Annotated in this window: 60 protein-coding genes (1 of these 60 cut by a window edge); 22 read left to right on the top strand and 38 right to left on the bottom strand. The window is 42.1% G+C overall.

All coding sequences use genetic code 11. The features are described 5' to 3' along the window. On the top strand, positions 1-397 hold the final stretch of the coding sequence (envZ, locus tag C9J41_RS13215) for a two-component system sensor histidine kinase EnvZ (RefSeq protein WP_107247047.1). The gene continues 935 nt to the left of window position 1, outside the view; only the last 397 of its 1332 coding nucleotides appear in the window; the start codon falls outside the window, past its left edge; it ends in the stop codon at positions 395-397. A gap of 70 nt (positions 398-467) precedes the next feature. On the opposite strand, the gene recG is transcribed toward envZ, so the two are convergent. The 6 genes from recG to C9J41_RS13185 all read right to left on the bottom strand — a co-directional run bounded on the left by recG (position 468) and on the right by C9J41_RS13185 (position 7531). Continuing rightward, a complete protein-coding gene (recG, locus tag C9J41_RS13210) occupies positions 468-2549 on the bottom strand; it encodes an ATP-dependent DNA helicase RecG (RefSeq protein WP_107292471.1) in 2082 nt (693 codons plus the stop codon). Further along, positions 2549-3274 (bottom strand): tRNA (guanosine(18)-2'-O)-methyltransferase TrmH, encoded by a 726-nt coding sequence (trmH, locus tag C9J41_RS13205; RefSeq protein ID WP_107292472.1) that lies wholly within the window; start codon positions 3272-3274, stop codon positions 2549-2551. Before trmH ends, recG begins: the two co-directional genes overlap by 1 nt. Before the next feature lie 118 nt (positions 3275-3392). Then, positions 3393-5495, bottom strand: a complete 2103-nt coding sequence (gene spoT / locus C9J41_RS13200; protein WP_107207439.1) for a bifunctional GTP diphosphokinase/guanosine-3',5'-bis pyrophosphate 3'-pyrophosphohydrolase — start codon at positions 5493-5495, stop codon at positions 3393-3395. 17 nt (positions 5496-5512) lie between these two features. Beyond that, positions 5513-5788, bottom strand: coding sequence for a DNA-directed RNA polymerase subunit omega (gene rpoZ / locus C9J41_RS13195; protein ID WP_005371960.1), 276 nt, complete (start codon positions 5786-5788; stop codon positions 5513-5515). Between the two features lie 51 nt (positions 5789-5839). Continuing rightward, a complete protein-coding gene (gmk, locus tag C9J41_RS13190; RefSeq protein WP_107207440.1) occupies positions 5840-6466 on the bottom strand; it encodes a guanylate kinase in 627 nt (208 codons plus the stop codon). A 201-nt stretch (positions 6467-6667) separates the two neighbouring features. Continuing rightward, a complete protein-coding gene (locus C9J41_RS13185; protein WP_107207520.1) occupies positions 6668-7531 on the bottom strand; it encodes a YicC/YloC family endoribonuclease in 864 nt (287 codons plus the stop codon). A 227-nt stretch (positions 7532-7758) separates the two neighbouring features. Here C9J41_RS13185 and rph point away from each other — a divergent pair, with 227 nt between their 5' ends. Both rph and pyrE read left to right on the top strand, forming a co-directional pair. Then, the gene (rph, locus tag C9J41_RS13180; protein WP_105061152.1) at positions 7759-8475 is read left to right on the top strand and encodes a ribonuclease PH; all 717 of its coding nucleotides are present in this window, start codon (positions 7759-7761) and stop codon (positions 8473-8475) included. Between the two features lie 145 nt (positions 8476-8620). Further along, positions 8621-9262 carry an orotate phosphoribosyltransferase gene (gene pyrE / locus C9J41_RS13175; protein ID WP_045083819.1) on the top strand — a complete coding sequence of 214 codons (642 nt, stop codon included), beginning with the start codon at positions 8621-8623 and terminating at the stop codon, positions 9260-9262. A gap of 76 nt (positions 9263-9338) precedes the next feature. Here the strand turns inward: pyrE and slmA are convergent, their stop codons facing one another. The 3 genes from slmA to coaBC form a co-directional block, all read right to left on the bottom strand. Further along, entirely contained in the window at positions 9339-9929 is a 591-nt protein-coding gene (gene slmA / locus C9J41_RS13170) for a nucleoid occlusion factor SlmA (protein ID WP_005371955.1), read from the bottom strand. Positions 9930-10162: 233 nt separating this feature from the next. Then, the gene (dut, locus tag C9J41_RS13165; protein ID WP_107207441.1) at positions 10163-10618 is read right to left on the bottom strand and encodes a dUTP diphosphatase; all 456 of its coding nucleotides are present in this window, start codon (positions 10616-10618) and stop codon (positions 10163-10165) included. Between the two features lie 8 nt (positions 10619-10626). Beyond that, the gene (gene coaBC, locus C9J41_RS13160; protein ID WP_107207442.1) at positions 10627-11841 is read right to left on the bottom strand and encodes a bifunctional phosphopantothenoylcysteine decarboxylase/phosphopantothenate--cysteine ligase CoaBC; all 1215 of its coding nucleotides are present in this window, start codon (positions 11839-11841) and stop codon (positions 10627-10629) included. Positions 11842-12074: 233 nt separating this feature from the next. On the opposite strand from coaBC, the gene radC reads away from it, so the two are divergent. From radC to C9J41_RS13130, 6 genes are all read left to right on the top strand, one after another. Then, entirely contained in the window at positions 12075-12749 is a 675-nt protein-coding gene (gene radC, locus C9J41_RS13155) for a DNA repair protein RadC (protein WP_107207443.1), read from the top strand. A gap of 172 nt (positions 12750-12921) precedes the next feature. Then, on the top strand, positions 12922-13158 hold the full coding sequence (gene rpmB, locus C9J41_RS13150; RefSeq protein ID WP_005371944.1) for a 50S ribosomal protein L28: 237 nt from the start codon (positions 12922-12924) through the stop codon (positions 13156-13158). 13 nt (positions 13159-13171) lie between these two features. Next, complete coding sequence (gene rpmG, locus C9J41_RS13145; protein WP_005371942.1) at positions 13172-13339, top strand: 50S ribosomal protein L33; 168 nt, start codon at positions 13172-13174, stop codon at positions 13337-13339. A gap of 171 nt (positions 13340-13510) precedes the next feature. Then, positions 13511-14029, top strand: coding sequence for a hypothetical protein (locus C9J41_RS13140; RefSeq protein ID WP_107260581.1), 519 nt, complete (start codon positions 13511-13513; stop codon positions 14027-14029). Between the two features lie 15 nt (positions 14030-14044). Next, the gene (gene mutM / locus C9J41_RS13135) at positions 14045-14854 is read left to right on the top strand and encodes a bifunctional DNA-formamidopyrimidine glycosylase/DNA-(apurinic or apyrimidinic site) lyase (RefSeq protein ID WP_107294686.1); all 810 of its coding nucleotides are present in this window, start codon (positions 14045-14047) and stop codon (positions 14852-14854) included. Positions 14855-14996: 142 nt separating this feature from the next. Further along, on the top strand, positions 14997-16001 hold the full coding sequence (locus C9J41_RS13130; RefSeq protein ID WP_107260585.1) for an NAD-dependent epimerase: 1005 nt from the start codon (positions 14997-14999) through the stop codon (positions 15999-16001). Between the two features lie 32 nt (positions 16002-16033). Here C9J41_RS13130 and coaD read toward each other — a convergent pair whose 3' ends face one another. The 3 genes from coaD to C9J41_RS13115 are packed head-to-tail and all read right to left on the bottom strand — an operon-like array spanning position 16034 to position 18367. Then, positions 16034-16516, bottom strand: a complete 483-nt coding sequence (gene coaD, locus C9J41_RS13125; RefSeq protein ID WP_107294685.1) for a pantetheine-phosphate adenylyltransferase — start codon at positions 16514-16516, stop codon at positions 16034-16036. Positions 16517-16524: 8 nt separating this feature from the next. Beyond that, positions 16525-17301 carry a glycosyltransferase family 2 protein gene (locus tag C9J41_RS13120; protein WP_107207448.1) on the bottom strand — a complete coding sequence of 259 codons (777 nt, stop codon included), beginning with the start codon at positions 17299-17301 and terminating at the stop codon, positions 16525-16527. Positions 17302-17308: 7 nt separating this feature from the next. Further along, entirely contained in the window at positions 17309-18367 is a 1059-nt protein-coding gene (locus C9J41_RS13115) for a glycosyltransferase family 9 protein (RefSeq protein ID WP_107294684.1), read from the bottom strand. Positions 18368-18456: 89 nt separating this feature from the next. Between C9J41_RS13115 and C9J41_RS13110 the strand changes: the two genes are divergently transcribed. Continuing rightward, a complete protein-coding gene (locus C9J41_RS13110; RefSeq protein WP_107294683.1) occupies positions 18457-19161 on the top strand; it encodes a 3-deoxy-D-manno-octulosonic acid kinase in 705 nt (234 codons plus the stop codon). 41 nt (positions 19162-19202) lie between these two features. Here the strand turns inward: C9J41_RS13110 and waaA are convergent, their stop codons facing one another. Genes waaA through C9J41_RS13080 form a run of 6 tightly spaced genes read right to left on the bottom strand, consistent with a single transcriptional unit; the run spans position 19203 to position 25340 of the window. After that, entirely contained in the window at positions 19203-20477 is a 1275-nt protein-coding gene (gene waaA / locus C9J41_RS13105) for a lipid IV(A) 3-deoxy-D-manno-octulosonic acid transferase (protein ID WP_107294682.1), read from the bottom strand. 6 nt (positions 20478-20483) lie between these two features. Beyond that, positions 20484-21515 (bottom strand): lipopolysaccharide heptosyltransferase II, encoded by a 1032-nt coding sequence (waaF, locus tag C9J41_RS13100; protein ID WP_107260597.1) that lies wholly within the window; start codon positions 21513-21515, stop codon positions 20484-20486. A gap of 15 nt (positions 21516-21530) precedes the next feature. Then, positions 21531-22613, bottom strand: a complete 1083-nt coding sequence (locus tag C9J41_RS13095) for a glycosyltransferase family 4 protein (RefSeq protein WP_107260600.1) — start codon at positions 22611-22613, stop codon at positions 21531-21533. Between the two features lie 47 nt (positions 22614-22660). Further along, entirely contained in the window at positions 22661-23392 is a 732-nt protein-coding gene (locus tag C9J41_RS13090) for a glycosyltransferase family 2 protein (RefSeq protein ID WP_107294681.1), read from the bottom strand. Further along, positions 23389-24969, bottom strand: coding sequence for a capsular biosynthesis protein (locus tag C9J41_RS13085; protein WP_107294680.1), 1581 nt, complete (start codon positions 24967-24969; stop codon positions 23389-23391). The genes C9J41_RS13090 and C9J41_RS13085 overlap by 4 nt, the downstream gene beginning before the upstream one ends. Next, on the bottom strand, positions 24960-25340 hold the full coding sequence (locus tag C9J41_RS13080; RefSeq protein ID WP_107294679.1) for an HAD-IIIC family phosphatase: 381 nt from the start codon (positions 25338-25340) through the stop codon (positions 24960-24962). Before C9J41_RS13080 ends, C9J41_RS13085 begins: the two co-directional genes overlap by 10 nt. A gap of 98 nt (positions 25341-25438) precedes the next feature. On the opposite strand from C9J41_RS13080, the gene C9J41_RS13075 reads away from it, so the two are divergent. The 3 genes from C9J41_RS13075 to C9J41_RS13065 all read left to right on the top strand — a co-directional run bounded on the left by C9J41_RS13075 (position 25439) and on the right by C9J41_RS13065 (position 28798). Beyond that, positions 25439-26482 carry a WavE lipopolysaccharide synthesis family protein gene (locus tag C9J41_RS13075; RefSeq protein ID WP_233220413.1) on the top strand — a complete coding sequence of 348 codons (1044 nt, stop codon included), beginning with the start codon at positions 25439-25441 and terminating at the stop codon, positions 26480-26482. A gap of 115 nt (positions 26483-26597) precedes the next feature. Then, positions 26598-27707, top strand: a complete 1110-nt coding sequence (locus C9J41_RS13070) for a glycosyltransferase family 9 protein (RefSeq protein WP_158259681.1) — start codon at positions 26598-26600, stop codon at positions 27705-27707. Further along, positions 27704-28798, top strand: a complete 1095-nt coding sequence (locus C9J41_RS13065) for a glycosyltransferase (RefSeq protein ID WP_107294677.1) — start codon at positions 27704-27706, stop codon at positions 28796-28798. Before C9J41_RS13070 ends, C9J41_RS13065 begins: the two co-directional genes overlap by 4 nt. 14 nt (positions 28799-28812) lie before the next feature. Here C9J41_RS13065 and C9J41_RS13060 read toward each other — a convergent pair whose 3' ends face one another. The 3 genes from C9J41_RS13060 to rfaD are packed head-to-tail and all read right to left on the bottom strand — an operon-like array spanning position 28813 to position 31886. After that, a complete protein-coding gene (locus C9J41_RS13060) occupies positions 28813-29994 on the bottom strand; it encodes an O-antigen ligase (RefSeq protein WP_107294676.1) in 1182 nt (393 codons plus the stop codon). Next, entirely contained in the window at positions 29987-30934 is a 948-nt protein-coding gene (gene lpxM, locus C9J41_RS13055; protein ID WP_107290836.1) for a lauroyl-Kdo(2)-lipid IV(A) myristoyltransferase, read from the bottom strand. Before lpxM ends, C9J41_RS13060 begins: the two co-directional genes overlap by 8 nt. A gap of 7 nt (positions 30935-30941) precedes the next feature. Further along, positions 30942-31886, bottom strand: coding sequence for an ADP-glyceromanno-heptose 6-epimerase (rfaD, locus tag C9J41_RS13050; protein ID WP_107207461.1), 945 nt, complete (start codon positions 31884-31886; stop codon positions 30942-30944). A gap of 115 nt (positions 31887-32001) precedes the next feature. On the opposite strand from rfaD, the gene C9J41_RS13045 reads away from it, so the two are divergent. Further along, positions 32002-32646 carry a TetR/AcrR family transcriptional regulator gene (locus tag C9J41_RS13045; RefSeq protein WP_107207462.1) on the top strand — a complete coding sequence of 215 codons (645 nt, stop codon included), beginning with the start codon at positions 32002-32004 and terminating at the stop codon, positions 32644-32646. 85 nt (positions 32647-32731) lie between these two features. On the opposite strand, the gene envC is transcribed toward C9J41_RS13045, so the two are convergent. Beyond that, positions 32732-34027: a murein hydrolase activator EnvC gene (envC, locus tag C9J41_RS13040; protein ID WP_107207463.1), complete on the bottom strand. Its 1296-nt coding sequence runs from the start codon at positions 34025-34027 to the stop codon at positions 32732-32734. A gap of 8 nt (positions 34028-34035) precedes the next feature. Next, on the bottom strand, positions 34036-35577 hold the full coding sequence (gpmM, locus tag C9J41_RS13035) for a 2,3-bisphosphoglycerate-independent phosphoglycerate mutase (RefSeq protein ID WP_107247075.1): 1542 nt from the start codon (positions 35575-35577) through the stop codon (positions 34036-34038). A 419-nt stretch (positions 35578-35996) separates the two neighbouring features. On the opposite strand from gpmM, the gene C9J41_RS13030 reads away from it, so the two are divergent. From C9J41_RS13030 to cysE, 4 genes are all read left to right on the top strand, one after another. Next, complete coding sequence (locus C9J41_RS13030) at positions 35997-36437, top strand: rhodanese-like domain-containing protein (RefSeq protein ID WP_005371904.1); 441 nt, start codon at positions 35997-35999, stop codon at positions 36435-36437. 123 nt (positions 36438-36560) lie between these two features. Then, positions 36561-37022 carry a protein-export chaperone SecB gene (gene secB, locus C9J41_RS13025; RefSeq protein WP_045083845.1) on the top strand — a complete coding sequence of 154 codons (462 nt, stop codon included), beginning with the start codon at positions 36561-36563 and terminating at the stop codon, positions 37020-37022. Positions 37023-37039: 17 nt separating this feature from the next. Continuing rightward, on the top strand, positions 37040-38056 hold the full coding sequence (gene gpsA / locus C9J41_RS13020; protein WP_107294675.1) for an NAD(P)H-dependent glycerol-3-phosphate dehydrogenase: 1017 nt from the start codon (positions 37040-37042) through the stop codon (positions 38054-38056). A 150-nt stretch (positions 38057-38206) separates the two neighbouring features. Then, positions 38207-39028, top strand: coding sequence for a serine O-acetyltransferase (gene cysE / locus C9J41_RS13015; RefSeq protein ID WP_105061133.1), 822 nt, complete (start codon positions 38207-38209; stop codon positions 39026-39028). Positions 39029-39100: 72 nt separating this feature from the next. Here the strand turns inward: cysE and C9J41_RS13010 are convergent, their stop codons facing one another. Then, positions 39101-39565 (bottom strand): tRNA (cytidine(34)-2'-O)-methyltransferase, encoded by a 465-nt coding sequence (locus C9J41_RS13010; protein WP_107247079.1) that lies wholly within the window; start codon positions 39563-39565, stop codon positions 39101-39103. 96 nt (positions 39566-39661) lie between these two features. Between C9J41_RS13010 and C9J41_RS22180 the strand changes: the two genes are divergently transcribed. After that, positions 39662-39751, top strand: coding sequence for a diguanylate cyclase domain-containing protein (locus C9J41_RS22180; RefSeq protein WP_107247081.1), 90 nt, complete (start codon positions 39662-39664; stop codon positions 39749-39751). Positions 39752-39831: 80 nt separating this feature from the next. Here C9J41_RS22180 and cpxA read toward each other — a convergent pair whose 3' ends face one another. Continuing rightward, on the bottom strand, positions 39832-41211 hold the full coding sequence (gene cpxA, locus C9J41_RS13000) for an envelope stress sensor histidine kinase CpxA (RefSeq protein WP_107260623.1): 1380 nt from the start codon (positions 41209-41211) through the stop codon (positions 39832-39834). Continuing rightward, the gene (locus tag C9J41_RS12995) at positions 41211-41903 is read right to left on the bottom strand and encodes a response regulator (protein ID WP_107207470.1); all 693 of its coding nucleotides are present in this window, start codon (positions 41901-41903) and stop codon (positions 41211-41213) included. The genes cpxA and C9J41_RS12995 overlap by 1 nt, the downstream gene beginning before the upstream one ends. Positions 41904-42102: 199 nt before the next feature. Between C9J41_RS12995 and C9J41_RS12990 the strand changes: the two genes are divergently transcribed. After that, positions 42103-42570 carry a Spy/CpxP family protein refolding chaperone gene (locus tag C9J41_RS12990; protein WP_105061129.1) on the top strand — a complete coding sequence of 156 codons (468 nt, stop codon included), beginning with the start codon at positions 42103-42105 and terminating at the stop codon, positions 42568-42570. A gap of 470 nt (positions 42571-43040) precedes the next feature. Continuing rightward, positions 43041-44003: a 6-phosphofructokinase gene (pfkA, locus tag C9J41_RS12985; protein WP_107207471.1), complete on the top strand. Its 963-nt coding sequence runs from the start codon at positions 43041-43043 to the stop codon at positions 44001-44003. 145 nt (positions 44004-44148) lie between these two features. On the opposite strand, the gene tpiA is transcribed toward pfkA, so the two are convergent. The 5 genes from tpiA to glpX form a co-directional block, all read right to left on the bottom strand. Beyond that, a complete protein-coding gene (gene tpiA, locus C9J41_RS12980) occupies positions 44149-44919 on the bottom strand; it encodes a triose-phosphate isomerase (RefSeq protein WP_105061127.1) in 771 nt (256 codons plus the stop codon). Positions 44920-45103: 184 nt separating this feature from the next. After that, a complete protein-coding gene (locus tag C9J41_RS12975) occupies positions 45104-45442 on the bottom strand; it encodes a DUF3135 domain-containing protein (RefSeq protein WP_107207472.1) in 339 nt (112 codons plus the stop codon). 140 nt (positions 45443-45582) lie between these two features. Continuing rightward, positions 45583-46326 carry a ferredoxin--NADP reductase gene (locus C9J41_RS12970; RefSeq protein WP_107247088.1) on the bottom strand — a complete coding sequence of 248 codons (744 nt, stop codon included), beginning with the start codon at positions 46324-46326 and terminating at the stop codon, positions 45583-45585. Positions 46327-46341: 15 nt separating this feature from the next. Beyond that, positions 46342-46956 carry a metalloregulator ArsR/SmtB family transcription factor gene (locus C9J41_RS12965; RefSeq protein WP_107207474.1) on the bottom strand — a complete coding sequence of 205 codons (615 nt, stop codon included), beginning with the start codon at positions 46954-46956 and terminating at the stop codon, positions 46342-46344. A gap of 161 nt (positions 46957-47117) precedes the next feature. After that, positions 47118-48125 (bottom strand): class II fructose-bisphosphatase, encoded by a 1008-nt coding sequence (gene glpX, locus C9J41_RS12960; RefSeq protein WP_107207475.1) that lies wholly within the window; start codon positions 48123-48125, stop codon positions 47118-47120. Positions 48126-48732: 607 nt separating this feature from the next. Here glpX and zapB point away from each other — a divergent pair. Next, a complete protein-coding gene (zapB, locus tag C9J41_RS12955) occupies positions 48733-48975 on the top strand; it encodes a cell division protein ZapB (RefSeq protein WP_107207476.1) in 243 nt (80 codons plus the stop codon). A gap of 100 nt (positions 48976-49075) precedes the next feature. Here the strand turns inward: zapB and rraA are convergent, their stop codons facing one another. The 7 genes from rraA to priA all read right to left on the bottom strand — a co-directional run bounded on the left by rraA (position 49076) and on the right by priA (position 57079). Next, a complete protein-coding gene (gene rraA, locus C9J41_RS12950) occupies positions 49076-49561 on the bottom strand; it encodes a ribonuclease E activity regulator RraA (RefSeq protein WP_107207477.1) in 486 nt (161 codons plus the stop codon). 120 nt (positions 49562-49681) lie between these two features. Beyond that, the gene (locus C9J41_RS12945; RefSeq protein WP_107294674.1) at positions 49682-50590 is read right to left on the bottom strand and encodes a 1,4-dihydroxy-2-naphthoate polyprenyltransferase; all 909 of its coding nucleotides are present in this window, start codon (positions 50588-50590) and stop codon (positions 49682-49684) included. Between the two features lie 134 nt (positions 50591-50724). Further along, positions 50725-52056, bottom strand: coding sequence for an HslU--HslV peptidase ATPase subunit (gene hslU / locus C9J41_RS12940; protein ID WP_107207479.1), 1332 nt, complete (start codon positions 52054-52056; stop codon positions 50725-50727). A gap of 10 nt (positions 52057-52066) precedes the next feature. After that, positions 52067-52594, bottom strand: coding sequence for an ATP-dependent protease subunit HslV (gene hslV, locus C9J41_RS12935; RefSeq protein WP_005371875.1), 528 nt, complete (start codon positions 52592-52594; stop codon positions 52067-52069). Between the two features lie 182 nt (positions 52595-52776). Beyond that, the gene (locus C9J41_RS12930) at positions 52777-53511 is read right to left on the bottom strand and encodes an SPOR domain-containing protein (protein WP_107294673.1); all 735 of its coding nucleotides are present in this window, start codon (positions 53509-53511) and stop codon (positions 52777-52779) included. Positions 53512-53670: 159 nt separating this feature from the next. Next, positions 53671-54693, bottom strand: a complete 1023-nt coding sequence (gene cytR, locus C9J41_RS12925) for a DNA-binding transcriptional regulator CytR (protein ID WP_289844205.1) — start codon at positions 54691-54693, stop codon at positions 53671-53673. A 184-nt stretch (positions 54694-54877) separates the two neighbouring features. Next, on the bottom strand, positions 54878-57079 hold the full coding sequence (priA, locus tag C9J41_RS12920) for a primosomal protein N' (RefSeq protein ID WP_107294672.1): 2202 nt from the start codon (positions 57077-57079) through the stop codon (positions 54878-54880). Between the last annotated feature and the right edge of the window lie 206 nt (positions 57080-57285).

The following is a 57285-nucleotide window of genomic DNA, read 5'->3' as shown; positions in this document are numbered from 1 at the left end:
CGGTAAAACAATTGATCAGCAACTCGGTGAGATCCCAGGTTCGGTGTCAGCAAACGCAGTTGCGCTTAAACGTGCGGTAGCCAATCTTGTGGTGAACGCGCAGCGCTATGGTAAGGGTTGGGTGAAGATCTCGAGTGGGGCTTCTGCTGATCGTAAATCGGTATGGTTCTGTGTTGAAGACGATGGGCCGGGTATTGCGCCTGATCAGGTCACTAAGATGTTCCAACCCCTTACGCGTGGTGATTCCGCTCGCGGTAGTGAAGCGGAAGGGACAGGGTTAGGACTTGCGATTGTGAAGCGTATTGTTGATCAGCATGATGGTGTTATTTTAGTGCGTAACCGCAGCGAAGGTGGTTTACGCGTTGAAGTGACGTTACCACTACATAAAATGAAGTAAGTCAGCAAATGAAAAGCCCACATTACCGCGCGGTAATGTGGGCTTTGTTGTATTTGTACTTTACCAATAACTAAGCGTTTGAGTAGTTTTCTCGTTGTCCTAGCCAGCGATCAATGATGGCTTTGGCGTTATCGGGGTAACTGTCATGAATATAGCGAGCCAGCTTCTGCACTTGTGGGATCATGTATTGGTCACGGATAAGATCGGCGACCTTAAATTCAGCAATACCGGTTTGTTTGGTACCTAATAATTCACCTGGGCCACGAATTTCTAAATCTCGTTGGGCGATCACAAAACCATCACTACTTTGACGTAATACCCCTAAACGCTTTTGTGCGGTTTTAGACAGGGGGGCGTGATAAAGCAATACACAGTGACTCGCAACTTTTCCTCGACCGACACGTCCACGTAGCTGGTGGAGCTGCGCTAAGCCTAATCGTTCAGGGTTTTCAATCACCATTAAACTGGCATTGGGTACATCCACTCCGACTTCAATCACGGTTGTGGCAACTAACAAATTCAGCTCACCAGCTTTGAAACTTGCCATCACCGCTTGTTTTTCTGCGGCTTTCATTCGTCCGTGTACTAAACCAATTTTTAAATCAGGCAGTAAACCCGTCAGTTCATCGGCAGTATCTGAGGCGGCTTGGGCTTCCAACACTTCTGATTCATCAATCAAGGTACATACCCAATAGGCTTGGCGTCCTTCATTAACGCAAGCTGATCGAATACGCTCGATAATTTCAGGGCGACGGGCATCGGGTAAGGCAACAGTTTGGATCGGTGTTCGGCCGGGGGGCAGTTCATCAATGACCGAGGTATCCATATCGGCATAAGCTGTCATGGCAAGAGTACGTGGAATGGGGGTTGCTGTCATGACTAACTGATGTGGATAGCGACCCTCATTGGCCCCTTTTTCTCGTAGCTCTAAACGCTGATGGACACCAAATCGGTGTTGTTCATCGATGATAACGAGTGCTAAATTTTCAAATTTAACGTGGTCTTGGAATAAGGCATGCGTGCCGACCACCATCTTCACTTCACCACTCGCAATACGGGCAAGTTCCGTTTCGCGCGCTTTGCCTTTCAACTTACCTGCCATCCAACCAACCTGAATACCCATAGGATTAAGCCAGTTGGCAAAGTTGATGGCATGTTGCTCTGCCAGTAATTCCGTTGGTGCCATTAAGGCGACTTGAAAGCCATGTTCGATGGCGCGTAGGGCGGCAAGAGCGGCAACTAAGGTTTTACCTGAGCCAACATCCCCTTGAACTAAACGCATCATTGGTTGCGGCTTAATAAGATCGGTTTCAATGTCAGCGACAACACGTTGCTGCGCACCTGTTGGAGTGAACGGCAGACTATCGAGCAGTTGCTGCTTTAATGAATCTTTTGCGGCAAGTGGCCAAGCACTATGTTGTTGTCCTTTGCTGCGCAATGCCAACATCGATAAATTTTGCGCCAACAATTCTTCTAAAATTAACCGGTGTTGAGCAGGATGCTTACCTGCTTCTAATTGATCTAGTGAGATATCAGGTGTTGGACGATGCATCGCACGTAATGCCTGTGCAAGCGTCATTTGACGGTCGTATAAACCTTCAGGCAGTAGTTCTGTCACCGCGGCCTTATCGAGCAAGTTGAGCGCTTGGTCGGTTAGGTTACGCAGGGTCTGTTGACGTAAGCCATCAGTGGTTGGATATACTGGTGTTAAGGTTTCTTCAACACTAAGCTCGGTTGGCTCTGAGAAAATACGGTAATCCGGATGAATAATCTCAAGACCGAATTTACTGCCTTTGATTTCGCCGTAAGCCTTAACTTGTTTACCTTCAGCAAAGCTATTTTTCATTGCTGCATTGAAATTAAAAAAGCGCAGCGTAACAGAGCCTGTGCCGTCTCCAATTTTTACTGCCAGCATTTTACGTTTACCAAAAGTAATACTGGTATGGTGGACTTCACCTTGAACGGTCAAGTGTTGCCCTGGCATGGCTCGATTGATAGGCCAAATACGAGTGCGATCCTCATAGCGCAATGGTAAGTGAAACAGTAAATCTTGGACATTATGGAGCCCAATCTTTTCCAGTTTCTCTGCCATTTTTGCTCCAACGCCAGAGAGTTCAGCTAGCGAAATAGTATTGAGGAGTTGTCCGCTCATTACTCGTTATTCTCCATTGCGGGTTGGCGTTTTTTCATTTTCTTCGCTTGCATGGCTGCCCACCATGCTTCATCAGCAACAATCTGACCTTGATCATCGAGTTGTGGGTAAGGTAAGCCCTTTTGTTGTGCGACTTTAGCAAGAACAGGATGCCCGCGTTCAAATAGGATTCGGTTAACGACATCATCTGGTAGTAAGGTTTTTTCACGCTCATACATACCAGCATTTTGACGTTGGCGTTGTGCTTCGTACAAAATCAACGCGCTTGCGACTGACACATTTAATGACTGCACCATACCGACCATTGGAATGATGATATCTTGATCGGCCATCGCTAGCGCTTCAGTTGTGATCCCGTTTTTCTCTCCGCCTAAAATAATCGCTGTTGGTTTGGTGTAATCAACATCACGAAAATCAATCGCAGTATCAGATAGGTTGGTAGCCAGTACCTGCATGCCTTGATCTTTTAATGCTTGTACGGCTTCAACCATAGAATCATGGGTATCTAATTCAACCCAGTTACGCGCACCAGCCGAAGTATGGCTTAATACTTTCATCCCTTCTTTGGGCCAAACGGCATGGACTTTATGTACACCGACAGCATCAGCTGTGCGGATTATCGCTGAGACATTATTTGGTTTGTGGACTTCTTCCATACATACCGTCAGATCGGGCTGACGCGTTGCCAATACTTGGTGGATACGTTGAAAACGATCTGGGGTCATGGAGGTTACCTAATGAAAACAAATGAGATAGGTTAATGATAATAAGGCTTTATTGCCAAATACACAAAACGCCCAATAAAGGGCGTTTTTATGATGAAAACTGTGCGTATCTTAACGCTTAGTTTTTCTGGCGCGCGACACGTACGACATTTGGCATAATACGAATTCGACGCATAATGTTGGCTAAATGAATGCGGCTACGTGTGGTTAACTTAACGGTGATGGTGTATAAACGGCCATCTTTTTCTTCCGTCGCTAAGCCTTGAATATTCGAGCCTGTCGCAGCAATAGTGTTAGTGAGATCGGCTAATGCACCTTGGTGGTTTTGCATATCAACTTTCAAGCTGGTAACAAATTCCTGATCGAAGTCTTCACTCCATTCTACCGCCATGTACTTATCCGGCTCTTTACGATAACCACGGACATTGGCACATTCTTCACGGTGGATCACTAACCCTTTCCCTGGACTAACATGGGCAATGATTGGATCGCCATGGATCGGATGACAGCAGTTAGCAAAGGTTAATAAAATGCCATCAGCGCCTTGAATTGGTAAGCGACGATCATTTTCTTTTGGCGTGAGCTCATCGACATTGCCTAACAAACGACGAGCAATGACCACACTCATCACTTCACCTAAGCCGATTTCAGCGAGAAGATCATCCATTGAGCTGAGTTTGAGATCAGACAATACCTTGGTAATATTTTCGTTAGCAATATTATCAATATTAGTGCCACCAAGAGCATGGTTTAGCAAGCGACGACCTAAAGTAATCGACTCGTCACGACGCATGGTTTTCAGCACTTGGCGGATCTTCGTGCGGGCACGGGATGTCACCACGTAGTTAAGCCATGCAGCGTTAGGTCTAGCGCCAGGAGCACTAATGATATCAACGGTTTGACCGTTTTTAAGTGGTTTGCTTAGTGGATAAGGTTGGCGATCAACGCGAGAGCCAACACAAGCATTACCGACATCAGTATGCACGGCGTAAGCAAAATCTACCGCGGTTGCGCCAACAGGTAATTCAACAATACGGCCTTTCGGGGTAAAAACGTAAATCTCATCAGGGAAAAGATCGGATTTTACGTTCTCAATAAATTCAAATGAGCTACCTGCACTTTGTTGAAGTTCAAGTAAGCTTTGCATCCAACGCTGGGCTTTAACTTGCGCTGTAGTACCTGAGCTTTCGCCATCTTTGTAGGTCCAGTGCGCAGCAACGCCTTTGTCTGCCATTTGATCCATGTCTTCGGTACGAATCTGTACTTCAACGGGAACACCATGAGGGCCAACAAGCGAGGTATGCAGCGATTGATAGCCATTGGCTTTCGGGATCGCAATGTAGTCTTTCATGCGGCTAGGACGGGGTTTGTACAGGTTATGTACTTGTCCTAATACGCGGTAGCAGGTATCTAAATCACTCACAAGTACACGGAAAGCATAGATATCCATGATGGAGTGGAAACGCTGCTCTTTGTTCTTCATCTTGTTATAGATAGAGAACAAGTTTTTCTCACGACCTAATACGGTAGCGTGAATTCCCGCATCACTGAGGCGACCCTCAATTTCAGCGTGAATTTTATTGATCATCTCTTTACGGTTACCACGCGCCGCAGCTACCACTTGCTTTAATACACGGTAGCGATTTGGGTATAACGCTTCAAAGCCAAGCTCTTCAAGTTCAGATTTGATGTTATGGATACCCAGACGGTGGGCTAGAGGAGAGAATATTTCAAGAGTTTCGCGGGCAATACGACGACGTTTATCGGGGCGAAGGGCACCGAGTGTTCGCATATTGTGGGTACGGTCAGCCAGCTTAATCAAAATTACGCGAATATCATGCGCCATTGCCATGATCATTTTGCGGAAGTTTTCAGCTTGTGCTTCTTTTCGATCTCGAAACTTTAATTTATCGAGTTTCGATACGCCATCGACCAATTCTGCGACAGTGTCGCCAAAACGGCTGGCGAGATCTTCTTTAGTGACCTCGGTATCTTCGATAACGTCATGAAGCAATGCCGCCATGAGCGTTTCAATATCGAGACGCATTTCCGCCAAGATGCGAGCAACCGCAACGGGGTGGATAATATAAGGCTCGCCAGTGGAGCGAGTTTGCCCTTCGTGTGCGTCGCGAGCAACGAGAAAAGCCTGCCTAAGAGCCTCTAGCTGAGGCTCTGGCAGGTACTCGATTGCGACTTCTTTCAGGCTATCAAAAAGATACAATTCGCCCGGTTCCCTGATTAACGGTGGTCGCCAGCAATAGCACTAACTGCTGCTAATTCAGCAGCTTCTTGCTCTTGCAGTTCCTGACGCTCACGAGCATCAAGGATATCTTTAGTAATTAGGCCTTCTTCGATTTCACGAAGTGCAATTACTGTGTACTTGTCGTTTTCTTCAGGAACCAATGGATCCTTACCGCCGGTTTGCATTTGACGTGCGCGGCGAGCAGCAATTTGGATCAGATCGAAACGGTTGCCAATTTTATCAACAGCGTCTTGAACGGTTACGCGTGCCATGGAGGACTCCAGTGGTTATTAAATTAGGAATAGAAAATTGTACAAAATAACTTACTGATCTGCTAGTAGTGCAGACAACATGCTCTTATATTTAGCAGCTTGTTTGTCTTGCTTCAATCGTTCAGCACGAATAATTGCTTTAAAGTCGATTAAAGCAACATCAAAATCATCATTTACGATAACATAATCATACTCATCGTAGTGTGAGATTTCTGAACGAGCTTCTTGCATACGACGTTCAATAACAGCTTCGCTATCTTGACCGCGCGCATTTAGACGACGCTCTAATTCCTCTTTTGAAGGAGGAAGGATGAATAAGCTCTTAGCCGCTGGCATTTGTGTGCGAATTTGACGCGCACCTTGCCAGTCGATATCAAGGAATACATCAATTCCTTTATTTAATTGCTCTTCGATCCATGGGCGTGAAGTGCCATAGTAGTTGCCGAATACTTCTGCATGTTCAAGGAATGCACCTTGTTCTACCAAGTCAGTAAATTCTTCTACGCTAACGAAATTGTAATGAACACCGTGTTCTTCACCCGGGCGCATACCACGAGTTGTGTGGGACACGGATACTTTCATGTCATAGGTCGGGTTTGTTTCAAGAAGGGCATTAATCAGACTTGATTTACCAGCACCGCTTGGGGCCGACACGATGTATAGAGTACCTTTGCTCATTGCCTATTTTCACTCAGTGATAGAAGGGCGCGAAGATTATCATGATCTGCGCATAATTGAAATTAGCTAGTTGCTGGAAAATTCATCTTTTTGTGCGATATAGCTTAAGCCTAGTTGGCTTTAATGCGTTTTTCATAATTGCAGCAGCTAATCAACGACAACCAAGGAAGCGATGGCTTCCTTGATTGAGCGATTATCGAGTTATTCGATATTCTGGATTTGTTCGCGCATTTGTTCAATCAAGACTTTAAGTTCAACTGCAGAAGCTGTGACTTCAGTGTTGATTGATTTTGATGCGAGGGTGTTAGATTCACGGTTGAACTCTTGCATCATGAAGTCTAAACGACGGCCACATGCGCCACCTTTTGCGATGATTTTTTGGGTTTCTTTCACGTGAGAATCAAGGCGATCAAGCTCTTCTGCGACATCACTCTTTTGCGCGAGCATGATCAGCTCTTGTTCAATGCGGTTCGCATCAAGATCAACTTTTGCCTCTTCAAGGCGAGACATAATGCGCTCACGCTGCCAGTTGATGATTTCTGGCATCATAGTGCGTACCTTGGTTGCTTCAACCGAAATAGCATCCAGACGTTGGTCGATAAGCTGCTTCATGTTATCGCCTTCGCTTGCACGTGCGGCAATGAAGTCATCCATAGCGAGTTCAAAACCCGTCAGTAGATCTTTGTTAATCGCATCTAAGTCTTGCTCTGGCGCTTCCATCACACCCGGCCAATTAAGGACTTGGAATGGGCCGATATTACCTTCACCCGCGGTTTCTTTTACCCATTTAGCAGCAGTAATAACTTGTTTTGCTAACGCTTCATTGATGGTTAGCGCTGTGTTTGCGGCAATATTGGCTTCAAAACGTAGATTACATTCCACTTTACCGCGAGCAAGACGTTTACGGAAACGCTCACGTAATACTGGCTCTAAGCTACGGAATTGCTCAGGCATACGAATGTAGGTTTCAAGATAACGTTGATTTACTGAGCGGATCTCCCACACAGCAGTGCCCCAATCGCCTTTAATTTCGCGACGGGCATAAGCAGTCATACTATGGATCATGGCTTTTGGCCTTTTAGTTGAGAATGGTGCGACGACTAACTTACCGTTACCCACGATAAGTCTTAATTATTCATAACAGGTGCGTCGTTACCGGGTGTTGAGATTATATGCGATATTGGCCTCAAGGGGCTACTGTTTGTCAGCTTACGTTATCGTTTTCTCGTGCACTGAGATTGAGTTATCGCTATAATCGCCGGTTAATATCATCCAGCCAAAGGGAAATCCCGATGCGTCCAAGCGGAAGAAGTGCGACTCAAGTTCGTCCAATCACTATTACTCGCCAATATACAGCCCATGCTGAAGGTTCAGTACTGGTTGAGTTTGGTAATACCAAGGTTATTTGTACCGCGAGTGTAGAAGAAAATGTTCCGCGCTGGTTAAAAGGCAAAGGCCAAGGTTGGGTGACGGCTGAATATGGCATGTTACCTCGTGCTACGCATACGCGTAACCGTCGAGAAGCTGCGAGTGGCAAGCAAGGTGGACGTACGATGGAAATCCAACGTCTTATTGCACGTAGCTTGCGTGCTGCGGTTGATTTAAAAGTATTAGGCGAGCAGATGATCACCGTTGACTGTGATGTTATTCAGGCTGATGGTGGCACACGTACCGCATCTATTACCGGTGCGATGGTGGCACTGGTTGATGCAATTAATTACATGCTAGAAAAAGGCATGATTAAGAAAAGCCCACTGAAAGGTATGGTCGCTGCGGTATCTGTGGGTATCTATAAAGGCGAACCTATTTGCGATTTGGAATATCTTGAAGATTCAGCGGCTGAAACCGACATGAATGTGGTGATGACAGAAGAAGGCAAGATGATTGAAATCCAAGGTACTGCCGAGGGTGAAGCCTTTAGCCATGAAGAATTACTGGCAATGCTGGCTCTGGCGAAAGACGGTATAACCGATATTATTTCGATGCAGAAGCAAGCGTTAGCAAATTGATATTAAGCGGTTCCTATTGGGAGCCGCTTTTTTTTAGCTAAAACTGAATATCAAGTGGAGTACTTGTTGGTTTTAGTTGTTACCTGATGAGTGTTAGGTAACAGGTACATTGTTAAAACACAGAGAAGTAGTTTAAGGAGACACAATGAAAGCATATCAGCGTCAGTTTATTGAATTTGCCCTAGAGAAAGGTGTATTAAAATTTGGTGAGTTCACATTGAAGTCAGGTCGTAAGAGTCCGTACTTCTTTAATGCTGGCTTATTTAATACCGGTCGTGATTTAGCACGTCTTGGTCGTTTTTATGCTGAAGCTTTGGTTGATGCCAAGATTGAATTTGATGTGTTGTTTGGCCCAGCGTATAAAGGGATCCCGATTGCAACCACAACGGCAGTTGCGCTTGCTGATCACCATGATGTTGATACGCCATATTGCTTTAACCGTAAAGAAGCAAAAAATCATGGTGAAGGTGGCAACTTAGTCGGCAGCGCACTAGACGGTCGTATTATGTTAGTTGATGATGTGATCACGGCAGGTACGGCGATTCGTGAGTCAATGGAAATCATTAAAGCGAATGGCGCAGATTTAGCTGGCGTTTTAGTGGCGATTGATCGTCAAGAAAAAGGGCAAGGTGAATTATCTGCGATTCAAGAAGTTGAACGTGACTTTGGTTGTGCGGTTATTTCAATTGTCTCGCTAGGCGATGTGGTGACCTACCTTTCTGAGCAAGCAGGCATGGAACAACATCTTGAAGCGGTAAAAGCGTACCGTGCCGAGTATGGTGTATAAGTACGGCTTAAGAAAAAAGAGATAATAAAAAAGCGAGGGCTGAGGCTCTCGCTTTTTTGTGTCCGTCAACTAAGTATTAGCCTAATTGCGCACTTAATAGCTCCCAGTATTCATCAAAGTTTGCCGTTGGCTTGTATTTGAAGTTAGAGCGAACATAGCGGTTTAAACTGCCTTCTACTTGACCTAGAAGTTGTGCTGCTAAAACTGACTCATCAACAGGAAAGCCTTTACCCTCACGAATTTTACGCTCTTTTAAGATCTGGCGAAGTTGCGATTCAACACGTTCGAACAGTTGATTAATACGAGATTGAAGACGATCTTGTTCAAACATCAGAGCATGGCCAGTCATGATACGAGTTAAACCTGGGTTACGCTCAGCAAACATGAGGATGAACTGCATCACCATACGTAAACGGTTCAGTGTATCTTTTTCATCATCTAAAATGCGGTTAATACGCGTGGTAATTGAATCTTCAATAAATTCAATTAACCCTTCAAACATACGCGCTTTGCTTGGGAAGTGGCGGTAGAGTGCTGCTTCTGAAACTCCAACATTCGCGGCTAGCATTTTGGTCGTGATGCGTTGACTGCCTTGGTTGGACTCCAGCATATGCGCTAAGCACTGAAGTATTTCCTCGCGGCGATTGTTCTTTTTGGTGCCTGCCATGAATTATCGTTCCTTTACAAAATGAGACTGTCCATGGACAGTATGAAACCCGCCTATCTTAGCGATGCCTTGGCGTTGTGAAAAGTAGCGCAATCGAAATGTACGTATTTTTATTCGCAAAAAAAGCGCAAGCTGAAGAGGTTGCGCTTTGCTTTAATATGTTGCCTTTATTTTATCATCAAAATTGATAATACATGGCTAATTAGATCACGCTTTTTTAACATCAATAGCGATTAGCTACGGCCTGAATGACCAAAACCACCTTCGCCACGATCTGTGCTATTAAAATTTTCAACGATATTAAACTGCGCTTGTACCACAGGTAAGAAAACCAATTGAGCAATACGATCACCTGGTTCAATAGTAAATGTGGTTTCACCTCGGTTCCACACCGACACCATTAATTGACCTTGGTAATCAGAGTCGATAAGGCCAACAAGATTTCCCAAAACAATGCCGTGCTTATGGCCAAGGCCTGAGCGAGGCAGGATGGTTGCCGCAAGATTTGAATCGCCAATATGGATCGCAAGACCTGTTGGTACAAGATGGGTCTCACCCGGTGCGACGGTTAATGCTTCATCTAAACAAGCGCGTAAATCTAAACCAGCAGAACCTTCGGTTGCATACGCTGGGAGTGGGAATTCATTGCCAACTCGTGGGTCAAGAATCTTCAGATCAATACTATTCATATTTTGCTCTATTGTTTCGCTTGTTGGTAAAGGTTAATAATTTCATTGACTAATTGCAGCCCAAGCTCTGATTTGGCAGCAAGAGGTAGTGCTTTATCACCGTTAGACCAGTAAAGGTGTAGCGCGTTGTTATCACTATTAAAGCCTTGGTCTTGTACCGACACATCGTTGGCGCAAATCATATCAAGGTTTTTCTTTGCCAGTTTACCACGTGCATATTGCTCAACATCTTGTGTCTCTGCTGCAAACCCGACCGTAAATGGGCGGTTTTCTGTTAAGGCCGCTACGCTGGCAACAATATCAGGGTTTTTCACTAACTGAATCACCATCTCATCATTACCGTCTTGTTTTTTCATCTTTTGAGTTGCGAGATGAGCTGGACGGAAATCTGCAACGGCAGCACAAGCAATAAAAATGTGGTGATTAACGGCATGTTCAAGTGCCGCTTGGTGCATCTCTTGGGCACTACTGACATTAATACGCGTTACACCATCAGGTGTGGTTAAATTTACTGGGCCACTGATTAGGGTGACGTTTGCACCACGCTTTGCTGCTGCTTGAGCAATGGCGTAGCCCATTTTTCCTGAGCTGTAGTTACTTAGATAACGTACTGGATCAATCGCTTCTCGTGTAGGACCTGCCGTTACCACAATATTTAGACCACTAAGGTCTTGTGGCTGAAAAAAGTCTTCGCAGCAATGTACCAGTTGCATGGGTTCTAGCATACGACCAGGGCCTACATCACCACAGGCTTGCTCACCACTTGCAGGTCCCCAAATACGGCAGCCGCGACGTTGTAAGGTGGCAATATTCTCTTGTGTTGCGATATTGCGGTACATTTGCTGATTCATCGCAGGGCTAACAGCGATTGGTGCATCGGTTGCGAGACACAGCGTTGTCAGTAAGTCATTGCCCATCCCCGCACTCATTCGAGCAATCAGATCCGCTGTCGCAGGTGCTAAGAGGACTAAATCTGCCCATTTAGCTAATTCAATATGACCCATGGACGCTTCTGCGGAAGGATCTAGCAAGCTATCTGAAATGGGGTGGCCTGACACGGCTTGCATGGTGAGTGGGGTTATAAACTCTTTTGCAGCTGTGGTCATGACAATGCGCACTTGCGCCCCACGTTCAATAAGTCGTCGGGTGAGCTCTGCACATTTGTAAGCAGCGATACCGCCGCTAATGCCGAGAAGAATTTTTTTTCCTGCCAGTGTTTGCATTCGTCTGCCTGTGTCTTGGGCTTATAAATTGGCAACAAGATACCACCAAAGTAATTTTTGATCATCGATTCGGATCAACTCTGAATTGAATGGGAAGTTGTATGCCTCGCATTTTGAGTACTGAATATTTTATTGATTACTTTTTCGCTGTGACTGTTTTCTAAAAAAGCGTCTTGTTAGGTTGTGATAATGGTGTCGGCTGTTTTGCTAGTGGTATATCAATGGGAGGGATTATGTCATTAAAGCAATTGCCAGCCGCATCGCGACCGCGAGAAAAATTATTATCTCATGGCTCTGATGCATTAACCGATGCTGAATTATTAGCCATTTTTTTACGCACCGGTACTCAAGGAATGAATGCACTGGAATTAGCGACCCATTTACTGGATGAGTTTGGATCTCTTCGAGCACTGCTTGGTGCTGAAAAACAGATATTTTGTCAGGTTAAAGGTTTGGGACCGGCCAAATTTGCACAATTGCAGGCAGTTTTAGCACTGAATGAGCGGTATTTAGAAGAAACTTTAAAAAAAGATGATGTCCTCACAAGCCCGCAAAATACCCGTCGATATTTAGCGCGAAAATTACGTGATAAACAGCGTGAAGCCTTTTATATCCTGTTTTTAGATAACCAGCACCGAGTGATCACAGGAGAGGTTTTATTTGAAGGAACGATCGATTGTGCGAGCGTTTATCCACGTGAAGTTGTAAAAAGATCACTAGAACTTAATGCAGCAGCGCTCATTTTAGCGCATAATCACCCATCAGGCGTCGCTGAACCTAGTCAGGCTGACCGTCGAATAACGCGCAAAATCAGTGATTCGCTGGCTTTGGTCGATATTCGTGTTCTGGATCATTTTGTTGTTGGTGATGGAGAGATTGTTTCTTTCACCGAGCGTGGTTGGCTATAAAATAGCCGATTTTTCGATAAAAAAGTGAGAAAGGATCTGCTCGGGACTTGAGCAACTGGTTTTGACTTAGTATAATGCGCGACCTTTGATAGCTGTGGTTATCTGTGAAAATTATTTTTACAGTGAATTTCTACAGTAGATATCGAGCTGAAACGATTTGGAGAAGACAGTAATGTCCCGAGTATGCCAAGTAACTGGTAAGCGTCCTGTAACGGGTAACAACCGTTCACACGCACGTAATGCCACCAAGCGTCGTTTTCTGCCGAACCTGCAAACTCATCGTTTCTGGGTAGAAAGCGAAAAACGCTTCGTTAAACTACGCCTTTCTGCGAAAGGCATGCGTATCATCGATAAGAAAGGCATTGATGTCGTTCTTGGTGAAATGCGTGCTCGCGGCGAGAACGTTTAAGAGGATTTAAAGAATGGCTAAAGGCATTCGTGAGAAGATCCGTCTAGTATCATCTGCTGGTACAGGCCACTTCTACACTACCGACAAGAACAAGCGCAACATGCCAGGCAAATTTGAGATCAAGAAATTTGATCCAGTAGTTCGCCAGCACGTGCTTTACAAAGAAGCTAAAATCAAGTAATTGGTTTTATCAATCTTTGATAAAAACCCAGCCTAGCTGGGTTTTTTTATATCTATTACTTTTCTATTTAACACCGCTGACTTCCTTTCTGTTACTTATTTATCTGCCAATGGTGCAATGACCTTACCAGTGTTATCTTTATTCTCATTAAGATAAGACAGGAATGGATGAATGCGCTTAACTCGACGTGGCTGGAATAACATTATCATCATTGGTGTATTGTGCTTTATCGCGATAATTAAATTGCCCGATTTACTTCGCGAACGATTTACCCCCAAAGAAGCGGTGACAAAAACTGTAACCGAGCAAGTAAATAATATTCCCAATACTGTTTTTGTCCTCTCGCCAGATCTTTTGATTCAGCGAGTTGTTTTTCCACATTTTACGCTTAAGCAAAGTAACGGGCAGTGGCAAAGCTCGTCTAAGTTATCGATTTCAGCCAGTGAGTTAATACAACGTTGGCAACATCTACAAGGCACTGTGGTGGATGAAGCAACAATATCAAAGTTAAGTTTACAGTTACCGCCTCCACAGACGATAGAAGTTTTGGGGGAGCAACAAATAGAACCGATTCGATTAACAGTTTATGCCTTACCTAAATTTTGGTTGTTCAATAATGGTCAACAATGGGTTGCTGTGTCTGTTGCTGCGGATTATCTGTTTCCGACGTCTGTATCAAATAACCAATAAAAACGAGATTGAGTCATGCCTGAATTACCAGAAGTAGAAGTGAGTCGAATGGGGATATCTCCTCATGTCATAGATCAAACGGTAAAACAAATTATTGTCCGTAATCCTCGATTGCGGTGGCCTATTCCTGAAGCGATTAAAGCGATAGAAGGGCAAGTGATTCGTGGGGTGACACGTCGCGCTAAATACTTGTTACTAGAAACGGATGTCGGTTATGCGATTGTGCATTTAGGGATGTCAGGCAGCTTACGTGTTTTACCCGTCGGAACCCCGGTTGAAAAACACGATCACGTTGATTTGGTTCTGACTAGTGGTGAAGTGCTACGCTATAACGATCCTAGGCGCTTTGGCGCGTGGTTATGGGAAGAGAAAGGGGTAACACACCCTGTGCTCGATAAAATGGGTCCAGAGCCGCTGAGCGACGATTTTAACGTAGAATATCTACATGAAAAAGCACAGGGAAAACGGACAGCAATAAAACAATTTATTATGGATAATCATGTGGTTGTTGGTGTGGGTAATATTTATGCCAATGAATCTCTGTTTGCGGCTGGTATTCACCCTAAACGTGCGGCTGGCAAAATCTCACTTGCTCGTATGACGAAGCTGGTGGCAGAGATCAAATCGGTATTAGCCTTTGCCATTCAACAGGGCGGTACGACATTAAAAGATTTTAAAAACGCAGACGGAAAACCGGGATATTTTGCACAGGAGCTGCAGGTGTATGGTAAAGCAGGTAAACCTTGCCCTAAATGCGGTAAGGCTTTAAGTGAAGCCAAAATAGGTCAACGCGCGACAGTGTTCTGCAGTGATTGCCAGAAGTAGGTTCGATAATAATTAACCTAGGTATCATTATTATTGAGTCAGTTGGTTTGGGATTAACCTTTGTTGATTGATCTAAAATGGTATTATGCCCACAGTATTTAGGTTGAGTAGCGCATAATGAAGCGTTATTGAGGATAGAAAAATGAAATATCTCATCACTGGTGTTGCTGGTTTTATTGGTAGTGTAATCACCGAACGTTTATGTGCTCAAGGCCATCAAGTCATTGGTATCGATAATCTTAATGATTACTACGATGTATCACTTAAACAAGCGCGTTTAGCTCGTATTGCTCATCCAAGTTTTACTTTTATCGAATTAGATTTAGCGGATCGTGAGGGTATTGCTAACTTATTTGCAGAGCAGCAATTTAACCGCGTTATCCACTTAGCGGCACAAGCAGGCGTACGTTACTCGATTGATAACCCATTGGCCTATGCTGATAGTAACTTGGTGGGACATCTCACGATTTTAGAAGGTTGTCGTCATAATAAGGTTGAGCATCTGGTTTATGCGTCTTCAAGCTCAGTATATGGCTTAAATCATAAGACACCGTTTAATACGGCAGATAGCGTTGACCATCCCATTTCACTTTATGCTGCAACTAAAAAATCTAATGAGTTGATGGCACATACCTATTCGCATCTTTACGGTGTTCCAACGACGGGCTTACGCTTCTTTACTGTTTATGGCCCATGGGGGCGTCCAGATATGGCATTGTTTAAATTCACCAATGCGATAATGGAAGGTAAAGAGATCGATGTGTATAACCATGGCGATATGCGCCGCGATTTCACTTATATCGATGATATCGTTGAAGGTGTGATGCGTATTCAGGATGTGATCCCACAGCCCAATGCTGATTGGACAGTAGAAACTGGCTCACCAGCAACCAGCTCTGCCCCATACCGCGTGTATAACATCGGTCACGGCAGCCCTGTAAAACTGATGGATTATATTGAAGCGTTGGAAGAGGCTTTAGGTATCGAAGCGAAGAAAAACTTCATGGACATGCAACCGGGTGATGTTTACATGACGTACGCAGATACAGACGATTTATTTAAAGCGACGGGCTATAAGCCTGAAGTGAAAGTCAAAGAAGGTGTAAAAGCCTTTGTTGATTGGTATCGCGAGTTTTACAAAAAATAAGAAAAGGCGCATAAAGCGCCTTTTTTTAATGTCTATTTTACAAACTTTTCTGATAATGCTTCAGTAATGAGTGGATCAACAAACTGACTGACATCCCCTTTGTGTAATGCGACTTCTTTAACAATGGTTGAAGAAATGAAGGAATTTTCTTCTGCTGGGGTTAAGAAGACAGTTTCTAGTTCTGGCATCAAACGACGATTCATATTGGCGAGCTGAAATTCATACTCGAAATCGGATACTGCACGCAGACCACGGACTAGAATGTTGGCGTTGCGCTCTTTAGCAAAATCAACCAACAGCCCTGAAAAACCAACAATCTCTACATTATCTAGGTGTTTGGTAATTTTACCTGCTAGTTCTACGCGTTCATTAAGATCAAACAGTGGCTTTTTACTTGGGTTAAAAGCAACGCCAACAATCACATGATCAAACATTGCAGCTGCACGCTCAATTAAGTCTAAATGACCGTTGGTAATAGGATCGAAAGTGCCAGGATAAATTACTCGAGTTGTCATAATTGTCGTTACTTCTTGTGCTTTAGGTGAAGACCTAAGTATTTATTTAGGACGTATTGGGCGTTTATACAAGCAATAATAAACCCATGCTTACCGTCTAGAAACCCAGCTTTAAGAATGTAAGTTCGAATAAAGCTAAACATAGAGTGGATAACAGCAGAGGCAATAGATGATTTTTTGCCTTTTAAAAACTTTTCTTCAGCCCAAAGCTCTGCATACTTTTGTTGTTTGCGCTGAAACTCAAAGAAATCTTCAAAAGTGTAATGTTCTAAATTACCCGTTAGTTTTTCGACTTTGCCATTAGCAGGGATCACAATAGACTCATGTACTTTGACGTCATTATATTGGGTTTCATTGCGACGATGTAAACGCGAGATCCAATCTGGATGCCAACCAGAATGATGAATAAATTTACCAAATGCTGTGCTGAGTCTATTAACTTGATAAACCGTATTGATGTGATTGCTTGCGACAGCTTGTTGAATCGATAGACGTAGCTCTGGCGTTACTCGTTCGTCAGCATCAAGCCATAAAATATAATCGCTCTCAACATATTGTTGAGCACGTTGACGTTGCATACCAAAACCAGGCCAATCATGACTGACAAAAAATTTGTCAGTATATTGGCGTGCAATGGCTTCTGTTGTATCGCTACTGCCAGAATCAAGGATCACGATCTCATCAACCCAATCTTTTACTGAGTTTAAACATGCCGCCAGATGCTTGGCTTCATTTTTGACAATCAGTGCAACAGCAAGGCTTGGTTTGGTGTTTTGCTGGTTCATTGTTTTCTCACTGTGATTGGGTCAAAGTTAAGGGGTCGATGATGGTATCAAGTTGGGTGATAACATCCTCAACAGAAATTGCAGCCATAATATCACTGCCTTTCACTCGTGCTCCCCAAGGAAGTTCTGAGACAGGTTTGCCATAATGCTTTTCTGCAAATTGTTGATACACACTGACGACATATTGTTGGCTAAGATAAGGGCCTGTGCGTGTTGGATTACTATGCCCGTACAAACCGATCACTGGAGTGCCCTGTGTGGTTGCTAAATGGGCTGGACCTGAGTCGGGAGCGATAACAACCGTTGCGTATTTTAGTAATGCGGTTAACTGGATCAGGCTTGTTTTACCAATAAGGTTAGTAATAGGGTGATGGCAATGTTGTATGATCTTCTCACCTAACGTTTGCTCACGTTGTGTCGGTGAACCACATAGGATGACATTTAATCCTTTGCTAACGGCATGATCTGCAACGGCAGCATAGCGCTCTATAAGCCAGTTACGCTCATCTTTACTAGCAGCCGGTGAGATGATCAATGTTGGTCTGTTAGTATATTGCTGAGCAAAGGCCATATCTTCACTTGATAATGGGATCTGCCAATCTGGAGTTGTAAAAGGTACGCCTATGTAGCGAGCAAACTCAGCAAAGTTATCAAGTACATGAGAAGCATTTGTTTGTGGCAGCTTTCTATTCGTAAAGAGCCATTGTCCCTCTTTGGCTCTTTGGCGTGAAAAGCCAACTTTATAACGTGCTTTAATTCCTAAAGATAATAGGCTTGCGCGTAGCGCTACTTGCATGTCGAGTAAGGCATCAAACTTTTGATCTTTCAAGGTATTCCAAACTTCCTTGATCCCTTGCCAGCCTGCTTTTTTATCAAAACTAATCACCTTGACATTAGGCAGTGTACCCACAAGCTGAGCTTCTGTTTTGCCCACTACCCATGTAATACTGGTTTCTGGCCAATGTTTTTGGATAGCTTGTACTACAGCGATCGCATGACACACATCACCAATAGCGGATAGCCGTAAAATACAGATGGATTGAGGCGCAGTGGTAAACAAAGCCATAGTGATACCTAATAAAAAGTGGTTAGCGAATTATGCAGTTAGCGCTGGTAATTGTAAAATAAACCAAAATAAACAGGAGAAAGACAACAGTGCAGAAAATTAGCCATGAACAGCAAATGATATGGTTTGATGACAATTATTTAACTGTCGATCCGCATTGTTGCTTTGAGATTGATTTTTGGCGTCAACAAAATGCAATTGTTGGCTCGGCGCAAGGGCGGGGCACGACTTGGTTTGTTGCTGGAGATAAAATGGAAATGGCATTGCGTCATTATCGTCGTGGTGGTTTATTTGGTAAGTTGGTGAGTGACAGTTATTGGTTTGCTGGTTGGGATAAGACCCGGAGTTATGCTGAATTGATGCTGCTAAAAGTCTTACGAGAAGGTGGGGTAAATGTTCCTCGTCCTGTGGCCGCAAAAGCGGAAAAGAAGGGCTGTGTTTATCGCGCAGATATTTTGGTTGAGAAAATTCCTAATAGCCGTGATCTCGTTGCGCTACTTATCAAGTCATCTTTGCCAAGTTCGGTTTGGCGTCAAATTGGTATTATGATCCGTAAGATGCATGATCTGCAGGTTTGCCACACCGACTTAAATGCCCACAACATCTTGCTTGATATGAAGCAGCAAGTTTGGTTGATTGACTTTGATAAATGCTATCAGCAACAGGGTGAAAGTTGGAAAAAAGATAACTTAGCCCGTTTAGAGCGCTCATTTATCAAAGAAGTGAAGAAGCGTAATATTCAATGGCAAGCTCAAGATTGGCAAGCGTTATGCGATGGCTATCAACAAGGTTAGGGATGAAGTAGCGATGAGTGTGGGCTCTCATCGCTATAAATTTAATGCAGGTAGTCAGTAATGCTATCAATGGTGCGTTGCACTGCGCCCTGATTTTGCTCTACCACTTTTTTAGCGTTTTCTCCCATCACTCGCTGACGTTCTGGGTTATCAAATAACTCAATCACTTGCTGTGCTAGCTCTGTGCTATCTTGACAGACTTCTATCGCGTTAGCTTGCAGTAGTTGCTCTGTAATATCGATAAAGTTGTAGTAGCTAGGGCCTGTGATAGCAGGTTTTCCTACTGCGGCAGGTTCGAGTAGGTTATGTCCACCGACTTTATCACCGATCAAACTTCCCCCGATAAACGCCACATCACTGCTAGCAAGAAGTAATAGCATCTCACCCATGGTATCGGCTAAATACACTTGGGTTTGTGACGTAAATTCAGCGTTATTAGTACGGCGATGAACGGACAATTGAAATTGCTGTTTTGCCAATATTTCAACATCATTGAAGCGTTCAGGGTGACGAGGAACAATGATGAGTAATGCATTTTCGTTGTGCTGCAATATCGTCTTAAAAGCCGTAAATACCTGCTCATCTTCACCTTTGTGAGTACTCGCAGCAATGAACACAGGGCGATCTTGACCCAGTTGTGAACGTAATTGTGCTGCGTGCTCAAAGACCGTTGGCGTAATAGTAAGATCGTATTTAATCGAGCCTGTTACCGTAACCTTCTCTTTGGCCGCTCCAATATCGATAAAGCGTTTTGCATCGTCTTGATGAAGACAAAGAATGCTATCGATATTATTGAGTAGTGGTTGGGTAAAAAACGCTGCCGATTGATAACGTTGAGCAGAGCGTTCTGATAAGCGAGCATTAGCTATTACAATTGGAATCTGCTGTTTTTTAACAGTTGCTAGCGTATTGAGCCAGAGTTCTTTTTCAACAATCAACATTAGTTTAGGTTGCACCGCTTTGAGAAAGTCTCTGACACACCAAGCAAAATCAATCGGCATGTAGCGGTGTTCAACCAAATCACCTAGCTTGGCTATTTGCTCGGCGCCTGTGCTAGTTGTTGTTGTTACCACGATAGCTTGCGCTGGATATTGCTCTTTTAGCGCTTTGATCAGTGGCGTGATGGCAATAGATTCACCAACCGATGCGGCATGGATCCAAATAGGTTTCTTACCATTAACTGCTGGCGTAAAACCAAAGTGCTCCTTCCAGCGCTTACCAAAACGAGGTTTCCCCGGTTTTTGTTTGTAAAGTCCAAACAGAAGTAACGGGGAAACTAGAGCAAGCAGTAAGGTATAAACGATTCTCAGTAACATATTCACTTACGCTTGTTGCAACTTATTGATCGCAGCAACCACTAAATCAGGTGTCAGCTCTGTTAAACACTTCAAATGACCTAATGGACACTCGCGCTTAAAGCATGGGCGACAACTGATATCGGTATTTAATACTTCAACATGCTTAGCTAGCGGTGGGGTATAACCCGGTGATGTTGAGCCGTATAACGCCACGATATTACAGCCAACAGCGGCTGAAATATGCATTAGGCCAGAGTCATTGCTAACGACGGTCTTACAGGCGGCAAGTAAATCAATTGCTTCGATTAAAGACGTATTACCAGCAAGATTTTGGCAATGCGTTTGCATTTCCTGCGGCAGGCTGGCTTTTATTTTATCGGTCACTTCACGATCTTTTGCTGAGCCGAATAACCATACTTGGTTACCTTGCTCTATCAGCGTTGCGGCAGCTTTTGCAAAATGTTGCTCCGGCCAACGTTTTGCTGGACCAAATTCAGCACCTGGACATAAGCCAATCACGGTTCTTTCTTTGTTTAAGCCGAATTTAGTTATCGCTTCATTTTGAGTTGTGGCGTCGATGGTAAGCTTTGGATGTGGCATATCAGTTAAACAGCCCGAGCCTGTCATTTCCGTTGCCGGATGCGCGAGTGCAATATAGCGTTCAATCATCAAATTGAATGATTTTTTGTTATTGCGCAGATCATTAAGTAAACCGTAACGCATCTCACCTTTCCAGCCGGTACGAACTGGGATCTTGGCAAATAAGGGGATTAATGCTGATTTGGCTGAATTAGGTAAAACATACGCATGATCATAGTTGTCATCGCGAAGAATTTTACCTAATTGATAGCGAGCAAACAGATTGAGATCGCCATGGCCAAGCGGCATTTCAATCGCTTGATTGACCTCAGGCATGCGTTCAAGCACGGGCTTACACCAGCCGGGCGCCATCACATTAATGATAGCGTCAGGGTGAAGCTTTTTAAGCTCGGTATAAAGACATTGCGACATTACCATATCGCCAACCCATGATGGGCCAATAATTAATATTTTCACATTACAACCGTTGGTTTATACGCTTTGAAAGAAGTTCAGCTGCTGCTTTGTTGTTTCTTGGATTGAAAAATGGGCTTTTAATCGTTGTTGTGCATTCTGTCCCATTTCAATGCGTACTGTTTTAGATTCTGCTAATTGTTTAATTTTATCAGCTAATGCTTGAGGATTATTGGTTTCAACCACAAATCCGGTTTTACCTTCTTCTACTAACTCTTTACTGCCGCCAGTCGTTGTGACAACGGAAGGTTTTGCCATTGCCATCGCTTCGATAATTGTTTTGGGTAGACCTTCACCGCTAATAGATGGCTGCACTTGGATATCGGATGTCGCCATGATTTCAGGTACATCAGAGCGATAACCTAAAAAGTGAATACGATCCTGCATGCCACTGTTTGCTGCTAGTTGATCATTTTCTTCCGTATCCATATCACGACCAACGAGTACCAGATGTAGATTGTCGATATCGGCTAATTGCTTAGCTGCATCAAGCAGAACATGCACGCCTTTGGATTTACGTGCATTGGCGACACAGGTAACAATAATATCATCATCGGTTAAGCCGAGTTGCTCACGTGGCAGAGCATCTGCTTGATACCAAGCTAAGTCATGACCTTTATAAATGGTTTGAACTTTTTCAGGTGCTAGCTTAACAACGCTCCGTACAGACTCTGTAACCGCTTCTGCGACGCAAGAAATACCATTCACGCGAGGATGAAGATGGGTTAAATATGATGATGGGTCATGACGGTAAATACCACCAACAGTGCCACGGTAGCTAATAAGTTTTGTATCCGGAAAACCAATACAAGCAAACGCAGCGTTAGGGATAGTTTTAGAGTTAAGCGCATACACCACATCATAATGGTGTTGGCGTAGTTCATGACGAATTGTTTTTATTGTGTTGAAGCAAATTTTACGACTTGGGTAGCAATCGATAACCGTTATTCCAGCTTCACGAAAACGCTCGACATAAGGCGCATCACCTTGGGTGATAATCGTGACTTCGTGACCTTGTTTGACCATCTCGATACACATTTCGGCTTCTGGTCTAACGCTGTTCCAAGCATCCATATAGGAGCTTATTATCATTATTCTCATTATTTTGCTCAGTCGATTTAAATGTTTATCAAAATAAACGAGTAGGTTTATATTCTACAAGCTTTAAAGTCATCATACTCACTAGGGATGCCACAAAAGATAACATCTTCGCGCTCGATTAGGTGGTAGTGAATTGATTGATTGTTCTTGATGAGAAAATTGTACATCGGGGCAATATAAAGCTCTCCCTTTTCCCATTCCTCTTGTGGCAAAGCAAGATAGTGCTGATAGGCCGTTTCAAAATCTTGCTGGTGGGCAAAATGATAAAGACCAGTACAGCATAAATCAGAGATTGCTCGTTTCTCTGCTGTTTCGACAACTTCAGTTGAGTGTGTTGAACGAGGCTTGGCAAAAGACCAGTTATCGCCGCTACCTTTAAATACTTCGAGATAGCCTTGACCTAATAAAGATAAATCGGGGTAAATGAAATCAGGTCTGAAGGTATCGATATTAAATATAGTGATTGGCTGGCTTTTATCTTGCTCAATTTGTTGTAAGCCAAGGTAGACGGTCTCCGCTTGCCCTCGGGTTTCTTGTGTCAAAGTCACGATGGAGAAAGATTGTATCCCTAGAGCTTTCGCACGTTGTTCCACAAAAATGGGTGTTTGGTAAACATCACGCACAATAAATAAAAAAGTCTCTGTTGAAAAATAGGCTTTGAAGCTGGTTACAGCATGGCCAAAAAGAGACATACCATGCGCATCTAGCATGTATTTAGGCTGCGTGTATCCAGCCTTAAAAAAGCGAGAGCTTAAGCCTGCCATCGGAATGATTATCATTGGGCATACCTTTTCAATATTTGGTAAAGTCTAAATGCGTTAGCAAAAAGTGCATCTTGGCGCTGCTGATCATCACTATGTAGCGGCAACATTGATAAAAATAATTGGATTTGCATCGCATACAAATTCATAGGGGTAAGATTAAATTTCTTTCCTACAATCTCAATGAATAGTTGTTGTAAATCTTGCTGTCTCTGAGTGCTTGGGATGTGCAGAGTAATATCTTTATTCGTTATATCAACTTGATAGTAGCCAGCGATGATCCAATCATAGAGTCCTAGTACCGAGTGGCTTAACTTTGCAATATCGTAACGAGTATCACCATAAATGGTGAGTTCATTATTCGGTGTCAATCCTCGTGGATCGATGGTCTTTATTCGATTGGTTCTAAAATCATATAAAATATTGCTAAAACAAAAGTCGCCATGCATGACTGATGGTTGCGATTTATCTGTTGGTAGCCATTGTGATGAGGTGCTGAGAATATCATTTAATGTGATTTCTTCTCCATCAAACAACCAAGCATCTTCGAGTGATATGTGTTGGCTGGCACAGAACTCAATTAGTCTACTTGCTGTTTTCTCGCCAAAGAGATCATCTAGCGAAGAACAAGTGACATCATGCGGTGCGGGAAATTCTTGGCACTGAGATATAAAGTTAATACAACTGTTAAAGATGTTGTTCCAAACAATTGTCGGTAATTCAGAAAAAACATACAGCTCATTTAATGCCGTGTGGTGTAAATATTCTAAACGATATTTATAGCGTCCTTGGCTTTCTTGTGATCCCATAAACTGAGGGATAAAGTGGCGCATCTCGAAAGGTAATAGTTCAAACCACTTTGCTTCGGCTTTAATCTTTATATTTTTTGAGCTTGATTTTTCAATCCAGTCTGGAGTGATGAGCAATTCGTTAAAAGCTCTTTGCGTCGTGAACTTTGCTTTTGAGCGGTAATACGTATTAACGTGTCCGAAATCAAGCCAATGATCAGTACTGATTGTTTGTAAGCCAATTTGGTTGTGGTAACGATTGAGAGCCTCAAGAAAGTCCCAATGACTTTGGGTGATAAGTCGAATTAATTGTCGCGGCTGATTAAATTTAAAATAGCCACAAACCATTTGATTACTCGATGTAAAGGTATTTTTTGCTGATAACCATGGAGAGTTCGGGCTATTGTTAATTGTGGCCCAATTATAACCGTCTTCTACCTCGGTGATTGCAACGAGATTATTACCAAGTGGTAATTGAGTAATTAGCGTATCGCCAAATAATACATGTAGAGGACTGTCGAAATTATCTTCGATAAGACTTATGGCAGCAACGAGCGATGCACCGAGCGATAAACCGTCAGGCGTTGATAATATCGTGAAGTTATTTTCTTCTAGCCAAGTCGCATCCGTTGGAGATATTGAATATGATTCAGGAAGTGAAATATATTTCTTTATACCTTGGGGAATAACAGTGTTTTGATGTTGAAATAAACGACGGTTACCAAGCGGAAGAAAACTTGGGGGAAGAGCACCAAACTCAGATTGTAATTCCATATCAACATAGGCCGCTGACATGATTAAGAACATACTTTCTCCTTTGCAATTAATGCATTGATTTCGTCGTGAGAGAGGGCTGCAAATTCAGACGGGCGAATTGCGCGATCATCAATATAAAAGCCGTCATGACCACACCAAGGCTTACCAACAATTATTTCATCATAAGGAACATTGTATCTATCTAGCCATTCGATGATAAGTGGTAAAGTATGGATATTAATTTTACCGATATTCCCATCATGCGTACGCATATTGCGGGCAGTAAAAATAACGATCTCAAAGCCTTTTTCTTTATAAGTGTATAAATTATCGATAATTTCTTTTCGAGGTTTTACATTTCTATAATCAGAGGTATCAGCTTGCGTTAAGGTGCCATCTAAATCAACAACCAGTCTTTTCATTTTCGGTCAATCTTCATGTAGAATGTTTGCCCAATAGTTTATCTGATTAATATAATGAAGTCTTTTTTTGTCATAAATGATGACGAGGTATCCCTATTTTGGATTTGGGTCTAAAAATTAATAACAATTCTATACCATTTGAAAAAATTACTGTCGTTGTCCAAGGACCGGTTCAGACATTTGCGGATAGACAACAAGAAGATGGCATAACCCAGCGTTGTTTAAGGTCAGTGCGACAGACGCTACCTGGCGCTCATATCATACTGTCGACATGGAAAGATCAAGATTTAGCGGGCTTAGATTATGATCAATTAGTCATAAGTGAAGATCCTGGCCCCAATACTCGATATTACAAGAAAAATGGAACTCCACAGTATTATAACAATAACCGTCAAATAGTATCGACGCTAGCTGGATTAAAGCAAGTACAAACCAAATATGTGGTAAAGCTGAGAAGTGATAATTACCTCGAATCGAATGATTTTATAAATATTCAACAGCAATATAAAAGTCGTTGCGATGCGTTTAAGTTTTTAAAAGAGCGGGTTGTTGTGCCAAATATTTTTACACGTAAATATGCGAAGGGGCATCGAGTCGCTTTTCATGTTAGTGATTTCTTTTATTTTGGTTTAACCGAAGATGTTTTGGCGCTGTGGCAGTTTGAATTAATCCCTGAATTTACCTTAACTAAGCCGGGGATGTTAAATGATGGCTATCCAGACTACCCTGTTGATTGTACACAATTACTATTTCTTAATGCCTTAAAACAGTTTGATCCAACTATTCACTTAAATGGACTGCTAGATAATAACAAACATACCATTTATCAATCAGAGTTGTGCATGGCGAATAATTTAGTTGTTGCTTCTGCAGAAGATATTGGTTTAGGACTATGTAAGAAATTTAAAGAAAAGGTGAGAGTTTCTAAGCCGAAAGGGAAGTGTGCTCATTATCAATATAGAGAGTGGCAGGAGCTCTATAAAAAATATTGTGATGCTAGATTTGACGTAAACTACCCTTTAAAAGAAAAGCTGGGTCTATTTTTTGAACGTTGTTTATACGTCTTTCCTGTGTATTTTGAAACGAAGATTAATTTATGTAGGCGTACTAAATTTTTTTTAAAAAATAATAAGTTAAAGTAAGTGTTCGGTTGAATTAACTGATGTGTTTGGTGTTGATAATATTGTCGCATTAATAGAATGAAGATATCGAATATCATCATTGTATTTATGAAAAATGTTTAGTAAAGGTTATCAGATGAATTTGATTAAGCGACTAAAAGCAAAGTGGCGCACCGTTCGAAATACACAAAAAGCGATAAAACTTAAAGCGGCTTGTGCGCTTTATGATCATCGGGACTGTTCCGATGTTTTTTGCGCAGAAGATGTGAAGCATATAGTTATATTTCGTTGGGATGATAAGCTTGGTGATTGTATTATGGCTGGCATTCTTATCAATAACCTGCGTTTACATCGCCCAGACATAAAAATTACCGTTATATGTCGTCAAACAACTAAGTTATGGTTAAATAAAGTTTCTTTTATCGATGAATATATTTTATTAGGCAAGCATAATTTACGTAAAACATTACAGCCTTATAAAAATAAATATGACGTATTTGTTGATGTGTCAAATGGTTTTTCTTACAAAGAGATATTTATTGCGAAATACATAAATGCCAAACATTATTTAGGATTCAGTGCGGATAGATTTAATATCATTGATGTTTCTATTGACAGTAATCAGACGCATTTTTATCAACGATATATTAATGCGACAAAAATTTTAACGAATAAAGATTGTTTGACTTCTGAAAAACCTCCTGTACCAAACTATAATAAAGAGCTTGAATTTCTTGACTCATTAATAATAGATAAAGATTATAAAAATATAGTTGGTATTAACTTTTTTGGTTCAGGTAAATATAGACGATTTAGTTTTGAAAAAGCAGTATCTTTGATGAAGTATTGGTTGGATAAGTATCCTGAAGACTTGTTAGTTTTATTACCAACACCAGGTGAAGAGAAATTTTTAACGAAGCTGATCAGCCAATTTTCTTCGTCTAATTTGCTCTTACCGACAGATAAAGCGAGCCTTGAAATGTCTTTAGCTATTATCGATAAGGCTGATTTTACATTGACTCCTGATACCGCAGTAGTACATATGGCTTCGGCATTAGATAAACCTGTAATTGGTATATATCGTGAAAATAGAATGAATTATGAAGAGTGGAAACCATTAGGTATGTATTCTCAGACCATCTTTAATCGAGAGCCTATTTGCGATAATGATAGTGTATATGTATATGAGTTCGGATATGAACAACTAGAAGAAGCCAGAACAAATATATTGAAGGCAATAAAATGAGAATTGGATTTTTTTTACGAGATCTAAAGGTTGAAGGGGTTCAAGTTGTTACTGTTCGTCTAGCGGAAGCATTAACAAAACTTGGATATCAATGTGAGTTTATTACTCTGACTTCTGAAAAAGAATTAGCTGTATCAGAAAATATTAAACATCATGTTTTATCCATTACTGAAAAAGTTAAATATAAAAAAGCGAATATTCAAGCTGAAAAATTTTTACAATGGTTAAAAACAGAAGAAAAAGAAAAAAGTTTTGATGTTATTTTTTCTGAACATGGTGAGACAAACGATATTATCTCTTATATTAATGATCCTCGACTAATTTATTGTATTCATAACTCAGATGAATATACTTACAATAATAAAAATTTATATAATCGTTGGAAATATAAAAATAAAATAACAAAAAAGATTTCAGGTAAGCATGTTGTTTGTGTATCTGATGGAATTAAAGACTTTTTAATAGAAACTTCAAAAAATAGTTATAAGTCAATATCTAGGATTTATAATCCATTTTCATTAGAAGAAATAAAAAAACTATCTTTACAAAATACTATTTATGAATTGCCAGAAAATTTTATTGTTTTTGTTGGGCGATTAGAGAAGCAGAAAAATCTAAATTTATTGCTTGAAACTCTTGTTAAGATGAAAAGTAAGATCAACCTTGTCATCATAGGTGAAGGTAGTTTAGAACAGGATATAAGAAATAAGGCAAAGATATTAGGAGTAGAAGATCAAGTCTTTATTTATCCTTTCTGTTTAAACCCTTATTCAATTATGCGCCAAGCTAAAATGTTAATATTGACGTCAAGTCATGAAGGGTTCGGTAACGTACTTGTTGAATCATTAATTTGTGGTACTCCAGCGATCAGTGTCAATTGTCCAAGTGGGCCTTCTGAAATCCTTTCAGGGGATTTATTGAAGTATTTGGTTGATTCATTCGAACCAGATGTTATTGCTAAAAAAATAGATGAAATATTAATAGATGTAGATAATGAAATACTATTATCGAGCTATGATAAATTTTCTGCTGAAAATATTGCTCAAGAATATATTGATTTTATATATAAAGTAAAAAAAGAGGGGCTATAAGGCCCCTCTGTTTTTTAATGAAAATGATCTCTGTTAAGAAATATTCCAATGCATAAAAAATAGATTATAAATACCTGTTTATGAAAGAAAGGTACATCAGTTAATCCCGCTAATATCAAAATAGATATAAAAGAGTAGATACTAATAGCATTTAATGAAGATTTATTTCTAACAAAGAAAATAGGAATAAATAATATGACTAATAAAAAAGCTAAGCCGAAAAGACCACATTTTACAGCAATATCTATAAACTGGTTATGAAAGTGTATTGGTTTATAATTAGCTGCATCCTGAGTAATAACTTTTTCTTTTGCTAACTGGTTTAATTGAGAATAGTAATTGTGACCATAACCAACAAACGGTGACTGTTCAATTAAGTTAAATCCTGCTTTCCAAAAGTTTAATCTTAATCCTATAGATGTATCAGTGTTACCATCGTCTATTTGTGTGATCTCTTGTTGGGTTTGAATTATTCTCTCTTTAATAATTGGATAGATTGCAGAAAAGATTAGAGTGATACTTATTATGCTAATAACAAAACTTTTCTTTAACGTTTTTCGTTGATATGAATAATAGAAATAAATGCTTATTAGTGTTGGTAATAATGCAACAAGAGCTCCACGAGTTTCTGTTATAGCTAGACTCATGATAGAAATTACTAAAGTTAAACTAAGAACGACTTTTTCTTTAAGTGTACTACCAGTAAGAAATAATATGAAAGTAATAGCCGAGATAAAACAAATATAAGTAGCAAATGGGATTGCATTAATAGGCCAGAAACGTCTATTTACTGGATCTATATATGTAAAGTGATAAACAAAAAGCAACGCATTAATACAACCAATACAGCATGAGAATATTAAAACTTTTCTAGTGATTAATTGGCAAGGTAAAAAGGTTAAAAATACACAGAGAATTGCGATAGCTCTTATATTTATTGGGTTATATAAATTTAGAATATCTGCGGTTATTGATATAAATAAAAGGCTGTACATTAACCAGACATATTTACTTTTTATGTTGATAACAATGGCGGATTTTTTATACTTAATAACTGAGACTAATGCTGAAATAAGCGTTAACACAACCAGAATCTTATCGCCATTATATAAATGAAATAAACCGGTAAAGCTCCAAAAAATCGGAAGTAAAATTAGAAAGTCGGCTAATTTATTAAAGAGTTTATTACTATTCATACGGATTCTTATCACTATTAGGTCGTGTCTTTAATAAACGCAGAATCCACATGTATTGTTCTGGACGCTCACTCACGTATTGCTCGATACATTCGTTCATCATGCGGGCATCTTGCTCTTCAGTTTCACTAGGGAAAGGCAGAGCAGGGTAGAAATCTAATTCATATTTACCTGATTCACTGTTGTACATCGCAAAAAGCGGTACGATCTTTGCGCGACTTAATTTAGACAGTCGGCCAAGACCTGACATTGTTGCTTTGGTGGTAGCAAAGAAATCGACAAATACGCTGTGCTCAGGGCCAAGATCTTCATCGGGTAAGTAGTAACCTAAGTACCCTTCGCGAATCGATTTAATAAACGGTTTAATACCACCACTGCGTTCATAAACACGGCCGCCGTATTGCACACGTTGACGATGCATCAACCAGTCTGAGACTGGGTTTTTCTGCTTTTTCGCCATTGCAGAAACAGGTAAACCGCGTGATGCAAGCAGTACCGCAGGAATATCAATCGCCCAAGTGTGAGGGACTAACAAAATCACGCTTTGCTGCTGATCGGTGAGAGTGGTGAGATTCTCCATCCCGCGGATCACGGTATTATCTTCTAACCAAAATTTGCTACGTACACTTAACGATGCAAATCCCAGCAAGAATGTACCTGCGGTGGTGATACTTTGCAGTAGAATATCTTCACGTTCAGCATCGGTTTTGTCAGGAAAGCACATCTGTAAGTTTACGCGCGCACGATGGTTTGATTTGCTCTTTAACTTGATAGCTTGTTTAGCAAAGGTACTCGCAATTGCGCGGCGTGCGTTATGGGGCAGCAAGCAAAATAGAGAAGCGAGTATAACGGCAAGCCATGTCCCCCAATATTTAGGTGCTAGAAAAGACCATTCAAATTGTGGGTTATAAGCTTGTTTATCGTAATGGTTATCAATCATATCGTTATTATTTGTTTAGGATTGTCATGTATTCTGCAACGCCTTCAGCAACAGATTTAAACGTTTCTGTATAGCCTGCAGCGCGCACTTTAGTCAGATCTGCTTGGGTGTAAGTTTGGTAACGACCTTTTAGGTGCTCAGGGAAGGGAACTGACTCAACTTCACCTTTGCCATGATATTTAACGACAGCATCAGCTACTGCTTGGAAAGATTCAGCATTGCCTGTACCACAGTTAAAAATACCGGATACACTATTTGCTAAGAACCATAGGTTCATTTTGCATACATCGCCAACATAAACAAAATCACGCTTAAAGGTTTCAGAGCCTTCAAACAGTTTTGGGTTGCCACCTGCAGTAATTTGAGTGTTTAGGTGAAAGGCGACAGAAGCCATACTGCCTTTATGTTGCTCACGCGGGCCGTACACATTGAAATAACGGAAGCCAGTGATTTGCGATAGTTTCTCACCATGTGCTTCGGCATCTTGCCAAATACGGCGAACATAGTTATCAAATTGTTGTTTCGAATAACCATAAACGTTCAGTGCACCTTCGTATGGCTTTTCTTCGATGAAATCATGATCGCGACCACCATAGGTTGCTGCAGATGAAGCATAAAGGAACGGGATTTGGCGCTCTAAACAGTAATGTAAAAGCTCTTTTGAGTACTCATAGTTATTGAGCATCATGTATTTACCGTCCCACTCAGTGGTTGCTGAGCAAGCACCTTCATGGAAAATGGCTTCAATATTTCCGAACTCATCTCCCGCCATAATCTGGGTGATGAAGTCTTCTTTGTCCATGTAATCGGCAATGTCTAAATCGACAAGGTTGGCAAATTTAGTCCCGTCTTTGAGGTTATCCACCACTAAAATATCGTTACAACCTTGCTCGTTAAGGGCTTTTACGATGTTGCTGCCGATCATGCCGGCGCCGCCAGTAACAATTATCATGGGAGAAAATCCTTCATTGATGAAATAACAACTTGTAGCTATGGCGCTACAGAGCAAAAAAAACGTTAACTTATGATACATTATATGTAGAAGAAGGGCGAAGGAAGTCAATCAAATGAAAACCCGAGACAGAATTATTCATGCTGCTTTAGCGTTATTTAATGAGCGTGGAGAGCCAAACGTAACGACGAACCATATCGCCGCCGATCTCGCGATCAGTCCGGGTAATCTTTATTATCATTTTAGAAATAAAGAACAGATCATCCACAGTATTTTTGATTTATATGCCACTGACTTACAAGTGAGCTTTCAACCGCGTAGTGAAGCGGAAACGACAGAAAGTCTGTTGAGTTACCTCGATGCCGTATTTTTGCTGATGTGGCGCTATCGTTTTTTCTACGCAAATTTGCCTGATATTTTACGTCGTGATCCTGAATTACAGCTTAAATATCTCGAAGCACAGGCGCAACTTCGCAGTAATATCGCGATATTGATGCAAAGCTTAAAAGAAGGTGGATTGGTTGATATCGATGATGAAGATTTGAAAACCTTGGCTGAGACGTTGCTGATGGTAGCATCAAGTTGGATTAGCTATCAAACGACCCAAGTCGCTGGTGCTAAAATAACCCCAACGGTTATCTATAAAGGTGTTATTCAGATACTTAATATTGTAAGGCCGCTGGCAACACCGTTAGGCTGCGAACGTGTAGAAGCATTGAAACAGTATTACGAGCAACAGGAACAGCAAGCAAAGCGTTAAAAATCCGTTGCGAAAGAAGCGATATTCAAAAAGGTTGGGATAATAACTATCACCAACCTTTTTATTTTTAGTATTAGAGTTGAGCTTAATCAAGCCAAGGTTTAGGATCTATTGGCTGGCCTTTACGGCGGATCTCAAAGTAGAGTCCGGGTTGGGTTTGGCCACCACTGTCACCGACTAAGGCTATTGGCTCTCCAGCTTGGACCGTATCACCGACTTTCTTCAGTAGTGTTTGGTTATAGCCATAGAAACTCATGTCACCTTTACCGTGATCAATACCAATCATCAAACCATAGCCACGTAGCCAGTCTGCAAAAATAATGCGACCAGAATAAATAGCTTTTACTTGGCTCCCCATTGGCGTGCTAAATACCATGCCTTTCCAGCGTAATTGCCCTTGCTGGTGCGAGCCGTAATTATGCAAAATAGTCCCTTTTACTGGCCAGTATAGTTTGCCTTTATGGCGAGCAAGGCCGTCCATCGGCACACGTGCCTGTTGGTTTGCATATTGTCTGTCAATCTCACGTGCTTCAGCTTCAGCTGCAGCACGCGCTTTGGCTTCTTTTGCCGCTTTTATGCGTGCTTGAGCAGCCGCTTTTTCACGGGCAATTCTTGCCGCTTCTTCACGGGCTCTTCTTTCCGCTTCCGCTTTCGCTTTGGCAATGGCAGCGAGCATTTGTCTTTCGTTGGCTTGTAGTTCAGCTAAATCTTCACTGCTGCTATCGATTTGACTTTTAATGCTAGATAGCGTTTTTTGACGTGATTGCTGCTGTTGATCGAGTGTTTGTTTTTGCTGTTTAAGAGTGTTGAGTGCTTGTTGCTGCTCTGTTTTTTGCTCGTTGAGCTGGTGCACTTTCATTTGAATTTCAGTTTGCGTGGCATCAAGGGCATCGATGGCATTAACACGGGCTTTACTGATGTACTCAGCATAGGTTGTCATTCGATCAAGGCGTGTTGAATCCTCACCGCTTAATAAACTGGCGATATCACTGTCTTGGCCTTGGCGAAATTGGGCATTTAAGAGTGAAGCAACAACGGCTTTCTGTTGTTTCTGTTTTTGTTCTAGTGCTGTTTGTTCCGTATTTAACTTATCAATAGCGCGTTTAATGGTTGCTAATTGATTGTTTGTCGCATGAATATCATTCGCAGCTTTGGCAATGTTCAGTTCGTGTTGTTTTAGATCTTGTTGCAAGCTGTTGTATTTCTTTTGCTTGCTTGCCAGTTGATTTTTTTGACGTGAGATTTCCTGTTTTACGCCATCGAGCTGGTTTTGACTGGACGCTGCACATGGAACGGCAAATGTCATGCATAAAAGAACGCCAGTGCATAATGCACTGGCGCGGATTTTTTTGTTTAGATGTTTTCTAATCATATCTCGCATGGAGATAATTATTTCAGATTGTATAGCACCTGACCAGACATCTCTGCAGGGATTTCCATATCTGTTAGTGAAAGCATCGTTGGCGCAAGATCTGACAGCTTACCACCTGACTTAAGTTCTAAGTCTTTGCTACCTACGTAGATAAGTGGCACTGGTAGATTAGTGTGTGCTGTGTGGATACCACCGGTTGATGGGTCAACCATCATCTCGGCATTACCGTGGTCGGCAGTGATCAGTAACTGACCGTCCATTTCTTTAATCGCTGCAACGACTTTACCTAGGCAAGTATCTAGTGCTTCACACGCTTTCACTGCAGCGTCGTAAACACCAGTATGGCCAACCATATCACCGTTAGGGTAGTTACAGATGATCATATCGAACTCACCACCTTTGATTGCGGCAACAAGCTTATCAGTTAGCTCTGGTGCACTCATTTCAGGTTGAAGATCGTAAGTGGCTACTTTTGGTGAAGCAACAAGTTGACGTGATTCACCATCAAACTCATCTTCTTTACCGCCATTGAAGAAGAAGGTTACGTGCGCGTATTTTTCTGTTTCAGAAATACGTAGCTGTTTTTTGCCTTTCTTCGATAGCCATTCGCCTAATGTATTGTCTAGGCTTGCTGGTTTGAATGCTGTTGTTAGTTCAATATCTGCAGCATATTGCGTTAGCATTACAAAGTCAGATAATTGTGGGAATTGTGCACGCGCAAAATCGGTAAAACCTGGCTCAAATGCACGTGTGATTTCACGCGCACGGTCAGCACGGTAGTTCATGAAAATAACGCTATCGCCATCTGCCACGATTGCAGCTTCTTGACCTTCAGCACGTACTTCAGTTGCTTGTACAAATTCATCATTTTCATCACGCTCGTAAGCCGCAGCTAGACCGTCAACGGCATTAGCGACTGTGAACTCCGCTTTAGCAGCAGTGATAAGATCGTACGCTTTTTCAACGCGATCCCAGTTATTATCGCGATCCATTGCGTAGTAACGACCAATCAGTGATGCGGTACGTCCTTTACCTAGCTTGGCAAATAGTTCATTAAAACGAACCAGTGAATTCTTCGCGCTACGAGGTGGCGTATCACGGCCATCTAGGAATGCGTGAAGGTAGATTTTCTCTGCGCCACGTTTTGCTGCCATTTCAATTGCAGAAGCAATGTGATCTTCGTGGCTGTGTACGCCACCAGGAGATAGAAGACCTAAGATATGAACCGCTTTACCTGCGTTTACTGCTTTGTCGATAGCCGTTACAAGTGCTTCATTTTCGAAAAACTCACCATCGCTGATCGCTTTAGTAATACGAGTAAGATCTTGGTATACCACACGGCCTGCACCGATATTAGTATGGCCTACTTCAGAGTTACCCATTTGACCGTCAGGTAGACCAACATCAATACCAGAAGCTGAAATTAGTGTGTTAGGGTTTTGAGCAAGCAGCCCATCCATTACTGGTGTTTGAGCGTTAGCAATGGCGTTATCCGCATTGTCTTCGCGGTAGCCCCAACCATCTAAAATAACAAGTGCAAGTGGTTTCTTCGCAGACATGTTCTGTCCCTCTTCGAATAAATGAAAATCTATATCAATTGCCTTAACTGCTTAATATAAAAGCATTTTTAAGGTAATTGTAATATCCATTAATGTGATTTTACTACAGAAAGTATTGAAAGCAGTAGGAGAAGTTCAAACTTACTGTCGAGCGTATTGTGACCTATTCGACAAAATATATGCATTTATTGTCTTGAGTGTAAGCCCTAGATCACAGTTTTTCTCTATTTCATTAATAGGTAAGTGCGAGATTCGCTTTTATACTGGGTGGTGCGCATCACTTATTAATAGCAACAAGTGAGTTAAAGCGCGGAATGAATACCCGTTGCTGTACATGATAGGTAACAACGGTATACTCAAAACCTTTAAAAATCCCGTTAATCTTGGCTGCCATTTAGCCATGAAACAGAGCGAAGCAAATGCAACAATATATTGAATTTTTAACCAGTAACCCTATTTTATCTCTAGTTTGGATCGGTTTAGTTGTGGCTATCATCGGTTCTATGGTCAAAGAGAAAACTGCAACGTATAAAACAATTGGTATTAACGATGCAACAGTTTTAGTCAATCGTGAAGAAGGAGTGTTTGTTGATATTCGCTCTCGTGACGAATACCGTAAGGGTCATATTGCAGGCTCACTTCACGCTTTACCAAGCCAAATTAAAGAACAAAACATTACAGAGCTTGAAAAACATAAAACAGCCCCAATCATTGTGGTATGTAAGACAGGTCAAACCGCTCAAACAACCGCAAATGATTTGAGTAAAGCGGGTTTTACCAATGTTAATGTACTAAAAGACGGTCTGATTGCTTGGAACGAAGCAAACCTGCCGTTAGTAAAAAGCAAAGGTAAAAAATAACGCATTGTTTGATGTGCGGTACGCGTAGTCATACCGCTGTCTATTTATTCAATACAGCCTGTGGTTAGCACTGTGCTGGCGCATTAAGTCTCGTAATAGCGAGCATCAAAAAGGACTCAGGAAATGGCTGAAGCAGCAAATACAGAAGCACAACAAAACTTTCAAATTCAACGTATCTTCCTAAAAGACGTTTCTTTTGAAGCGCCTAATTCACCTGATATGTTCCAAAAAGAATGGAACCCAGATGTGAAATTGGATCTTGATACTCAAAGTCGCGAACTAGCTGAAGGTGTGTATGAAGTTGTACTTCGTCTGACTGTTACAGTTAAGAATGAAGAAGAGAATGCATTCCTTTGTGAAGTTCAGCAGGGTGGTATCTTCTCTGTTGCAGGTATGGAAGCACCTCAACTAGCACATTGCCTAGGTGCATTCTGCCCGAACATCCTATTCCCGTACGCGCGTGAAACAATTTCAAGCTTAGTCGTTAAGGGTACGTTCCCACAATTGAATCTAGCACCAGTAAACTTTGATGCATTGTTCATGAACTACTTACAAAACCAAGCAGAAGCAAACGCTGAAGCTTAATAAGCAAAGTAACAATTATGACTAAGAACGCAAATAATACGATTTCAATGGCAGTATTAGGTGCTGGCTCTTACGGCACAGCACTTGCTATTGCGTTATCCAGAAATGGTGCCAATGTTATTTTATGGGGCCATGACCCAGAACATATTGCACAATTGGAAATTGATCGTGCCAATGAAGCGTTTCTTCCTGGTGTGCACTTTCCAGAATCGTTAATTGTAACGTCAAACTTACAGGATGCTGTTGAAGGTAGCCGCGATTTACTTGTTGTTGTACCAAGTCATGTATTTGGTCAAGTATTATCACAAGTAAAACCTTTCTTACGCTCAGATTCACGTATCTGTTGGGCGACCAAAGGGTTAGAACCAGAAACTGGACGCCTGTTAAAAGATGTCGCAGTCGATGCTTTAGGTAATGATATTCCACTTGCAGTGTTATCAGGCCCTACCTTTGCCCAAGAACTGGCTGCGGGTTTACCGACGGCTATTTCTGTTGCATCACCGGATGCGGAGTTTGTTGCTGATCTTCAAGAAAAGATTCATTGTGATAAAACCTTTAGAGTTTATAGCAATAATGATTTTACGGGGATGCAACTAGGCGGCGCGGTAAAAAATGTGATTGCGATTGGTGCAGGTATGTCTGACGGTATTGGCTTTGGTGCCAATGCACGTACAGCGTTGATCACCCGCGGTCTTGCGGAAATGTGTCGTCTTGGCGCGGCATTAGGTGCACAGCCTGAAACTTTTATGGGGATGGCTGGATTGGGTGATTTAGTACTCACATGTACCGATAACCAATCCCGTAACCGTCGTTTTGGTTTAGCACTAGGCGCAGGTAAAAGTGTAGAGCAAGCACAGCAGGAAATTGGTCAAGTTGTTGAAGGTTATCGTAATACCAAAGAAGTTTGGCAACTAGCGAAACGTAATGGTGTTGAGATGCCGATCTCTGAGCAAATTTATCAAGTACTTTATCAAGGTAAAGATGCTCGTGAGGCTGCTAAAGAACTACTCGCACGCGAGAAAAAATATGAATAACAGTAAGATATAAAGCTAACAACCTTATTATCTTCTGTTTCAACAACGCGAGCCTTGGCTCGCGTTGTTTTTTTTTGCAATCAGGTTAAAGTAATACCTGACTAATTAAGTATAGTTATAAGAAGAATAGATAAGTAAGCAGAGGATGACGTGAAGCAATGTCAACAACACCAACTTTGGCCAGCGATCAAGCAGGAAGCACGAGAGCAGTCAGAGCATGAGCCAATGCTCGCGAGTTTTTATCATGCCACGATTATTAAGCATGATGATCTAGCTGCTGCATTGAGTTATATACTTGCAAATAAATTGGCGACACCATCGATGCCAGCGATGGCTGTTCGTGAAGTCATCGAAGAAGCGTATGCTAGCGATTGTTCGATAGTTGAATCGGCAGCACGTGATATTTGTGCTGTTGTTGAACGTGATCCTGCTATTGAGATGTATTCTATTCCATTACTTTATCTTAAAGGTTGTCACGCTCTTCAAGGATATCGCGTGGCTAATTGGTTGTGGAAACAAGATCGAAAAGCCTTAGCGGTTTATCTGCAAAACCAAATCTCGGTAGCTTGCCAAGTCGATGTGCATCCTGCGGCAAAAATCGGTCAAGGGATCATGTTTGATCACGCGACCGGTATTGTGATTGGTGAAACCGCGGTCATTGAAAATGATGTCTCAATCCTTCAGGACGTCACATTAGGTGGTACGGGGAAAGAGAGCGGCGATCGTCATCCGAAGATCCGAGAAGGGGTGATGATAGGCGCTGGCGCTAAAGTATTAGGCAATATCGAAGTCGGTGAAGGGGCGAAAATTGGCTCTTGTTCGGTAGTGTTAAATCCTGTACCTCCCCATACAACTGTGGCTGGTATTCCTGCCAAAGTCGTTGGACGACCAAATTCTGATAAACCATCGATGGATATGGATCAGCAATTTAATGGTAACTCGCAAACGTTTATTGAAGGTGATGGTATTTAGCCACCGTTTATGTTCAATAAAGAACATATTGAATGTGAAAGAAAAGGCGATCATTGATCGCCTTTTTCTGTTTTATACTGCGCCGTTAAAATCCATTTGTCGCCATGCTTCAAACGCAATAATCGCAACTGCATTGGAAAGGTTTAAGCTGCGGCTGTCGGGTTGCATTGGAATACGTAAGCGTTGCTCAAGGGGCTGGCTGGCAATAAATTCAGCCGGTAGGCCACGAGTTTCTGGGCCAAAAAGTAACACATCACCTTGCTTAAATTTCGCATTGGTATGGAAATTAGTGGTTTTGGTGGTGCAGGCAAAAATACGACGTCCTTCCATTGCTTGCATGAAAGCAGCAAAATCTTTATGACGATGGACATGCGCTAAATCATGATAATCCAAACCAGCACGGCGTACTTTTTTCTCGTCTAAATCAAATCCTAATGGTTCAATCAGATGCAAGTTAGCACCACAGTTCGCACTGAGGCGAATAATGTTACCCGTATTGGGGGCAATTTCAGGTTCATATAACGCAATATCAAACATAATTTATCGCTTTATTAGCAGCTAAAGATAACACATTGTGACAAGCTCAGTATAAACAAGCAAATGGCCTAAGCATAAAGATTATTTCCACTAAGAGTGTGTCTGTTTTTAGCTTTGTATATTGATCTGGACGATTTTAAGTCAATAAATGATCAATATGGTCATGCCAATGGAGATAGAGTATGAAAGCCTCGTCACTTTAATGACATGCAACGCTTTCGGCTCAAAAGTGTCGCTGGTTTATCAAGAGTATCTCTTTAATGGTCTTAACAGGCCAGAGGCAGAGTAATAGTAATATTCAATCCGCCAAGGGAGCTATTATTCGCTTTAATTGTTCCTCTATGTTGTCGAATAGCACTTTCTGTAATGGCTAAACCAAGCCCTGTGCCTCCGCTGTCACGATCTCGTGCGGTGGAGACGCGGTAAAAGGGCCGGAAGATATCATCTAATTCTGCTTCAGGCACACCATCACCATTGTCATCAATCGTGATGGTGAGCAGGTGCTGTTGAACCGTAAACTGTATTTCAATGACGTCATTGCCGTATTTAATCGCGTTACGTATTACGTTCTCTAGTGCGCTGATCAATAGGTTAGGGTTACCATTAATCGGCCAATCTTGCAGCGCGTTATAACGTAAAGTTTTATGGCATTGTTCAGCTTCAAAGCGAGCATCTTCAAGCATCTCATACCATAGTGTTTGGCTATCAAGCCTTTCATTTTGTTGATGACTATTGACTTGCATTCTAGATAATTCAAGTAATTCGCCAATCATGGTTTCTAATCGTTCAGCCTCAGTATCAACGCGGGTTAGCTCACGGCTTTCCCCTTGTTTGCGTTGAGCTAATGCGGTAGCCATCCGTAAACGAGTGAGTGGTGAGCGTAACTCATGCGAAATATCTGACAGTAAACGTTGCTGTCCACTGATCATGGTATTTAATGCCCCTACCATTTGGTTAAAGCTTGCGCCAGCTTGTTTAAATTCTCGTGGTCCGGTTTCTAAATTTGGATCGGCGGTAAACTCACCTTGTGCGACACGCTCTGCGGCTTGTTGTAAACGTCTTGCTGGGCGTGTGACTGCCCAAGCGAGCCAGAGCAAAAAGGGAGTGCTGACAAGCATTGTCACGAGTAGGAGCTTAAATGGCTTATCCAATATTTGAATGATAAACGGGGAAGGGCCACGCCATATTTGACCGCTATACATATAAATATCACCCTTCGGCGTATTGATCGTAAAGGGGCCAGCCATCATCCAGCGACCATATAAACGTTGCTTAGGGGCACTTGGGTTATCAGCAATAGTAATAAAGTTACGCAATGCTTTAGTGTGTTTTTGTGGTGAGATAATGTCGCCATCAAGAGTCGTAAAATAAATCTGGATATCATGATTATTTTTACGTTTTGTTAAGCGTTTGAGTTTTTGTTCTAGCTGCAATCTTTTAACGGTTTCGTTTCGTGGGGTGTTGAGCTTTTGGTTAATATTTTCTGCGGTATATTCTAGGCGCTTAAGGTGAGGCTCTGGGATCGCTTGCCCTGTTCGAGGATCGAGTTGAAATAACAAAACGATTGTCACGACGACAACAAAAAGGGTAAACCAGAAAATGGCAAAAATACGGCCATAAAGGCTAGTGAGCCCCGGAAATTTCATTATGCTTCCTCAACTAATAAGTAACCTTTACCGCGTAAGGTTTTAATCCTTGGCTTACCATCTAAGCGCTCTGGCAACTTTTTACGAATATTGGATACATGCATATCAATGGCGCGATCAAAACGAGCTAAACGTTTACCGAGTACATCTAGGCTTAAGGATTCTTTGGCAATAATCTGACCTGGGCGTTGAATAAAATAGCTTAATAAAGCGAGCTCTGTGCCCGTCATTTCGATTGGAATTTCCTGACAAAGCACCTCTTGTCGTCCGGGATAAATCGTAATGTCTTGATAGGTGAGTAGGTCTGATTTTTCAGTGGTTTTTTCATTCGTGGCTTGAGTACGGCGCAATACTGCGCGTATACGCGCTAACAATTCTCGGTCGCTAAAAGGTTTAGGCAGGTAATCATCAGCGCCGAGTTCAAGACCAAGCACACGATCAATTTCATCACCTTTAGCGGTTAACATCATCACTGGTGTTGAATGGGACTCTCGTAAGCGACGTAGCATTTCAGTGCCGTTCATTACTGGCATCATGACATCAAGTAAAATCAGATCGATACTGCTATCTACCTTTTCTAATCCTTGCTGGCCATTATTGGCTTCAATCACATCAAAGCCTTCTAGCTCTAGAATATCTTTTAATAATGCTGTGAGCTCAATGTCGTCATCGACAAGTAAAATTTTCGCCATGGTCAAACCTATGCAAAGATAAAGAGAGTGATGAAGTCTTGAGCCTAGTATCGCTAATGTCAGCGTGAACGCCAAGTTTCGTTATCATTGATTTACGTAGCTTTACGTTTACTCGACAACGCTTTACTTGTGATCCGTTATTATGATTACCAAGCACAATGGCACAGGTTGCCGCACCCAAATAGTTGGAGATACAAGCATGAAAATGTTCAAAAAAACAATGATGATGGCGATTGCAGTACCAATGGTATTAGGTTCGATGTCAGTAATGGCAGCTCCGAACTCACATGGTATGAAAGGGCATCATGGTGAGCGTGGCCTGTTTAAACAGCTAGAGTTGACTGATACACAAAAAGCCGAAATGAAAACCTTACGAGAGAAAGATCGTGAAGCGATGAAAGCGGAGCGACAGGCTAATCGCACTGAAATGCAAACAGATCACAAAGCACTCGATAAATTAGTACTGGCAGATAATTTTGATGAGCAAGCGGTACGTCAATTGGTCGATCGTATGTCAGAGAAACAAGCCGAGCACCGTGTTGAGCGATTAAAACAGCGCCATCAAATGTTGAATATTTTGACCCCAGAGCAAAAAGCAAAATATGTGGAATTAAAGCAACAGCATGCCGAAAAGCGATTTATGAAACTTGAGAAAAAAACACACTGAGTGTTTGAGTAATAAAGACAAAAAAAGAAAGCCATAACTTCTGTTGTGGCTTTTTTTTGATTTTTTACTCAGGAGTTAGAGCCCTCATAAAAAAATCACCTCGATGATCGTATTTTCTCGTAGGTTTTGTTATTAATTGTCATCATAAAACGGCTATACTGCGTGATATTGAACACACCATAGGCATATGGATCATCAAGTACACGAAAAATCGGGCTGATTATGTAGCAACGTCAGCTTAAAACGAAAGAGATAAGGTTAATTTTTGTGTAAAAAGAAGCTTGATTGAATCCCGACCTTGCGTGATATGAATCAACTAAATATTTTTGCAAACTTGTAATACTCCTACGTAAGTAGAAAAGTTTCAGTTTTTACACGCACAGCACGGGTGTTGCTGTGATATCGAGCAGGGGAACCTCGGTATAATCGTGTCGGATTTGATTTTCAATTCCCAAAGTCAGAGGGTAACCATGATTAAGAAGATTGGTGTTTTGACCAGTGGTGGTGACGCACCTGGTATGAATGCAGCGGTTCGCGGCGTAGTTCGAGCAGCGTTAACTGAAGGTCTAGAAGTGTACGGTATTTATGATGGCTACCAAGGTCTTTATAACAACTGTATCGAAAAGCTAGATCGTAAAAGTGTATCTGATGTGATCAACAAAGGCGGTACATTCCTAGGCTCTGCGCGTTTTCCTGAATTCCGAGAAGTGGAAGTGCGTGAAAAAGCGATTGAGAACCTAAAACTGCACGGCATTGATGCATTAGTAGTCATTGGTGGTGACGGTTCATACATGGGCGCGAAGAAGTTAACTGAGATGGGTTACCCATGTATCGGTCTTCCTGGCACTATCGATAATGACGTTGCAGGTACTGATTACACTATCGGTTACATGACAGCAATGAATACGGTTATCGATGCAATTGACCGTTTACGTGATACATCATCTTCACACCAACGTATCTCTATTGTAGAAGTGATGGGGCGTCATTGTGGTGACTTAACCCTAATGTCTGCGATTGCTGGTGGTTGTGAGTACATCATCACACCTGAAACTGGTCTAGATAAAGAAAAATTACTAACGCATATCCGTGAAGGTATTGCTAAAGGTAAAAAGCACGCAATTATTGCTATCACAGAGCTAATGACTGATGTGAATGAACTGGCTAAGTTTATTGAAACTGAAACAGGTCGTGAAACTCGCGCAACAGTATTGGGCCACATTCAGCGTGGCGGTCAACCAACAGCGTTTGACCGTGTACTTGCTTCTCGTATGGGTGCATATGCAGTTGATCTTCTTCAAAAAGGTGAAGGTGGTCGTTGTGTAGGTATTCAGTGTGAGCAACTTGTTCACCACGATATCATCGATGCAATTGAAAATATGCGTCGCCCTGTTCGTAACGATCTTTATGAGTTAGCTGAGAAGTTATTTTAAGAGATTTATCGAGCAGTAAGAGAGAAAAAAGGTCGATTATTATCGGCCTTTTTTATTACCTTGAAATCGGTAAAGGACGGTTTTTTTGCGATAAAAACAAAAAGGCCACCCGTAGGTGACCTCTTAGGCTAATCAACAAGAATGATTAGTTTTTCGCTTCAGCTGCTGCTTTAGCAATAGCTGCAAAGCTTTCAGCATCAAGTGCTGCGCCACCAACTAGAGCACCGTCGATGTCTGGTTGTGCGAAGTATGCAGCTGCGTTTTCTGGCTTAACAGAACCGCCGTATTGGATAACAACGTTCTTAGCGACTTCTTCACTTTTCTCAGCGATGTGAGCACGGATAGCAGCGTGGATGCGTTGTGCATCGTCAGCAGTTGCTGCTTTACCTGTACCGATAGCCCAGATTGGTTCGTAAGCGATGATTGCGCCGTTCAGTGCTTCAACACCTTGAGTGTTGATAACTGCGTCAAGTTGACGCGCACATACAGCTACCGTTTCGCCAGCTTCGTTTTGTGCTTCTGACTCACCAATACAAAGAACTGGCGTTAGGCCATTTTCTTTTAGGAATGCGAATTTTTGAGCAACAAACTCATCTGATTCGTTGTGGTATTCACGACGCTCAGAGTGACCGATGATGATATGGCTAGCACCGAATTCTTTAAGCATTGCAGGAGAGATATCGCCTGTGAATGCGCCGTTGTTGTGTAGATCAACGTTTTGAGAACCAAGGATGATTTTGCTGTTTGCTTTGCTTAGTAGCTGCTCAGCTAGATCCAAGTACATTACTGGTGGAGCGATGGCTACATCAACACCTTCAACACCGTTAAGTGCTGCATCAAGACCTTTGATAAGGCCAGAGACCATTTCCTTGCTACCGTTTAGCTTCCAGTTACCCATAACCACAGGATGGCGCATAGCTTTTCTCCAAATTTAAATGATGTAATTAACTTAACTTGATGTAGTAAAAATATACCAAGAATGGTTCATTTTTACTGTCCAAAATCATTAATGAGCTCGGTTGTACCTTTTTCAAGGTAAAAAGTGAACTCATAATTTCAAAATATTTCAAAATATAGTTAATTTCTTGCAGGAAACTGCGTTAGAAAGAGTTTTTCTCTGTGTTTTCGGATTGTTTGGGATGAGATGAAATCGGCGTGATCTCAGCATTTTCTTGGTTATAGGGGTGTTGGAGGGTTTCGGCAAAGCGAACTAATTGGCGCTGTAACTCATTTCGTAACAACATGGTGGTGTGAAGTGGGTTTTTTCCACGACTAATAATCAGATCGATATGACTTTGTTGTGCTTTTAGGCGTGGTTGCATGCTGTCATGTGCTTGGTTTATTGCGTCTTCTATTAATTGTTGACGTAGTTGTTCGAATTGTTCTGGATCTTCTTTTGCCATTTTTGCCATATCATCAAAATTGGGTAGCGTATCCATCGTCAACTCCATCCGTACAACTACCTTTAGTATATGAAAAGATAACGGGTATGGCGCCTTAGAGGTGAGATTAGTAGGAGATAAAGTGACAACTTTATGCATATATCTCCTATTTGATACAACTAAGCGGGTGTTAATAACTACCAGTAATGCTCCATAGTTATCTGTCCCGGTTTTCGACGTAAATTTTTAGCAAATCCTCGCGCTTCTAGTACACTTTTAGTCTCTTTTACCATTTCAGGGTTACCACACAACATAATTTGGCTTTGCTCTGGATGTAATGTTAGCCCGACATGGCGCTCTAGTTGTCCATCTGCAAGGGCTTGAGTGATCCTTCCTGTCAGGCAAAGAGGAGACGGTTCTCGGCTGACAAAAGGCTGGACGATAAGTTGATCGCCATATTGCTGCTTTAATTGTGTGATTTCTGCTTGATAACTTAAATCTGCGGCAAAACGAACCGCATGAACTAAGACGATTTTTCTAAACCGATGCCAGACATCGCCTTGCTGCAAAATAGACAGGTAAGGACCGATAGCCGTCCCTGTTGCAAGTAGCCAAAGGTGATCGCCTTGTGGAACCTCATCAAGAGTAAAAAAGCCATTGGCGCGTGCAGAGATCAAGACTGTATCGCCTTCTTCTAGTTGGTGGAGTCGTGGTGACAATAACCCGTCTTGAACCCTTGTGGCGTAAATATCGATGGTTGGCTGCTGGGGAGGGTTAACAAAAGAATAGGCGCGTTGGACCATTTGGCCATCAATCTCTAAGCCGAGCTTGGTAAATTGCCCGGCTTTAAAAGGCTCGATGTTTGCCGCTAATGACAAACTGAATAAATTATTATTCCAGTGGCGGTTTGCAATAACTTGAGCAGGAATCCAATCAGCCATTATGGCCTCCTAATTCTATGATGTTATTCGATAAGTGCAGCGCCTTTGACCTGAAATGATATGTTCTTCACGTTCAATACGGATGTTTTCTCCAAGAAGGCGTTTAAATACCGTAAGTTCCGAGAGACATAGCGCAGGACAATGTTGTGCTGCTCGACAAATAGGGCAGTGATTTTCAACTAAGGTATAACCATCGTGCGTTGTTATAAGCTCTGCCATATACCCATCTTGTGTACGTAATTGAGCGAGGTGTTCGAGCTTTTCTTTGAGTGTTTCGCACGTTTGTAATGTTTGTTGATACTGTTCGTAAGTCTGCTGTTCGCGTTTTGCGATGACTTGCTCAAGCCCTGATGTTCCGAACAGATCTTCAACTGACTCTAACATGTGTACGGCTAAATCATGATGACGATCAGTAAAACGACGATGTCCTTGCTCTGTTAATTGCCAATGACGGGTAGGACGTCCGACTTTGACTTTGACATCGTTAAAATCAACCAGCCCTTCATCTTCTAAGCTTTGTAAGTGCTGACGAATTCCCATGGTAGTAACGGAGAACTTTTCAGCCAATACTTTTGCCGTGACAGGACCTTCATTTTTTAAGTGATAGAGGATTTTCTCGATGGTTTTCATAGCTACCTATATATTCATTTCTCTAGGTATTATGGGATCAGCTCATTAAATAAAGCAATCTCTTTACCATTCTAACGGGTTGCGTTGATTTTGCTTCTTAGGAGTGAGAGGTGGGAAAAAAAGCGTACCGAAGTACGCTTTCTTGCATGTGAATATCGTAATTAGATGATGTGCGATTTTACAATGTCATCTTTACGATCAAGGTAATGGGTCGACTTAATACGACGAATAGTACGGCATTGACCACGGATCAATAAGGTTTCCGTTGTCGCGATATTACCTTGACGATGAATGCCTTCTAGTAAGTCACCTTTGGTTATACCTGTCCCTGCAAAAATCACGTTATCGCTTTTTGCCATATCTTCAATACGCAATAATGTGTTGGTTTTAATACCCATTTCGTGGCAACGACGAATCTCAATTTCACCGAGTTCGCGGTTTTCTGCGGTATCCCCTTTGACCTCATGACGAGGAAGTAAACGCGCCTGCATGTCACCGCCTAATGCACGGATCGCGGCGGCGGAAACAACACCTTCTGGCGCACCACCGATACAGTACATCACGTCGACTTCACTATCTGGCATGCAAGTTAGAATAGACGCCGCCACATCGCCATCAGGCACGGCAAAGACACGAATACCGATTGCTTGCATTTGCTTAATCGTTTCATCGTGGCGAGGCTTGGCAAGGGTGATCACCACTAAATCTTGCAATGATTTACCCAGAGCATTAGCAATAGCCGTCAAGTTATCAACAAGTGGCTTCTCAAGATCAATCACGCCTTTTGCTGCAGGGCCAACCACCAGTTTTTCCATGTACATATCAGGCGCCTTTAGAAAGCTTCCTTTTTCACCCGCGGCTAATACAGCGAGGGCATTATTTTGTCCCATCGCTGTCATGCGTGTTCCTTCAATGGGATCGACTGCAATATCAACAGCATCGCCACCGCAACCCACCTTTTCACCGATGTAGAGCATTGGCGCTTCATCAATTTCGCCTTCACCAATTACGATCTCGCCATTGATTTCAGTTTGATTAAGTAGAATACGCATCACTTCTACCGCAGCATTATCAGCAGCATTTTTATCGCCACGACCAAGCCATTTATGGCCCGCTAGTGCCGCCCCTTCTGTAACCCGTGAGAATGCCATTGCTAAATCGCGTTTCATGATAACTCCAGATATAAAATCGATTAGATAAATAAACTGAGTCGATTTTAACATAAGGGATGGTGAAACGATTGCGCAAAATAAAGGGCTGTATTGCAATGTTCATAACCCGTATTAATCGCTGTGTATAAATTCTGGTTTTGATGACAAGCCACTATTATATCCTGCATGTGGTCATGCTAATGATTAGCGTTATTTTTGGTGACAGAATATCAATGAATGAATCGTGACAAAAAAGCAATATTGGTGGTATTGGGTCTAAACACTGTGTACAAATTAGGATATAAATAAGAAAGCGTAAGTTAGGTGACAGTTAAGCTTATTCGTTGATGTTTTTTTGACAGGGAAGAGAGCAAATAAAGCTGAGATTCGATTAAAAATGAACTTCGCGCTGTATTTGGTTGTCTCAGTGGGCGAATATTTGATCCACTTTGCAAAAATTATATCAGACTTGTGTGATTTTCATCCGTTTGCCCAAAAGCATTAGAATTGTGGATGTCAGATAGTCGCTGCCTCGTTAGAATAGAGGTGAATGTGAATTTAACTCGCGCGTAGGTGATTGGCTTAATGACTAAGCCAACATACGGGCTAAGATCAGGTAAACAATATGTCTCTAGAAATGTTAGAACAACTAGAAGCCAAAGTTCAGATGGCAATTGATACAATTTCTATTCTACAAATGGAAATTGATGAATTAAAAGAGCAAAACTCTCAACTTTCGATGGAAGCGCAAGAACTACGCTCTGGTCGTGAAAGTCTAAATGAAGAAAATGAAAAACTACGTCAAGATCATAATGCATGGCAGGAGCGCGTACGCAACCTACTAGGCAAAATGGAACACGTAGAATAATACTGATTTCAGTTTATCTGTTTCGGTTTTCGGCTTGGTATGTTGTTTTCAGGAACGACAGCATACCGGGCCGTAATTTTATTGATTGCTCGCAGTATGTCTAATCGATATCAAGAGGCTCAGGTGATAAAATAACCCCAGTATTATCAGCATAGATATGATCTTCTGGTAAGAAGGTCACCCCACCAAAATTGACTGCAACGTCAACCTCACCGATATCACGTTGATCAGCGCCCACTGGGATTGAGGCAAGCGCCTGAATACCAAGATCTAATTCATCTAGCTCATCAACATGGCGAACACAGCCATAAATAATCAGCCCTTCCCATTGATTTTCTTGCGCTAAATGAGCTAAATCGATATCAATTAATGCACGTCGTAGTGAACCACCACCGTCAATTAATAACACTCGCCCTACGCCTGATTGTTCTAAGACTTGGCGAATAACACCGTTATCTTCAAAACATTTTATGGTGGTTATTTGACCGCCAAAAGAGCTGCGTCCACCGTAAGAGCTGAACATAGGCTCAACAACATCAACGTGTTCGAGATAGATATCACACAGTTCAGAGGTATTGTATTCCATAAGTGGACTTCTTATTTAGCGAAAGAAAAGAAAGGAAATCAATAAGGCTTATAACGAGGAGATACTCATCGTAAGCCTTGTTGAAATTATAACCAGTTGATCTGTCATTGCAATTCGCAATTATGACAAGATGATCCCAAGAGCAAACAATAAATTCGTCAGTAAAGCACATTTGACCATGGTTGCCATCATTGGGCGGAGTTCTTCACCATTTTTAGAATGATAAACAGCACGACCATGTTTAAATAGTAGTGGCACACTCAATAAAAATAGCCATCCGAATAGCGATTTTGTTTCAAATAGAGAAAAAAGCGTTAAACATACAACACTGGCTGCTAATAAGAAGAGGTGGTATTTACGACCCCATTCAGGTCCCATTCGTACGACCAAAGTTTGCTTACCATAAGCTCGGTCGTTATCAATATCACGTAGGTTATTAATATTAAGAACGCCCACTGCGAGCAAACCACAGGCCGTTGCCGGTAACATTATCACTGAATCAATGTTGCCAGCTTGTAGGTAGTAAGTGCCTGCAACACCCAACCAGCCAAAAAAGATTAATACTGATAAATCACCTAAGCCACGGTAACCGTAGGGCTTATTACCCACGGTATAGGCAATAGAAGCAACAATAGCTAGCGCGCCGAGTAGTATAAAGCCAATGATGTCATGGGGATTATGACAGGCAAAAAATATCAATGATAAGCCACTGATTGCTGTCAGAATAATGTTGACAAACATGGCAGTACGCATGGCTTTCGGGGTTACTAATCCTGATTGAATCGCACGTTGAGGTCCTAAACGATCATCATTATCGGTGCCTTTGACAGCGTCACCGTAATCATTAGCAAGGTTAGAAAGAATTTGCAGCAAAAGGGCGGTTAATAAAGCGAGCGCTGTAATTAAAGCAGAAAAACTTCCATGCCATCCTGCCACTGCACTACCGCATACAATTGATGCGATGGCTAGTGGCAAGGTTTTCGGTCTTGCTGCATCTAACCAAATAGCAAGTGATGAAGATGATTTCATAATCTAGGTACTTAAATAATGAGGGAATAGCTATTATGGCGAAAATTTGGATTGGCGCAAATTTATCCCATTAATAGTTGCTAAAATGAAAAAAACGGTGCGCAAGGCACCGTTATTTCTGAAAGGCAATGTTATTACAGGATAAAGCGGCTTAAATCTTCATCTTGTACGAATTCACCAAGACGCTCGCTAACATATGCGGCATCAATCGTGAATTTCTCACCAGACTTTTCGCTTGCATCATAGGAAATTTCTTCCATTAGACGCTCCATAACGGTATGCAGACGACGAGCACCGATATTCTCAGTACGCTCATTCACTTGCCATGCCGCATCCGCTAGGCTGTCGATACCGTCAGCCGTGAATTCGATTTCAACTGATTCTGTTGCCATTAATGCTTTGTATTGCTCTGTTAGCGATGCATTTGGCTCCGTCAGAATTCGTTTAAAGTCGTGACTTGTTAGCGCTTCAAGCTCAACGCGAATAGGTAAACGACCTTGCAATTCAGGGATCAAATCTGATGGCTTAGCCACTTGGAAAGCGCCTGATGCAACAAACAGGATGTGGTCTGTTTTAACCATACCGTGTTTGGTTGATACTGTGCTGCCTTCGACTAATGGGAGTAAGTCGCGCTGCACACCTTCACGAGAAACATCAGGACCGGAAGACTCGCCACGCTTACAAATTTTATCGATTTCATCGATGAACACGATACCATTGTTTTCAACCGAATGAATGGCTTGTTCTTTAAGCTCTTCTTGGTTGACTAACTTCGCCGCTTCTTCTTCGGTTGCAGCTTTTAGCGCGTCTTTGATTTTCATCTTGCGCTTTTTAGTGGTATTGCCAGCAAGGTTTTGGAACATGCCCTGTAGCTGGTTGGTCATTTCTTCCATACCAGGAGGCGCCATGATCTCTACACCCATCTGAGGTGCTGCAATGTCCATTTCAATTTCTTTATCGTCAAGCTTGCCTTCACGTAATTTTTTACGGAAAGATTGACGAGTCGACGACTCTGCAGGGGCTTCTTCATTTTGACCCCAAGCATCACGCGCTGGTGGTAGAAGGGCATCTAAAATACGCTCTTCTGCTAATTCTTCAGCACGGAAACGGACTTTCTCAGTCGCCTGTTGATGTGTCATTTTTACTGCTACATCAGTTAGATCGCGAATGATTGTTTCGACTTCTTTACCAACATAACCCACTTCGGTGAATTTTGTTGCTTCTACTTTAATGAAAGGCGCGTTAGCTAGTTTCGCTAAGCGGCGTGCAATCTCGGTTTTACCCACCCCAGTTGGGCCGATCATTAAAATATTTTTTGGCGTTACTTCAACACGCAACTCTTCAGGAAGTTGCATACGACGCCAGCGGTTACGTAGTGCAATCGCAACTGCTCGTTTCGCTTTGTCTTGACCGATAATATGGCGATTAAGTTCATGAACGATTTCGCGAGGAGTCATTTCAGACATTACAACTTCCTTACTTAGTTTCTAATTCTTCAATGGTGTGATTGTGGTTAGTGAACACACAAATATCACCAGCAATATTCAGGGCTTTCTCTGCAATTTCTCGCGCACCTAAATCGGTATTTTCTAGCAATGCTGTGGCTGCGGCTTGGGCGAAATTACCGCCAGAGCCAATCGCAATTAAGTCGTGCTCTGGTTGCACAACGTCACCATTACCAGTGATGATGAGTGAGCCAGTTTCATCGGCAACGGCCAACAAGGCTTCAAGCTTACGCAGAGCGCGATCAGTACGCCAATCTTTGGCAAGTTCTACGGCCGATTTTAGAAGGTGGCCTTGGTGCATCTCAAGCTTACGCTCAAAACGCTCAAATAGAGTGAATGCATCAGCGGTACCGCCAGCAAAACCTGCCAGTACTTTATTGTTATATAGACGGCGAACTTTACGTGCGTTGCCTTTCATTACTGTGTTACCAAGTGATACTTGGCCGTCACCAGCAATGACGACTTTACCGTTTCGACGTACAGATACAATAGTTGTCACGGGGTTAACCTCTCTGGTTCTGCTCCGGCATAGCCGGTAACGTTAATGTGAAAAGATCTGGGGATGAAAGAAAGGCTTTTCAAGTATGAACTGTCAATTGGTCGCTATTATTACGTTTATCTAACATAAAAAAAGGACGTACATAGGTACGTCCTTCTGATTATTTGGCTAACCTTGGAGAGTTATTGCCAATGCCAAATACCACACGGTGAAACACCGCCATTTTGTAGTTTAGCTTTATCTTTTTCAGCACTGCTTTTTTGTGAGTAAGGGCCTAATACGACACGGTACCAGGTTCCTTTTGCATCACTGCTAATTTTAAGTTGGCTATTCATGCCTTGGAATGCAATTTTTGCTTTACGTTCATCGGCTTGTGATTTATTACGGTAAGCACCACACTGCAATACAAAGCGCACACTTGATGTCGCCTCGGGCTGATTTTGGGCTGGACTTGGTTTTGTGTCTACAGTAACCACAGGCTTAGCAGTTTGAGCGTTCTCTTTCGGTTTAGGTGTGTCTGTTTTTTTAGCTGCAGTTTCTGTTTCCACTGGCTGCATACGTTGGTTTTTCAAGTCGTCTGGCACGATGACTTTTTTATTTTCTAATTCTTGAATGTAACGCCATTTTTCTTCAGGTTTTGGCGGTAGAACTTCTTTATTAGCGATTTTTTTAACCTCATTAGTGGATTGAGGTTTTGCACTAATTAAAGGTTCATCTTTATGTGCTGGTTTTTCAGGAACATCAGTACCAGATAAGAAGAATAAACCAGTAATAAGTCCAAATACTAAAACAATAGCGGTGACCGCCCACTTGATTGGAAATCCACTAGAGGCGGGGGCTTTTTTTCGACTCGGACTGCTTTTTTTATTTGCCGGTTTCGGCGAGCGTCCGCGTTTTACATAATCTTTAGTAGCCACGATGATAGACAAATATGTTGAGAGAAGGAAAGAACTCTATGTTACAAAGTTGGAATGATACTGACTAGTTTTTATCACTATTAATGTGTGGGTTAAGGTCAATAGTATGTAAAAACTGTGAACTTATGATTATTTCATAAGCTCACAGTCTTTTTATGACTATCGAGATGGTGGGGCTGCACTTTCACGGATCACCAGTTTCGCATCAAGTAAGCGAGATCCTGCTTGTACTTCCTTGCCTTTAAGTAGTTCAAGTAACATCAACATTGCTTGACGACCAATCTCATAGCGTGGTTGAGAAACGGTGGTTAATGGTGGATCACAATATTCAGCAAATTGAATATCATCAAAGCCAACAATCGAAATATCTTGAGGAACACGAAGACCAAGACGTTTTGCCTGCTGCATTGCGCCAATCGCCATCACATCGGAATGACAGAACAGTGCGGTTGGTGGCTCAGGTAACGACAACAATGCGGTAACTGCGCGTGCGCCAGCAGCAAAGCTAAAATCACCCTTCACCGTATAGGCTGGGTTTAATGTAATCCCACCACGACGCAGTGCTTGTTGATAGCCCTGATTTCGGAACTGGGATAATGGCGCTTGGTCGGGGCCGGTAATTTGCGCAATACGCTTATGACCCATTTGTGTTAGATAATTAACTGCTTCAAATGCCGCGGTGAGATTATCAATATGGATGGTCGGCAACTCTAACTCGGGTGCGTACTCACAAGCCATCACTAAGGGGGGTAGGTTCTTCTGTTCTGGTTTACTGACATCAAAAGGTAAGTCTGTACCCAGTAATAACATACCATCGGCTTGTTTAGTAAAGACTAAATTAACAAATGAGTTTTCACGCTTTTTTTGTTGACCACTGTCGCCCAGCAATACAAGGTAACCGTACTCCATTGCAGCTTCTTCGATACCACGAATAATCTCTGTGAAGTAAGGATCACAAATATCAGGGACGATAGTTACGATCGTTTTTGACTCATTGCGACGTAAATTACGGGCAAGTGAGTTAGGTGAGTAGCCAGCTTCCATGACAGCCTGCTCAACTTTTTTACGAGTTGAAGCCGATACTTTTTCCGGGTTCATTAGCGCACGGGAAACCGTTGCAGTCGAAACTCCGGCTAGCTGGGCAACATCCTTCATTGTCGCCATATTGCTTTCCTCTTTTATCTAAATCTCTCTTATTGTGCGGCTGGTAGCTCGAGGTCAAAAGGACTGAGACGGAAACCAGCGAAGCAGTAAATGACTGATATTAGTCAATACTATTGATATTGTAGAGCGTATACACGGGATTAAACATGCCTCAAATAGCATAAATTACATTCACTATGTGAGTTTTGTCGCATTGTTGGTCTTAAGTTAAATCTTGCGGCTCTACATCAATCGACCAACGTACTTTTTTAGCCAGCGGCAGTAATTGAATTGCAGGCTTGGCAACACTGAGTATCTGTTGCAAGGTTTTGCGATTAGGGGTTTGTAAAATTAATTGCCAACGATAACGTCCAGCACGACGGGCAAGAGGAGCGGGGTTTGGCCCTAATACGCAGCAATCTTGATCATAAACGGGGCTGGATTCAAAAATGCCACGGATTTGCTGTAATAGTTGGCAAACAGTATCACTGTCATTCGCTTCCGCCCGTATTAAGACAAGGTGAGTATAGGGCGGTAACATAGCTTGCTGGCGTTCAACTAATGCGGTTTGTGAGAAAACGCCATAGCCTTTATGAAGCAATGATTGTAATAGTTGATGCTCTGGGTGGTGAGTTTGCAATAACACTTCGCCCGGTTTACTCGCACGTCCTGCGCGTCCTGCAACTTGAATAAACAATTGTGCTAAACGTTCGGATGCGCGGAAATCGTTACTAAACAGTGCGCTATCAACATCAATTAAGGCGACTAAAGTGACATTTGGAAAATGGTGGCCTTTTGCTAGCATTTGAGTACCAATTAAAATCTGATACTCATTATTTTTAATTGCTTCGAGATAGTTTTCTAAAGCCCCTTTACGACGCGTGCTATCGCGATCAATGCGCACTGTCTTAAATTCAGGAAATAGGGTGGCGAGTTGATTTTCTAATTGCTCAGTACCAACACCGACGGGCAATAATTGCGTCGAACCACATTGCTCACATTGCGGCATGATGGGACGCTGAGTTGCACAATGGTGACAACGCAGCTCTCCAGATTGCTGGTGTAAGGTGTAATAAGCATCACAACGATGGCATTCAGCGATCCAACCACACTCATGGCACATCATTGCAGGTGAAAAACCACGACGATTAAGAAACAGCATGACTTGATTACCCGCATTTAAATGTTTACGCATTTCAGCGATAAGTGGTGCAGATAATCCAGCATCAAGATATAGACCTTTAACATCAATCACGCCATGACGCGCCAATTGGGCGTTACCCGCACGTTTAGTTAAGGTTAAATGATGATACTTACCTGTTTTCGCATTATGTAAGGTTTCTAATGCTGGTGTCGCAGAGCCTAAAATAATCGGGATGTTTTCTTTATTGGCGCGCATAACGGCAAGATCGCGAGCATGATAACGTAAGCTATCTTGTTGTTTATAAGACGCGTCATGCTCTTCATCGACAATGATGATGCCAAGGTTTGCAAAGGGGGTGAATAATGCAGAACGCGTCCCAATGATAATCCCTGCTTGATTATCTCGACCTGCAAGCCATGCCGCCATACGCTCGCTGTCGTTTAGCCCTGAGTGAACCGTTTCTAAAGGCACATTAAAACGACGGCGAAAGCGGTTAATCGTTTGAGGGGTTAAGCCAATCTCAGGGACTAAGATGAGTGCTTGTTTACCTGCGGCAAGCACTGGCTCTAGCAGATTAAGATATACCTCTGTTTTGCCTGAGCCTGTTACCCCTTCTAAAAGATAACAGCCAAACTCAGGGTTACTATTCACGGTGGCAATTGCTAACGCTTGTTCTTCATTTAACCGTGGTTTTTCTTCAGTAACAGCAAATTTTTTCTGCCAGTTTTGGCTTTTGGGTTGTTGCTGTTGTTCAATGATCCAGCCTTTATTCGCTAACGTTTTTAAGGTCGTAGAGCTCACTTCTTCGCTCAATAGTGCATCATGACTGACAGCTCCGTTTTGTAGTAGACGCAGTATTTGGGCTTGTTTGGGCGCGCGGGTTAGGCCATTTAGCGGTTGTGATTTTCCCGCTTCTGTTAATGCCCAAAATTTCAGGGTGGTTTGTGAGGCTTCACGTCCTTTTCGCAATAATGCCGGCATTGCATTAGCCAGCGTATCGCCAAGTGGGTACTGATAATACTGACTAGCCCATTTGAGCAAATCAAATAATGGCGGCATCCACAGTGGTGCTTTATCTATGACTTTTTGAATAGCTTTTAGTTGTTCGATAGGAAACTCAGAGCTATTTGTCAGTGCGGTAACGATACCTATTAAACGTTGACGCCCGAAAGGAACCTGCACACGCCCGCCGACAATAGGTAGGTCGTTGGGTTTGATTAAATAATCAAAGGTTTTATCTAAGGGAATAGGGAGAGCGACTCGAGCGATATTCGGGATCATAATTTACTGCAGTCATTGAGCTTGTGTTGAATAATACCAGACCAAGTGATACTCGATAAGTGCTGTTAAGTCTGATAGGTGAAGAACGCGGTGTGGTACAAAGAAATTACGCGTGAAAAATCGGCATCTGTATTGATCTCCGCCGGATGATTGATTACTATACGCCGCCTGATTTGTCACATAATGTGACAAGCTATTTTTTAACG

This window comes from Photobacterium sp. GB-50 (assembly GCF_003026755.1).
Lineage (GTDB): Bacteria > Pseudomonadota > Gammaproteobacteria > Enterobacterales > Vibrionaceae > Photobacterium.
Note: the sequence above shows the minus strand (reverse complement) of the source record. Positions and strands in the feature narration are given on the sequence as shown.

Bases quoted from the DNA above. Each gene is read 5' to 3' on its own strand.
- pfkA (WP_107207471.1), top strand. From the start codon at position 43,041: ATGATTAAGAAGATTGGTGTTTTGACCAGTGGTGGTGACGCACCTGGT.
- hslU (WP_107207479.1), bottom strand. From the start codon at position 52,056: ATGTCTGAAATGACTCCTCGCGAAATCGTTCATGAACTTAATCGCCAT.
- gpmM (WP_107247075.1), bottom strand. From the start codon at position 35,577: ATGTCTGCGAAGAAACCACTTGCACTTGTTATTTTAGATGGTTGGGGC.
- slmA (WP_005371955.1), bottom strand. From the start codon at position 9,929: ATGGCAGGCACCAAAAAGAACAATCGCCGCGAGGAAATACTTCAGTGC.
- zapB (WP_107207476.1), top strand. From the start codon at position 48,733: ATGTCTCTAGAAATGTTAGAACAACTAGAAGCCAAAGTTCAGATGGCA.
- pyrE (WP_045083819.1), top strand. From the start codon at position 8,621: ATGAAAGCATATCAGCGTCAGTTTATTGAATTTGCCCTAGAGAAAGGT.
- rph (WP_105061152.1), top strand. From the start codon at position 7,759: ATGCGTCCAAGCGGAAGAAGTGCGACTCAAGTTCGTCCAATCACTATT.
- C9J41_RS13060 (WP_107294676.1), bottom strand. From the start codon at position 29,994: ATGAATAGTAATAAACTCTTTAATAAATTAGCCGACTTTCTAATTTTA.
- C9J41_RS13085 (WP_107294680.1), bottom strand. From the start codon at position 24,969: ATGTTCTTAATCATGTCAGCGGCCTATGTTGATATGGAATTACAATCT.
- C9J41_RS12965 (WP_107207474.1), bottom strand. From the start codon at position 46,956: ATGAAAACCATCGAGAAAATCCTCTATCACTTAAAAAATGAAGGTCCT.
- C9J41_RS12970 (WP_107247088.1), bottom strand. From the start codon at position 46,326: ATGGCTGATTGGATTCCTGCTCAAGTTATTGCAAACCGCCACTGGAAT.
- recG (WP_107292471.1), bottom strand. From the start codon at position 2,549: ATGAGCGGACAACTCCTCAATACTATTTCGCTAGCTGAACTCTCTGGC.
- radC (WP_107207443.1), top strand. From the start codon at position 12,075: ATGTCATTAAAGCAATTGCCAGCCGCATCGCGACCGCGAGAAAAATTA.
- envC (WP_107207463.1), bottom strand. From the start codon at position 34,027: ATGCGAGATATGATTAGAAAACATCTAAACAAAAAAATCCGCGCCAGT.
- glpX (WP_107207475.1), bottom strand. From the start codon at position 48,125: ATGAAACGCGATTTAGCAATGGCATTCTCACGGGTTACAGAAGGGGCG.
- rpmG (WP_005371942.1), top strand. From the start codon at position 13,172: ATGGCTAAAGGCATTCGTGAGAAGATCCGTCTAGTATCATCTGCTGGT.
- priA (WP_107294672.1), bottom strand. From the start codon at position 57,079: ATGATCCCGAATATCGCTCGAGTCGCTCTCCCTATTCCCTTAGATAAA.
- trmH (WP_107292472.1), bottom strand. From the start codon at position 3,274: ATGACCCCAGATCGTTTTCAACGTATCCACCAAGTATTGGCAACGCGT.
- coaBC (WP_107207442.1), bottom strand. From the start codon at position 11,841: ATGCAAACACTGGCAGGAAAAAAAATTCTTCTCGGCATTAGCGGCGGT.
- rpmB (WP_005371944.1), top strand. From the start codon at position 12,922: ATGTCCCGAGTATGCCAAGTAACTGGTAAGCGTCCTGTAACGGGTAAC.
- lpxM (WP_107290836.1), bottom strand. From the start codon at position 30,934: ATGATTGATAACCATTACGATAAACAAGCTTATAACCCACAATTTGAA.
- C9J41_RS12945 (WP_107294674.1), bottom strand. From the start codon at position 50,590: ATGAAATCATCTTCATCACTTGCTATTTGGTTAGATGCAGCAAGACCG.
- C9J41_RS13140 (WP_107260581.1), top strand. From the start codon at position 13,511: ATGCGCTTAACTCGACGTGGCTGGAATAACATTATCATCATTGGTGTA.
- C9J41_RS13095 (WP_107260600.1), bottom strand. From the start codon at position 22,613: ATGAGAATAATGATAATAAGCTCCTATATGGATGCTTGGAACAGCGTT.
- C9J41_RS12975 (WP_107207472.1), bottom strand. From the start codon at position 45,442: ATGGATACGCTACCCAATTTTGATGATATGGCAAAAATGGCAAAAGAA.
- C9J41_RS13010 (WP_107247079.1), bottom strand. From the start codon at position 39,565: ATGTTTGATATTGCGTTATATGAACCTGAAATTGCCCCCAATACGGGT.
- C9J41_RS12995 (WP_107207470.1), bottom strand. From the start codon at position 41,903: ATGGCGAAAATTTTACTTGTCGATGACGACATTGAGCTCACAGCATTA.
- C9J41_RS13065 (WP_107294677.1), top strand. From the start codon at position 27,704: ATGAGAATTGGATTTTTTTTACGAGATCTAAAGGTTGAAGGGGTTCAA.
- C9J41_RS13185 (WP_107207520.1), bottom strand. From the start codon at position 7,531: ATGATCCATAGTATGACTGCTTATGCCCGTCGCGAAATTAAAGGCGAT.
- C9J41_RS13070 (WP_158259681.1), top strand. From the start codon at position 26,598: ATGAATTTGATTAAGCGACTAAAAGCAAAGTGGCGCACCGTTCGAAAT.
- secB (WP_045083845.1), top strand. From the start codon at position 36,561: ATGGCTGAAGCAGCAAATACAGAAGCACAACAAAACTTTCAAATTCAA.
- mutM (WP_107294686.1), top strand. From the start codon at position 14,045: ATGCCTGAATTACCAGAAGTAGAAGTGAGTCGAATGGGGATATCTCCT.
- rpoZ (WP_005371960.1), bottom strand. From the start codon at position 5,788: ATGGCACGCGTAACCGTTCAAGACGCTGTTGATAAAATTGGCAACCGT.
- cpxA (WP_107260623.1), bottom strand. From the start codon at position 41,211: ATGAAATTTCCGGGGCTCACTAGCCTTTATGGCCGTATTTTTGCCATT.
- C9J41_RS13080 (WP_107294679.1), bottom strand. From the start codon at position 25,340: ATGAAAAGACTGGTTGTTGATTTAGATGGCACCTTAACGCAAGCTGAT.
- C9J41_RS13090 (WP_107294681.1), bottom strand. From the start codon at position 23,392: ATGATAATCATTCCGATGGCAGGCTTAAGCTCTCGCTTTTTTAAGGCT.
- C9J41_RS13115 (WP_107294684.1), bottom strand. From the start codon at position 18,367: ATGGCTTTGTTTACCACTGCGCCTCAATCCATCTGTATTTTACGGCTA.
- C9J41_RS12990 (WP_105061129.1), top strand. From the start codon at position 42,103: ATGAAAATGTTCAAAAAAACAATGATGATGGCGATTGCAGTACCAATG.
- C9J41_RS13120 (WP_107207448.1), bottom strand. From the start codon at position 17,301: ATGAACCAGCAAAACACCAAACCAAGCCTTGCTGTTGCACTGATTGTC.
- coaD (WP_107294685.1), bottom strand. From the start codon at position 16,516: ATGACAACTCGAGTAATTTATCCTGGCACTTTCGATCCTATTACCAAC.
- rraA (WP_107207477.1), bottom strand. From the start codon at position 49,561: ATGGAATACAATACCTCTGAACTGTGTGATATCTATCTCGAACACGTT.
- tpiA (WP_105061127.1), bottom strand. From the start codon at position 44,919: ATGCGCCATCCTGTGGTTATGGGTAACTGGAAGCTAAACGGTAGCAAG.
- waaA (WP_107294682.1), bottom strand. From the start codon at position 20,477: ATGTTACTGAGAATCGTTTATACCTTACTGCTTGCTCTAGTTTCCCCG.
- C9J41_RS13030 (WP_005371904.1), top strand. From the start codon at position 35,997: ATGCAACAATATATTGAATTTTTAACCAGTAACCCTATTTTATCTCTA.
- rfaD (WP_107207461.1), bottom strand. From the start codon at position 31,886: ATGATAATTGTTACTGGCGGCGCCGGCATGATCGGCAGCAACATCGTA.
- C9J41_RS13045 (WP_107207462.1), top strand. From the start codon at position 32,002: ATGAAAACCCGAGACAGAATTATTCATGCTGCTTTAGCGTTATTTAAT.
- gmk (WP_107207440.1), bottom strand. From the start codon at position 6,466: ATGAGCAAAGGTACTCTATACATCGTGTCGGCCCCAAGCGGTGCTGGT.
- C9J41_RS13130 (WP_107260585.1), top strand. From the start codon at position 14,997: ATGAAATATCTCATCACTGGTGTTGCTGGTTTTATTGGTAGTGTAATC.
- gpsA (WP_107294675.1), top strand. From the start codon at position 37,040: ATGACTAAGAACGCAAATAATACGATTTCAATGGCAGTATTAGGTGCT.
- dut (WP_107207441.1), bottom strand. From the start codon at position 10,618: ATGAATAGTATTGATCTGAAGATTCTTGACCCACGAGTTGGCAATGAA.